The sequence below is a fragment of the Paenibacillus sp. PL2-23 genome (genome assembly GCF_040834005.1).
Lineage (GTDB): Bacteria > Bacillota > Bacilli > Paenibacillales > Paenibacillaceae > Pristimantibacillus.
The window spans coordinates 65,172-122,842 of record NZ_CP162129.1; the positions used below are offsets into that span (position 1 = coordinate 65,172).

43 protein-coding genes (2 of these 43 cut by a window edge) are annotated in these 57,671 nt (G+C 53.4%); 2 read left to right on the forward strand and 41 right to left on the reverse strand.

Going from position 1 to position 57,671, the window contains the following annotated elements; translation table 11 throughout:
* The 9 genes from AB1S56_RS00315 to AB1S56_RS00355 all read right to left on the reverse strand — a co-directional run.
* Positions 1 to 268, reverse strand: partial view of a DUF4956 domain-containing protein gene (locus AB1S56_RS00315; RefSeq protein ID WP_340871534.1) — the start only. It extends 413 nt beyond the left edge of the window; 268 of the gene's 681 nt are visible here — the first part of the coding sequence; its start codon is at positions 266 to 268; the stop codon falls past the left edge of the window.
* Positions 269 to 281: 13 nt separating this feature from the next.
* Entirely contained in the window at positions 282 to 992 is a 711-nt protein-coding gene (locus tag AB1S56_RS00320) for a polyphosphate polymerase domain-containing protein (RefSeq protein WP_340871533.1), read from the reverse strand.
* A gap of 2 nt (positions 993 to 994) precedes the next feature.
* On the reverse strand, positions 995 to 4,102 hold the full coding sequence (pelG, locus tag AB1S56_RS00325) for an exopolysaccharide Pel transporter PelG (protein WP_340871531.1): 3,108 nt from the start codon (positions 4,100 to 4,102) through the stop codon (positions 995 to 997).
* Positions 4,102 to 5,517 carry a GT4 family glycosyltransferase PelF gene (gene pelF, locus AB1S56_RS00330; protein WP_340871530.1) on the reverse strand — a complete coding sequence of 472 codons (1,416 nt, stop codon included), beginning with the start codon at positions 5,515 to 5,517 and terminating at the stop codon, positions 4,102 to 4,104. The genes pelG and pelF overlap by 1 nt, the downstream gene beginning before the upstream one ends.
* Before the next feature lie 4 nt (positions 5,518 to 5,521).
* On the reverse strand, positions 5,522 to 7,354 hold the full coding sequence (locus AB1S56_RS00335) for a DUF2194 domain-containing protein (protein ID WP_340871528.1): 1,833 nt from the start codon (positions 7,352 to 7,354) through the stop codon (positions 5,522 to 5,524).
* A 3-nt stretch (positions 7,355 to 7,357) separates the two neighbouring features.
* The gene (locus tag AB1S56_RS00340; RefSeq protein ID WP_340871527.1) at positions 7,358 to 8,257 is read right to left on the reverse strand and encodes a hypothetical protein; all 900 of its coding nucleotides are present in this window, start codon (positions 8,255 to 8,257) and stop codon (positions 7,358 to 7,360) included.
* Position 8,258: 1 nt separating this feature from the next.
* On the reverse strand, positions 8,259 to 10,436 hold the full coding sequence (locus AB1S56_RS00345; RefSeq protein WP_340871525.1) for an NAD-dependent epimerase/dehydratase family protein: 2,178 nt from the start codon (positions 10,434 to 10,436) through the stop codon (positions 8,259 to 8,261).
* 262 nt (positions 10,437 to 10,698) lie between these two features.
* Positions 10,699 to 13,377, reverse strand: a complete 2,679-nt coding sequence (locus AB1S56_RS00350) for a choice-of-anchor Q domain-containing protein (RefSeq protein ID WP_340871524.1) — start codon at positions 13,375 to 13,377, stop codon at positions 10,699 to 10,701.
* Positions 13,378 to 13,614: 237 nt separating this feature from the next.
* Positions 13,615 to 19,308 (reverse strand): S-layer homology domain-containing protein, encoded by a 5,694-nt coding sequence (locus AB1S56_RS00355; RefSeq protein WP_340871523.1) that lies wholly within the window; start codon positions 19,306 to 19,308, stop codon positions 13,615 to 13,617.
* A 229-nt stretch (positions 19,309 to 19,537) separates the two neighbouring features.
* Here AB1S56_RS00355 and AB1S56_RS00360 point away from each other — a divergent pair, with 229 nt between their 5' ends.
* A complete protein-coding gene (locus AB1S56_RS00360; protein ID WP_340871522.1) occupies positions 19,538 to 21,820 on the forward strand; it encodes an AraC family transcriptional regulator in 2,283 nt (760 codons plus the stop codon).
* Between the two features lie 659 nt (positions 21,821 to 22,479).
* On the opposite strand, the gene spoIIE is transcribed toward AB1S56_RS00360, so the two are convergent.
* The 31 genes from spoIIE to AB1S56_RS00515 form a co-directional block, all read right to left on the reverse strand.
* On the reverse strand, positions 22,480 to 24,924 hold the full coding sequence (spoIIE, locus tag AB1S56_RS00365) for a stage II sporulation protein E (RefSeq protein ID WP_340871557.1): 2,445 nt from the start codon (positions 24,922 to 24,924) through the stop codon (positions 22,480 to 22,482).
* Between the two features lie 493 nt (positions 24,925 to 25,417).
* Positions 25,418 to 25,921: a S1 domain-containing RNA-binding protein gene (locus AB1S56_RS00370; protein WP_340871520.1), complete on the reverse strand. Its 504-nt coding sequence runs from the start codon at positions 25,919 to 25,921 to the stop codon at positions 25,418 to 25,420.
* 140 nt (positions 25,922 to 26,061) lie between these two features.
* Positions 26,062 to 26,364 carry a septum formation initiator family protein gene (locus AB1S56_RS00375; protein ID WP_340871519.1) on the reverse strand — a complete coding sequence of 101 codons (303 nt, stop codon included), beginning with the start codon at positions 26,362 to 26,364 and terminating at the stop codon, positions 26,062 to 26,064.
* Positions 26,364 to 26,981, reverse strand: a complete 618-nt coding sequence (gene yabQ, locus AB1S56_RS00380; RefSeq protein WP_340871518.1) for a spore cortex biosynthesis protein YabQ — start codon at positions 26,979 to 26,981, stop codon at positions 26,364 to 26,366. The genes AB1S56_RS00375 and yabQ overlap by 1 nt, the downstream gene beginning before the upstream one ends.
* Positions 26,978 to 27,265: a sporulation protein YabP gene (gene yabP, locus AB1S56_RS00385; protein ID WP_340871517.1), complete on the reverse strand. Its 288-nt coding sequence runs from the start codon at positions 27,263 to 27,265 to the stop codon at positions 26,978 to 26,980. Before yabP ends, yabQ begins: the two co-directional genes overlap by 4 nt.
* A 76-nt stretch (positions 27,266 to 27,341) precedes the next feature.
* Positions 27,342 to 30,458, reverse strand: coding sequence for a PAS domain S-box protein (locus tag AB1S56_RS00390; protein ID WP_340871516.1), 3,117 nt, complete (start codon positions 30,456 to 30,458; stop codon positions 27,342 to 27,344).
* A 247-nt stretch (positions 30,459 to 30,705) separates the two neighbouring features.
* On the reverse strand, positions 30,706 to 31,002 hold the full coding sequence (locus tag AB1S56_RS00395; RefSeq protein ID WP_340871515.1) for an RNA-binding S4 domain-containing protein: 297 nt from the start codon (positions 31,000 to 31,002) through the stop codon (positions 30,706 to 30,708).
* A gap of 3 nt (positions 31,003 to 31,005) precedes the next feature.
* Complete coding sequence (locus AB1S56_RS00400) at positions 31,006 to 31,278, reverse strand: HU family DNA-binding protein (protein ID WP_340871514.1); 273 nt, start codon at positions 31,276 to 31,278, stop codon at positions 31,006 to 31,008.
* Between the two features lie 562 nt (positions 31,279 to 31,840).
* The gene (gene mazG, locus AB1S56_RS00405) at positions 31,841 to 33,340 is read right to left on the reverse strand and encodes a nucleoside triphosphate pyrophosphohydrolase (protein ID WP_340871513.1); all 1,500 of its coding nucleotides are present in this window, start codon (positions 33,338 to 33,340) and stop codon (positions 31,841 to 31,843) included.
* Between the two features lie 1,011 nt (positions 33,341 to 34,351).
* Positions 34,352 to 36,037: an oligosaccharide flippase family protein gene (locus tag AB1S56_RS00410; RefSeq protein WP_340871512.1), complete on the reverse strand. Its 1,686-nt coding sequence runs from the start codon at positions 36,035 to 36,037 to the stop codon at positions 34,352 to 34,354.
* A 139-nt stretch (positions 36,038 to 36,176) separates the two neighbouring features.
* Positions 36,177 to 36,719, reverse strand: a complete 543-nt coding sequence (spoVT, locus tag AB1S56_RS00415) for a stage V sporulation protein T (RefSeq protein WP_340871510.1) — start codon at positions 36,717 to 36,719, stop codon at positions 36,177 to 36,179.
* A 530-nt stretch (positions 36,720 to 37,249) separates the two neighbouring features.
* The gene (locus AB1S56_RS00420) at positions 37,250 to 37,432 is read right to left on the reverse strand and encodes a hypothetical protein (protein ID WP_340871508.1); all 183 of its coding nucleotides are present in this window, start codon (positions 37,430 to 37,432) and stop codon (positions 37,250 to 37,252) included.
* Positions 37,433 to 37,444: 12 nt separating this feature from the next.
* The gene (locus AB1S56_RS00425) at positions 37,445 to 38,317 is read right to left on the reverse strand and encodes an SPFH domain-containing protein (protein ID WP_340871507.1); all 873 of its coding nucleotides are present in this window, start codon (positions 38,315 to 38,317) and stop codon (positions 37,445 to 37,447) included.
* Positions 38,318 to 38,454: 137 nt separating this feature from the next.
* On the reverse strand, positions 38,455 to 39,531 hold the full coding sequence (locus AB1S56_RS00430) for a peptidylprolyl isomerase (RefSeq protein ID WP_340871506.1): 1,077 nt from the start codon (positions 39,529 to 39,531) through the stop codon (positions 38,455 to 38,457).
* Between the two features lie 89 nt (positions 39,532 to 39,620).
* The gene (mfd, locus tag AB1S56_RS00435; protein ID WP_340871555.1) at positions 39,621 to 43,148 is read right to left on the reverse strand and encodes a transcription-repair coupling factor; all 3,528 of its coding nucleotides are present in this window, start codon (positions 43,146 to 43,148) and stop codon (positions 39,621 to 39,623) included.
* A 156-nt stretch (positions 43,149 to 43,304) separates the two neighbouring features.
* A complete protein-coding gene (locus AB1S56_RS00440; RefSeq protein WP_340871505.1) occupies positions 43,305 to 43,535 on the reverse strand; it encodes an anti-sigma-F factor Fin family protein in 231 nt (76 codons plus the stop codon).
* A 63-nt stretch (positions 43,536 to 43,598) separates the two neighbouring features.
* Positions 43,599 to 44,159 (reverse strand): aminoacyl-tRNA hydrolase, encoded by a 561-nt coding sequence (gene pth / locus AB1S56_RS00445; RefSeq protein WP_340871503.1) that lies wholly within the window; start codon positions 44,157 to 44,159, stop codon positions 43,599 to 43,601.
* Positions 44,160 to 44,386: 227 nt separating this feature from the next.
* Positions 44,387 to 45,040 carry a 50S ribosomal protein L25 gene (locus AB1S56_RS00450; protein WP_340871502.1) on the reverse strand — a complete coding sequence of 218 codons (654 nt, stop codon included), beginning with the start codon at positions 45,038 to 45,040 and terminating at the stop codon, positions 44,387 to 44,389.
* A gap of 106 nt (positions 45,041 to 45,146) precedes the next feature.
* On the reverse strand, positions 45,147 to 46,535 hold the full coding sequence (gene glmU, locus AB1S56_RS00455) for a bifunctional UDP-N-acetylglucosamine diphosphorylase/glucosamine-1-phosphate N-acetyltransferase GlmU (protein WP_340871553.1): 1,389 nt from the start codon (positions 46,533 to 46,535) through the stop codon (positions 45,147 to 45,149).
* Positions 46,536 to 46,675: 140 nt separating this feature from the next.
* A complete protein-coding gene (gene spoVG / locus AB1S56_RS00460; protein WP_028609566.1) occupies positions 46,676 to 46,957 on the reverse strand; it encodes a septation regulator SpoVG in 282 nt (93 codons plus the stop codon).
* 130 nt (positions 46,958 to 47,087) lie between these two features.
* A complete protein-coding gene (locus AB1S56_RS00465) occupies positions 47,088 to 47,486 on the reverse strand; it encodes a RidA family protein (RefSeq protein ID WP_340871501.1) in 399 nt (132 codons plus the stop codon).
* 17 nt (positions 47,487 to 47,503) lie between these two features.
* Entirely contained in the window at positions 47,504 to 48,331 is an 828-nt protein-coding gene (gene purR / locus AB1S56_RS00470; protein ID WP_340871500.1) for a pur operon repressor, read from the reverse strand.
* Between the two features lie 83 nt (positions 48,332 to 48,414).
* Positions 48,415 to 49,269 (reverse strand): 4-(cytidine 5'-diphospho)-2-C-methyl-D-erythritol kinase, encoded by an 855-nt coding sequence (gene ispE, locus AB1S56_RS00475; protein WP_340871499.1) that lies wholly within the window; start codon positions 49,267 to 49,269, stop codon positions 48,415 to 48,417.
* Between the two features lie 146 nt (positions 49,270 to 49,415).
* Entirely contained in the window at positions 49,416 to 49,601 is a 186-nt protein-coding gene (locus AB1S56_RS00480; protein ID WP_340871498.1) for a small, acid-soluble spore protein, alpha/beta type, read from the reverse strand.
* Between the two features lie 191 nt (positions 49,602 to 49,792).
* Positions 49,793 to 50,065, reverse strand: coding sequence for a biofilm formation stimulator Veg (veg, locus tag AB1S56_RS00485; protein WP_116050072.1), 273 nt, complete (start codon positions 50,063 to 50,065; stop codon positions 49,793 to 49,795).
* A gap of 153 nt (positions 50,066 to 50,218) precedes the next feature.
* Entirely contained in the window at positions 50,219 to 51,118 is a 900-nt protein-coding gene (gene yabG, locus AB1S56_RS00490; protein WP_340871497.1) for a sporulation peptidase YabG, read from the reverse strand.
* A 63-nt stretch (positions 51,119 to 51,181) separates the two neighbouring features.
* Complete coding sequence (gene rsmA, locus AB1S56_RS00495) at positions 51,182 to 52,102, reverse strand: 16S rRNA (adenine(1518)-N(6)/adenine(1519)-N(6))-dimethyltransferase RsmA (protein ID WP_340871552.1); 921 nt, start codon at positions 52,100 to 52,102, stop codon at positions 51,182 to 51,184.
* Position 52,103: 1 nt separating this feature from the next.
* A complete protein-coding gene (gene rnmV, locus AB1S56_RS00500; protein WP_340871495.1) occupies positions 52,104 to 52,667 on the reverse strand; it encodes a ribonuclease M5 in 564 nt (187 codons plus the stop codon).
* Between the two features lie 129 nt (positions 52,668 to 52,796).
* Positions 52,797 to 53,945, reverse strand: coding sequence for a ubiquitin-like domain-containing protein (locus AB1S56_RS00505; protein ID WP_340871494.1), 1,149 nt, complete (start codon positions 53,943 to 53,945; stop codon positions 52,797 to 52,799).
* 476 nt (positions 53,946 to 54,421) lie between these two features.
* The gene (locus AB1S56_RS00510; protein ID WP_340871493.1) at positions 54,422 to 55,201 is read right to left on the reverse strand and encodes a TatD family hydrolase; all 780 of its coding nucleotides are present in this window, start codon (positions 55,199 to 55,201) and stop codon (positions 54,422 to 54,424) included.
* A 61-nt stretch (positions 55,202 to 55,262) separates the two neighbouring features.
* Positions 55,263 to 56,561 carry an HD domain-containing protein gene (locus AB1S56_RS00515; RefSeq protein ID WP_340871491.1) on the reverse strand — a complete coding sequence of 433 codons (1,299 nt, stop codon included), beginning with the start codon at positions 56,559 to 56,561 and terminating at the stop codon, positions 55,263 to 55,265.
* Between the two features lie 267 nt (positions 56,562 to 56,828).
* On the opposite strand from AB1S56_RS00515, the gene AB1S56_RS00520 reads away from it, so the two are divergent.
* Positions 56,829 to 57,083 (forward strand): AbrB/MazE/SpoVT family DNA-binding domain-containing protein, encoded by a 255-nt coding sequence (locus AB1S56_RS00520; protein ID WP_012772023.1) that lies wholly within the window; start codon positions 56,829 to 56,831, stop codon positions 57,081 to 57,083.
* 144 nt (positions 57,084 to 57,227) lie between these two features.
* Here the strand turns inward: AB1S56_RS00520 and rsmI are convergent, their stop codons facing one another.
* Positions 57,228 to 57,671, reverse strand: partial view of a 16S rRNA (cytidine(1402)-2'-O)-methyltransferase gene (gene rsmI, locus AB1S56_RS00525; RefSeq protein WP_340871488.1) — the final stretch only. The gene runs 444 nt beyond the window's last position; the window shows 444 of its 888 coding nt (coding positions 445–888); its start codon lies off the right edge, out of view; it ends in the stop codon at positions 57,228 to 57,230.

Consider the following 57,671-nt stretch of genomic DNA (forward strand, 5'->3'; position numbering starts at 1 on the left):
CTACCATACCTAGAGACAAGACAATATTCGTGCTAATCGTCATAATGATTAGGGAAGTAATCATCGTCATTAATACGAACGACACGTTATAGTTGTAACTGTACACCACACCCCTGAACGTCTTACGGTATACCCAATAAATAAATAAGCCGATTATAAACGCGCAGAGCAGACCAAGAAACATATCCACATACGAAATGCTTCGGAAGGACTCCAGATGCAATACGCTCTTTTTTATGACATCTTGAAAATTAATGGCATCTCCCATAACAGCTAAGCCCCTATTCTTTAAAATGCTTCAAGTTAACTTCCTTGCAAATGACGTATTTCGAGATAGAGGAACGAACATGATGATCGGGTTTTACAACCTGTCGCACATGATCCGCCAAAAATGAATCGAACTTCACTTCCAGTATGGTTCTGGGCGCATCTATTGCTTCCTCCAGAACTAGATGGGGGTCAAATATATCAAATGTGTTCGTCCCCGCCGACAACTTCTTGTCAAATGTTATACGCACATTTCCAAACTCGTAAATGTAGGCTGCCCGCCAATAATCAACGATAGCTGCAGGCCGGAAACTCCTGTGAGCAAGCGCGGAATAAAATTCCACCAGCAGCATTTCGTCTTTACGCAAGAGGCAGTCATAGTCGCCGTTCAAAATGTCGTCGTACTCGCTGCGAGTGATGCGCGCTGATTCCTTACGCACATAATCTCCGAATTTGCTTTTCCTCTCAACACTGATGTAATCATCGCTGCCGTTGTACGCCCTAATCCGGTACTTATCCCGCTTAAATTCACCATTATTCTTATCATGCAGCGCATGACGGTGCGGACTGTCAAAGTACAGGCTTCGAATATTATAGCCTTCGCTGCTTACCGAATGCGGGTCCAATGCGAGCAACGACGACACTCTATGATGCAGAGCCACGTAATCATGAAGATGCAAATAATATTTATGCTCCGTCCGAAACTTGCCTGCGGATCTAACCATGATTAGTACACCTCGAACTCTCTTATCCCATAGTAGTGGTTATCGTCGGAATCGATGTACATGTCGAATGAAGACTGCTCATGCCCTTGAGTATCACGCACTTTGACCGACCAATAATACAAGCCAGGCTGTAATGCATTCACTTCAAATCTAGTTTCTTGGATGCCTGTTGCAGAGGCCACGATTTGGCTTAGCTGTGGATCCCGCGCTACCTTCACATCATAGACGAGATCATCTCCCTGCAAATCATAGGAGACCCCCCACTGGAAGATATGCTTTCCATCCTCAACCACGACGACATCTTGATAGAATGGCTTGGGCTTCTCCAGGTCATCCAGGAAACGCTGCACCGCCCTCTCCGGAGTCTTCTTCAAAATACGCAATTCCGCTTCAAAATCGGAATTGCGACCAGGCAGGAATTGAATATCCGGATTCCGGAACAAATAAGGCTTAACGACAGGCGAATAACTATCCAAGAGCTTGCCTATCCGCTGCTCATTCACAATAGCTGAAAGCTCCTCTATCTTCGCTTTTAGCTCCTCCACATGCTGCGCGCTTCTGAAATAACGATTGTGCAGAATGGATCCCCAATAATTGCTGATACCAGCTTGATGGGGATGTATTGTATTCTGCCGCCTTTGCAGCTCCCATCCTCCGTCATAGTCCCAAGGCAAGATATACCATGTTTCCGAATTAAGCGGGGAATATAAGTAGAAGTTGTTGGCATCCGTGTCCATGTTATCGGTCAATATATTGAACGCGGTCCAGGTCAAGAAATTTTCCTTGTCGAAATGCTTCGCGATGATATCATCAATTGATATTTGATAATTGTTAACATCGTCCAGCATGCGAATGAGCTTATCGTGGTCCTCTCGTCCCTTGATTTCCAGAATCGTCTCGAAGCTTGATCTATCGTACTTCGGATCATTCTGCGATCGGATTTGCTCCGGGTATCGATTAAATTCAAAAAAAGTAACCTTGTACAAATATCCGTTCGAATCCAGCAAATGTGATTGCAGAAATTTTTTGTTTGGCTGCTCGACATGTGTATATAAACCATAATCGATAAACGAAGCCTCTTTCCTTTCCGACTGATCTTTCACATACACCCGAACAAATTGCGTCCGCAGGCTTGTTATATTGTCGATCTCTTCAAGCAGATCAAAACTAAGCTTATTGCGGACTCTGCTTAAATCCAGACTATGCTTGTTTAAATTGAATGTTCTCTGATCAAGCCAGGTCCCAGCCTCATCCTTCAGCTTAATCCGATATGACTTCTGCGGGGTTCCCCAGGCTGTCTTGCCCCGCAATGTAATCGTGCCGTTGGCCCGATCCTCTCCGTAACCGAACAGCCCCGAAGCAGGACCTTCACCATCCGGCTTTCCTTCTTGAACGATTACTTCAAGCTGGCCCTGGCTCGTATAATCAGGCAATCGATTCAAGCCATACCATGTCAAAGGCGCAGCGTCTGAGGAATAGTCCGGAAGAATCGTGACATACAATGTCTTAAGAGAGTGATCCGTATCTCTCTCATATATTCGTTTATCTTCGGACAACTTCGAGGAGTTTAGCAGAGATGACTGCTCAGGCAAAATCTCCGCGGGAATGGAACGGCCTTCTGTGGCGTTAGTACATCCCGAGAGTGTAATCGCGGCCACAAGCGTTAACGTTGCTGTTGTCCGCGTTTTGGAGAAAAACGATCTGTTTTTTGTCCTTCTAGCCTGCTCCTTGACGTGTAGCGGCTGCGAACAGAACGTATAGTAGTCAATATTACGTAATATATGCAGCAGTCTGGCAATGACGGCCACAAGCGACAAGAAGGATGCTGCGAACATGCCCATACCATCCAGCTCCAGCCTCATCATGCCATACGATAAACCTATGTTTAAGAAAAAGAATAAAGCTCCCAAATAAAGTACGCCTTTCCGATCGTCGAAATATAATAAAATATGACAGAGCACAAAAAATAAAATAAATAAAAAATAAGCCAGTGCAAGAATATTGAATAAGTCAAGCTGCGCCATGGTAAAGCCAATATTCGGCAGGAACTTAATGCCGAGGGCAATCGCCAGGATGGTAAATACCAGTTGAACCTCCATGACAAAGCTTATTTCGCGTACTAACGTTTTTTGCATTTTCTGCTTTGCCCGCTGTATATCCCGAATCGTTCCGCCATTCAATATATCGGCATAATACTTCTTGAACGATTCATAGAAAGAAGTTTCTACCGACACGACGAAGGTAACCAATGTAGGCAAAACAGACAAGTATGCGAAGAATACCGGCAAATCGTAATAGGGCATGACGAAATATCGATTAGCAATCTCATCTCCGCCAGGACCGAACCAATAGACAAAATTATGAACATAGACGCCGGAATATAGAGCGCATCCAATGAAGAACAGCGAGCGGTATTTCTTGAAGTAAGTCAGAAATTCAAAGAAATGCGTTGTTGACGCTTTCGGCAGCTTATGCCTGAAATGATGAAAGGACAGGCAAATAATGAGAAGAAAACCTGCATCGATAGCTAGAATGGCAGCTGTTGTTGGCCGCATGTCCGTGAGGGCACGAAGCAGCCATCCGCATAACAAGGCAACGGCTACGCCAAACGCGTAGCTTCGCACGATTCTCATATAATCCTTCAGCGCCGACAGGAAGACGCTTTGCAGCCAAACAACGGTCATGGTGACAAAAAACAGATAAGACGCCGCTTTATAATCCCAGCTGGCTTCCACCTTCCACAAGAAAACGCCGGCCGTAACCGCAGCAAGCGGCAGCATAAGAATGAGTACCCCGTTTAGAGAAGAAAGCAGCCGATCGTATTTTCTTTCGTAGATCATGTCGGCAATATAACGGGTCAGCACAATGGATATGCCGCAAGTCATAACAATAGAAAAGATAAAGCAATAGGACACCGTAGCAATATACAACTCCCATTCCAGGTAGTTGTTCATGCCTGCCGACATCATTCTCTGTAAAGCCAACACAAGCACCATGCTTAATATCATGGGACCCACGGTTGTTATAGAGGAGTAAGCGTATGCTTTGACGTTATTGATTAATCCTTGCTGTCGGAAGAGCTTCCTAAGCTCGAATCCTATCCCGGCCACTACTGCTCACCCCCCACTTTCTGATATAGTCTACGATAGTTTTTGATTACATCTTCCTGACGATAGAATCTCTTGACTCGTTCATAAGCATTACGGCCCATCTTCTCGCGAAGCTGCCGATCCTTGCCCAATTGAATGGCTGCCATAGCGAGCTTCTCATAATGCATAACAGGAGCAATTAGTCCCGCTTCTCCTAATCCATCGTCCATTCCACTGAGGAGTTCCTTGCAGCTGCCAACGTTTGTCGCTACGAATGGCTTGGCTCCGGCCATACCTTCCAATATAGCCAGGGGTTGTCCTTCGCTTATGCTCGTTAGCATAAATAGATCCATCATACCCATATAATCGAGAATCCGAACAGCTCCCGTAAAGTGAACATCCTTTAGTTCAAGCGCAGCTTGCAGCTGCAAACATTCTTCGTAGTATTGCTTGTCCTCTTCATAAGGCCCCATTACATAAAATTCTGTTTCAGGGAGCTCCCGCTTAATGACTGCAAAGCTTTGAAGCATGGTTTTAATGTCCTTAATCGGCACAACCCGTATAATGGCCCCGATTCGCAGTTTTCCATCGGTTGTCTGCGCGCGAATACTCATATAATCATCCACATTTACACCGTTTGGTATAATATCGATTTTGCCTGCATCACAGCCAAGCTCGATTTGAATTTCCTTGTTGCGGCGGAACAGTGTCACTACTTGATCAGCCGCTTCGTAAGCGCAGCTGGAGAGCCGATAGAAATATTCAATCCATAAATCCTTGAAATAGCCCTTTACCCAGTCAGCCTTAATAATTTCTTCCTCACGTTCACGGGAATAAATACCGTGCTCAGTTAGAATAAAGGGTTTGTTATACAAATGCTTCGCCAGTGAGCCGACTACTCCCGCATAGCCTGTCGATACACTGTGATACATATCGGCTTCCGGAATATCCTCACGTATCGTTAACAATAAAGGCAGTATCATGGATCGAACCGTCCAGAACATCTCCGTAAACGGAACAAGCGGATAATGTTTGGCGCAAAGCTCCTCCAGCAGGTCGAAGAAATCCTTGCTCGTTAAAAAATCAGCCGCATTGCGGAACTTTGGGCTTCGCAGCATATCGAACAAGCCACTCCAGTCCATGTCGAGCTTCTCGCCCAGCAAAGCCTGCAGGCTTTGTTTTTGAACATCTGTTAATCGAAATCTCTTGCCCCAGATGCCTTCTTCCTCCAGATAGGAATCGAGAAACATCTCCTTCACTTCCTTCACATTAGCCGGCAGCTTGTATTTAAACTGGCCTTTCTGCGATCTGGAAGCTCCTATTGCGAATATAATAAATTCATGCTCGGGCATCTGGTTAACAATAGCATGTATCCAGCTGGAAACCCCGCCAGTAATGTAAGGATAAGAACCTTCTGCAATCAAGCAAATCTTCATACGTTCACCCGCCTAATTCAATAGCAAATTGAGCCTTCTGTATCTCGACCAAATACGTCTGCTCATCTATCTTCCGAATTTTGCAATGCTCAAGTCTTCCAATGCTGCGATCTGTCCGCAGCACATAATATAGCTCGCCGCTAAAAGACTGGACGGTGCCTGCAATACGATTCGGCTCTCGCTCAATCTTTACGTTTGAACGCAGAGCTTGCGCCACCGATAAACCAGCTTCCGTCGAGGTCATATCCCGAAGCCATGGATAGGTTTGATTCAACCGGCCAAGCAGCTCTGTAAAATCCTTGAAAAGATCGTCCCAATTCTGGTTATTGCTTCTTTCTTTGTCGAGAAGGTCGTCCGGGTGAATAAAGTGTGAAAACACACCAATACTGGTAATCGCATTTACTTCCAGCCATTGCATGTAAGGCTCCTCGAAGTAGCCGGAAGTGACTCTCGGCATTTCGATAATGCCATCTTCCGCCACCTCGAACTCCTGAATATAGGAACGGTTGTAGTAATCCGTGTCATATAAGGACGCAATCACTGTAAGGTCCGGCCATCCTGCCTTCAGCGCCTCTCTGCCCGCTTCACTCAGCGCGTTGGAAGGCGGCACGTAAGACATTGCGGTGTAGCTGGGAAATGCTGTGCCTAGATAACGGACAACCTCTTCAACAGCCTCCTCCATATAAGCTTGACTTGTCCATGGATGATATTCGTAATAATCGGCAATTGACTTGTCCGTAATGAGCGACTGATGGTTGTAACCGTGAATGGATATTTCCCCCCCGCTCTTAATGACCTCTCGTCCGTATGCAATTAGATTATGCCGCTCTTGGTCAACAGGGTCTCTGAAAGGCGGCGTTACGCTATCATTGTAGGATTGGATAATAGCCGCGGTGTATTTTACATTGTAATTCCTTGCAGCCTTCAGCATATCCGGCCACCAAATCTTCCGATAGAATTCAGGCATCTCCATTCTGTATTCATCGTAAACCTTATCTCTTATCCCCTTCTCAACCGGAGAAGGGAAATCATCAATATAGAACAACTTGGCGTTAAACAAAGGGTAGAACCCGTTGGGCTTCATGAGACTAACAGCGCCCGCAATAAGCCCCCTGTTGGATTTATACTCCAGCATCTCTCCGTTAAACACCGTAAAGCTGCCGTCCCCGTATTGCCGATTCCATAGCAGCGGAACACCTTCCAGGCTCTCTGCCATCAGCCTTGAGCGCTCGTCCAGCTCTACGCTAATTGCCGTATTATTTATAAACTCTTCTCCCGTACGAAGACCCTTCTGACCTATCAGCACATTGGAAGTTAAATGAATGCCGTTTGTCGAATAAGCGTAATCAAATGATATAACCCCAAATTTACGATACAGCCTGTAATAATATTGTGAAATTTCGAGGTTCTTCATAAAAAACACTGAACCTCCATTGGCAACATACTGCTCCAGCTTGTCGCTGTCTCCCGCAAGCTCCAATTGGCCGGTTGCAAATAGAACATATGGACATTTCTCGTAATTAAGCTGCTTTTCATCAAGATTAATGGACAAAACCGGAAACTTCATGTACTTTAACGTCTGCTCCGCGTTATCTTTAATACGAATGCTGATAGGCTCTTTTTCCGAATACGCTATACATGCCGTCTGGTCATAGTTGACGGCTTGTGCTTGGGGCCATTCTTCGTTCAACAATTTATCTCGTTCGACGGACCACTGCTCATTATAGTTGGATTGCAAGACAAACTCCGAGCGGGCAACCTGAATGAGAATAGCAAGCAGCAGGACGCCTAACAAGATGACATAGACATTCCTTCTGAATCGAACATCCTGTTTCATAATCTATGCACCCTCCGACCAGAACCGAACCATCGTCAGAGCATGATTAGAAAGCTTAACCGGCGATTGTTTAAGCTGCTCCAGCGTCTGCTCCAGCTTGATTGCCGACTTTGTCGTGTAATGAACCTTGAGTTTACTCAGGTAAGCCTGCTCGCTTGCCGGATGCTGATTCAGATAGTGTATGCAGGTAGCCTCAGCAACCGCGTAAAGCTGGAGCTCAAGCTCAACCTCCACCTTCTCGCGAAATGCCCACTCTTCCATTGGGGACAGCTGGGTGTACTGCGTAAGGAGCTCCAGATAAGCATACTGGTATTTGGTATAAGTCCGCTGATCCAGAAACCCACTGCGAAGAAAGCTCTTGAGCACCTCGGCATAAGTCTGAATAACATATACATCCTTTTTATTGGCTTCATATTGCACCGATAATTCCTGAATCGCAATCAGCAGCTTGCGTTTCACTTCCATAATGGCGCTAACAGCATAATGGGATGTTTCCGTGTCTTCATTACTCACAGCGGTTTGCAATATTTCCAAATACTGAACAGAGTCGCGTTTCAGTACATCTATCATAATTCGGCGCCGGGTCTGGTGCTCGCTTATGAGCAGGGCCTCCTCAATAGGAATAACATTCCGCTCCTTGTCCGCTTCTGCTACGGAATACATGCTAATATGCCTAACCTTGTCCTTGTGCTCCATTTGCTGCTGAGTTATATATTCATGGAAGCCCTCGCCCGCATTCCTATACAGATTCTTCGGCCATAAGATTGGGAATAGCCACCCTATTGCCGGAAAGACCGTTACAATAACAAGCCTCATTAAGCCTTCCTGCCAGGAACGGCTATACACCAGGGCAAGAGCCAGTGCCGACAATACGACATATATCAGATAAAATTTAATGAACATATTAGGCTCCCTCTTGAACAACTTCCAGTGTAATTCCCTTTAGTGAAAATCTTCTTAGGACATGCACGGCATCCTCCTGAGTCGTATTCGACAACAGTACCAGTAATTCGCGTCGTTCATTCAGACCGGTATAATCCGTTTCTCGCAGCATACCCGTCATGGTATTGCTCACTTCCGGAAGGCTGATATTCTGCACTATTCCTTTAAGCAGCAAATAAGGCGTCTGATGGTTTTCCCATGCTGTTCTCTTGGCATCCAGCACTGACCGGAAAAACTCTGGCCGCATAATCGACGTACCTTCCACATAACGCTGGTTCTCCGTTGCTTCAAAGTAAGCAATAGCTTTGGTTAGCGAAGACGCAACAAGATCCACGGTTGTTTTGAACAGGTTCTGATGATAGAGAGTAAATTTTTCGAATGAGATGCCATCAATCGCCACTACAGCCACAACATTGTTTTTATAAAAAATCGGAGCGCACATAAGCGGGGCTTGTTCGCTTAACTGTTTGTTTATAAACACCTTGCCTTCGGTAAGCATCTCCTGCAGATACTCGTAGTCCGCAACCTTTAACGATTTATCTGCGGCCTCCTTACTGCTGGTAGATCGGGCAACCAAACGCAGATAGCTCTGGGCTCGGTTCACCGTATAGATGGAAACCTCGGATGCATTCATAATGGTTCCCACCACATTGACCGTGGCATTAAATACATCCTCTGGCTCCAGGCTTTCCAGCTCTTTGGTCACGGAATATATTTTGCCGTAACTGTCCCCCGCATTTAGAATGCGAAGCTGGAGCTCATCTTTCACATCTCTCACTTCCTGATAGATGGTGCTCAGGAAGTCATATTTGTTCTCAAGCTCTTCGTTCCTCTGCTCTTGGACCGCGAGCTGTGCATTTTTTCGTTCAATGGAATAACCAACCACCAAGCCAATGAAAACATAAATAGCTATCTGAAAGAAAAAGTCGGGAATGTACATGAGCGATACGAGCTCGCTGCCGGCCGAGATCTTCTGATACCCGAACAGCCCAATAGACAGCAGCACCGCCAGCATGGATTGCCTGTTACCGTACATGATGCCAATTATGACGATATAGAACAGTTTGACGTCAATTACACCGAAATCGCTGTACTGCTGGCTCAAGGTCAACCAGGCTGTCAAAGCAAACGCCAATCCATTCTCTATATAAGGCATAAACTTCTTTAATTTCTTGCGAACCGGCGACTGAGCCTTGAGAACCGGCGCGGCAGCAGCCTCTTTCCTGGACTGCTCGCTCTCAAAATAAGCATACGTACGCTGGATACCTTCTTCTATGGAATAGAGGGGTGACCAGTCCAAGTCCCTCTTCACTCTTTCATTGCATAGGACAGACCGGTCAATGTCTCCATGACGTCGCTCCGTATGTACAATACTTAGGGAACCGCGCAATGCTGACAGGGTTTCGGCTAGCTGGTTGACACTGCATTCGGTATTGGTGGATAAATTGTATACGCCTATTAAATCAGAATTTGAAGCGCGATATATGGCATCAGCCACATCTTCAACATAGATGAAATCCCTTGTCTGATTTCCGTCGCCATGAATTATAAGGTTTTCTCCATCAAGCAAACGGCTCATAAAGACGGAGACGACACCGCCCTCGCCCCGCGCATCCTGTCTTGGACCATAAACATTGGAGAAGCGAAAGCTCACCGTCTCCAGACCATAAAGCTCTTGCCACTTGGCGCAATAGGATTCGCCTACCCACTTGCTAATACCATAAGGAGAAATAGGGGAACACGTTGCTTCTTCTTTAATAGGCAATTCTTTTTTCTCCCCATATACAGCAGCGGAGGAAGCATAAATGAACTTTTTAACCCGGTGCTTCTTAGCTAGATGGAGTAGATTCGCAAGACCGAGAACGTTTGATTCCGTATCGAGCCTTGGATTTGCAATGGAGGCTGCGACGCTTATCTGCGCTGCCAAGTGAACAACCACATCGAACATGTTAGCTTGGAATATTTCCTCACATTTCGTATCTTCAACAGACATGACATAGGATTTATGCTTAATAGACACATTCTCTTTTTTTCCCGTAGAGAGATTGTCTATAATAAAGACTTCGTATCCTTCCTTCTTAAATCGGTCTGCAATATGCGAACCTATAAACCCGTAACCGCCTGTAATTAATACCTTCAACCTCATCACTTCCTTGCGATAAGTATATTATAGTCATATCGAACTAGTTCTTTGGTAGTATAAAGGATAAACTTTTATTAATCATAGCATACAGAATAGCAATCTACTACATAGGATTCAACAATTACCCATTATTCGACGAAATGCCATAAATATTCACTAGACTTTCTTCGGGAGCGCCCAGCTAAAAATCCTCCAGCAGTTAAGCGCGATAGAAGCCGCTCTTTGTTTGCTAGAGGATTTTCCCAAAATAACTCCTGTTTTATTTCACGGTATATACCGCCATCTGGCCTTTGGCTGGCAGCTGGGTGGACTTATTATCATGAAGCAGCACGCCTACTTTTAGCTCGGCTCCAGCCTTAATTTTGAGCTTTGATAATGGAATGGAGACCTCAATTGCTCTTTTCTGAACGACGTACTGCGTTTTGGTATTCAAGGTAGACATGGACTGCCACGACCAATTGCTACCTTTTCCTGTATACTGATACAATCTTCCATTTTCCATTAGAATGTTAGAAATACCTGACTCCCACCCTGATAACTTGTAGTCCGCTCTCCCCGAACCGCTTAGGAAATACACTTGCGTCTTCGTAGCAAGATCGCTGCCCTCAATTAACAGATATAGATTCTCCTTGTCGTTATGCAGTTTAAGACCGGTTGGATTGGAATTGCCGGAGCTTGTATAGGGGTAAGTGGACCAGTCCTCCGCGTACCCGTCAATCTGTATGCTTCCAGTCAGTACGGGATGGACTGTTGGAGCAGGCGCCTGTGTATTGGCCACTTTCGCTAACTCGCTGGAAACAGGCAGCTTATCCGCATGCGAATCCTTCCACACATAGCCAATTTGAACATCAACCATTCCAACTATACCCAGGTCAACTAGTGGAATGGCCGCCTCCACAACAGAAGAGCTTGCTACAAAGCTGGAGGTTTTTTTGTAAGATTGCAGCTTCGTCCAAGACCAATCGGTACCGCCCTTACCGTTATACGAGTACAACGTTCCGTTCTCCAGCAGATAATCGGCTCCCGCTCCATCCCAGAACGGCGCTTGGAAGCCGGACTTTGTGTTGCCATCTGTATTTAGGTACAGCTGCCCCTTCTCATGAAGCAGATTCCCCTTTACAAGGATATACAGATTATGATCTCTCACGACCGCTTTTAGAGATTTGACATGGTTGTCGCCCATCGCCAGTTCTTCAATAGAGACCCAATCCTGAAAGTTCCCATCAACAGCCATATTGCCGCTTCCAGGCACGGAAGTCGGTACTGCGTTCGGCGGGGTCGAGCTCGCAGCAGAAGACGTTGGCGCTGGCACCGGGGTTGGAGAAGCGTTCGGCGAAGGAGCAGCCAGCTCCGACGCCGATTGCGTCGGGATTGGCGCAGGACTCGCTGTAAACTCCGCTGCCCCGATATCCAGTGCGCCGCCATAGGGCCGTAATACTCCATAATAATCCAGCCGTCCAGCGCCTACGGCTCCATTCGCCCCGTCTATTGCAGGCGATTTCTCTGTAAGTGTAACCAGATTATTCGCAAGATTCGTAAACAATGGGTCAGCAAATACGGAATGCGCATCAAACCCTGTTGCCTTCTGGTATACTGTCCATTCAGTGTAAGCGACGCCATTCCATCTCCATGGATTGCCGCTCTGTCCACCCTGTTGGAAATATAAATTATAGTCAATTGTATTCCCTGAACCGCTCGTATTCCATTTAACAAGTAACGGCTTGGCGGATCGTCCAAACAATATGTTATTGGAAATCGTATTGTTAACCACATTCTCCTGAATCGAGATTTCTCCAAAGCCTTGATTCAACCGATCATTCAGCACAAGCGTATTATTGGCTATTATATTATTCGAGGCCCCTCCATTACTTGCATTGGAGCCACCCATTATAATGCCGGCGCCATCGTTATGATGCACGAAATTATTGGCAACTGTTATCTCGCTTGTCATCTTGCTCTTATTCTCGCTCGCAATTTCAATACCGAAGTCGCTATTATACACATGGTTTCGCTCAATCTGTACATTCGTCGCACCGTCTGCATAAATGCCCCCCGCGCTATTCGATCCTTCGCCGTAGGCAGGGTTAATGGATGAGTCAATGTTGAAGACAAGATTATCTGCAATGACGCCGTTTCTAGCTTGATCCACGCATGGAGCTGAGCATGCTCCGTAATGCCCTGCCACATCAATTCCAATATTGTTGTTATCATGAACAATGTTCCGCTCTATTGAGAAGCCGTCGACATTACCGCTCACCGTTATTGACTCACTTGAACCAAGTGTTAAATGATGAACCTCATTGCCGCTAATCTGAATAGCAGTCAGAGGAAGCAACGTATCGCCATAAATATGAATACCATGCGCATTCCCATCCGCGGACAAATTCTGAATATGATGAACATTGTTATTAAGAATATGAATATTTGAGCCCCCCGCTTGAACGCGAATGCCAGCGGGATATTGCGAGCTGCTGTAGGACTTTAAGCTGCGAAGCTCAAAGCCGTCTATAATAATGTAATTCGCTTTTCTAATATGAATCAGACTGTTTTTCCCGCTTGAAATGACTAAATTAGAACCGTCTATAACAGGCTTCTCTCCAGGATATGCCTGGAATGTAATATAGCCCTCCGGCTTAGAGCCAGATGAAGTAATAGACACGAACTCCTCGTAGGTTCCACCACGAACAAATACAGTATCCCCGCCATTTAGTGTATTAGCAGCCTTCTGAATGGTACGCCACGGGGCTTGGAGCGTGCCCGGGTTGCTGTCGTCTCCCGTGACCGACACATAATACACGGCTCCGAGCCCTCCACCCGCCGAGTATGCTTTAATGGGGGATTGATGAATGACAAGCATAATTCCGAGGAGCAGAATGAAACCGATCTTGGCATATTTCAATACAACGGCCTGTCTATTCCGATATACCGAATGCAGCAACAAATCTGCTCCTTCCTTGACTCCTGTTATTAGTAGCCATATTATAGCAGATAATATATACGAAACCTATAGAAGGATTATCCAATACCAAGCGTAATCGTCTGCTCCGTCTATTGGCGGGCAGCATATGTTTCGCGTTGAATGATGAGCCCAGTATAGAGATAACTTATACTTCCTTATATTTTAATAAAGGGACGAACCCCAGGCTTGACGCCTTCGGTTCGTCCCTTCTGCTTGCTATTCCGCTGAGAGCGCCAGCCAGATCATCTTCGCCAGCTCGGCACGCTTGACGTCCGCGTGAGGATCGAACATGCCGTCGCCCTTGCCGCTTACCAGTCCCAGCGCGGCTGCCGCTTCAATCGCGTCTTGCGCCCAATCGGAGGCAACGGCCAGATCCGCGAACATGAAGCTTCCCTGTCCATCCGCTTCAGCTGCCGCCTCTCCTTGCAGAAGCGCATACAGCCTCATCAGAATAACGGCCGCTTCCTCGCGGGAGATCGCGTCCTCCGGACGGAAGTGGTTCTGATAGCCTGTTACCAGACCCAGCTCGTAAGCCTTCTCTACATAAGCCGCATAATAGCTGCCCGCTGCAACATCCGCGAACGAAGCGCCCGCCGCTTCCAGCTCGAGATGTCCAAGCGCCTTCACAGCCATGACTGCGAAGTCCGCGCGCTTCACGGCGCGCTCCGGAGCGAACATGGACGCGGCCACGCCCGTCACTACATGCTTCGCTGCCAGCTTGCCCACAAACGGCTGCGCCCAGTGGCCGACTATGTCATCGAACGGCCTGCGATATTCCATAACCGCGAAGTCCGAGAAGTGATCCGTCTCGAACGCCACCTCGCCGTTCTCGAAGGTACCGCCCATGTAGATGGCGCGCCCTCCATCCAGATAGTAGACTCCGGCATAATCGGGATCAATCAGTCGCCGCTCATCCTCGCTCAGCATTCTCGATACCCGAACCTTGCCGCCAAGCTCATGCACCTTGGTGGAGGTTCCGTCCCCACTCGTGACAACCAGCTCCAGAGTGAATACAATATCGCTCCCGCTTAATCCCGCAGCTCCCTGCTGGGATTGCTGCATGGCTTGCTTCACGGCAGCTGTCAGCTCCGATCCAATCCTCCAAGCCACAGTCGCATCGCCAGCTTGCTCAAGCACCTCCGCAGGCAGTGCCTGGACGGGATATTGGACCGTCAAGCCAGACGCCGCCAGCTGCAGCCCCTTGCCGCTCTTCCGCAGATCAGCTATAGCGGCAGCCGGCAGCCTTACCTCAGCCGCTTGATTCGACGAGGCTTCATTCTGCCCCAGCTTAATTTCAATAAACGTCTCGCCCTCAGCCCCTGCAATCGCTTCCTGCAGGGCAGCCGCGCCCAGCTCATATTGGCCGCTGGCGTTCGGCTGCAAGGAGATTACGCCGCCCGTCACTTCCGGCTGCGGCTTCGGGTCAACAGGTAACGAAGGCAATGGAAGGACAGGAGCCTCGCCTTCACCTGTGTAGAAACGCCATACGTTCGAGCGTCCCATCCCCTTATATGGATCCTCAGCCACTGCATACCACTCATAGCTGGCATTCCCTGCAAGACCAGTCCACCGCACAACGGCTGTTCCGCCGCTCTCTGTCGTCTGGGTCTCGCCAATCTGCGCATCCGTGAACACCTGTACGCCGAAATAATCCGTCGCGACCCGCTTCGTCTGCGCGTCCAGCTCCAGGTCGAGCGAGAACTCGTCCTTGCCCGGGTAAAGCACGGGATCGTAATAGTTGTAATCGTCGAGCGTCGGTGAGTAGGTCTTGATATGCAGCTTGTCATTGGCCATATCGAACTGCATAAGCCGGATGTAGCCAAGACCGCCTCTCTCGGCGCCCTGATAATCCGCCAGCATCTGATATACCTTGCGGTCCATGATGCCGTCTTGATTATCGTCGATTGCATCCGTCTTCAGCTCAGCGTCATGGTAATGTCCGGACAGTGTCGCGAACACATTGGGATTCGGCAGCACAACCTCCTCATACACCTTGTCCGCGATCGGCGCACGGTTGCCCGACACGAGCAAATACTCATGAAGCGCTAGTATCGCCTTGCGGTTGGGGTGCGCCTTCACGACCTGGTTCATCCATTCAATCTCTCGATCAGCCAGTCCCCAGCCCATATACACGATAATAAAATCATTCCCGCCCGCAGATATGAGGTCATAGTGGCCCATATTATTATTGTAGGAGCCGCCGAACGTCGGTTGATCCACGAACCGCTGCTCACCGAACCACTTCCAATATTCATCATACGTGCCCTTGGCATGATCGACGTCATGGTTGCCGGCCAATACGCCGTATGGAATGCCCGCATCGTCGAGCACCTTCATATTCATATCGGCTTCCCGCCATTGATACTCCTCGTCTGATTCATCTACAAGATCTCCCGTATGAATCACGTACCTGATTTTATGCGAATCCAGATTTTCCTTGATCCATCTCACATTGTCGCGGAAATACTCCGGATACGATTCAGAATAATATTGCGTATCTGACATCCATACGAAGGAGAAATCGTAAGGATCATTGGATACGGGAAGCTCGTCCTGCACCATCAGATTCATCTGATTGGTGTCCCCGTTGCGGTACTCGCCCGCCAACACTTCGGCCCCCAGCTCGAAATCCTCGTTCCCTGCAATATGGGTATCCAGCTGATCCCACTTCATGGAACCCGGGTTCCATGCGTACAGACTAACCTTGCGTCCCTCCAGCGAGTGGCCCTGCCAGCTCACAGCAACACGGTCCGTATCCTTCACCGAGGGATCAAGCCTAATCTCGAAGCGGTGATACGGAAACTGCTCCGTTGCATCGTTCACCAAATACTGCTTGTCCGCCTCACGAATTCGCTCATAGTCTTCAGCGCTGTAGCCAGTCTCTCCGCCCGGAACCTCTTGCTTCGGAGGCTCTGTATCGGCCGCTCCGCTATACGCGGCAAACCCGGCAGAAGCGCTTGTTGCGTCGAAGCTGTAGCCACGGAAGAAGGAGACGCGCAGCAGATCATTCAGAGGGTCCTGGACGTTCACCGACAGCGTCGCTTGGCTTCCTACGTTCGCAGTGCCCGGAAGCGGAGCCACAACAGTCGGAGCATTGGGATTCTCGTCCGGCACGCTGAACGTCACGACAACAGCGGCTTCATTCCCTGCCGCATCCCCGGCCTTCACCTCAAACGTATGGCTGCCTGGATGAAGCGTCGCAGAAGAGGTGGCATATGGCAGCTCTATCGGTTCACCGTCCAGCAGCGCCTCCACGACTTCAACGCCAGCGATGGCATCCGTCACGACAGCATCAATGACAAACTCTCCACGATATTCCTCGCCATCTTCAATCATGGACTGTATAACAGGCGCAGTATTGTCCACCCTGACGATGCGGTCCAGCGTACCATGACTCTCGTGCTCAAGCGTAATGGTATGCTCGCCGTCCTCTTCGTTGCGCGTATCCCATGCATATGCCTTGGCAGCCAGCTTGTCTGCCGTCAGTGTAAATGCAAAGTCAATATGCTCATGTTTGCCGGCGCTGTCGCCCATCTTCAGCGAGGTCATCGGGCTGGCATAGCTTGGGTCGTACAGCTCCGTGCCATCTGCCAGCACGAGCCGTACATTGCGAATCTCGAAGTCGTCCTTGTTCTCCTCCGGCCGGTCATCGAATGGACCCGACTTGGAGCCGGCGTAGATGGAGATGACGTTGCTGCCTTCCTGCAGCTCATCCGCAGAGATTGGAATGGACAAGGTCGACCAGCTTTCAATGGGATCAAGGAAGGTATGAATAATTTCTCCATCCATGACTACCGCATTTTTAAAATAATAATTGACCCCCATCGTCTCGAACGCAAAGTACGCGCCGCTCTCCAGTGCCGCATAGGTGCCCGTCGTCAGCGCTTCGCCGTCCAGAGACAGATCAAGCTCGCTCCATGGCACGTCGGCCCCCGCGCCTCGAATAATGGAGGTGCCAGACAGAACCTCGTTCTCCTCGACATTCAGTCTCAGCTCCGCTTGCTCCGGCCCGCCTGTTATCGTGACACGCTTCGGCATAGTCGTGACGGAGTTGGTGCCATCGGATACCTCAAAATAATATTCCATATAGCTCCGCGCAATAAGCTGCGGGCTGAATATCGTCTGACGGAACAACGTGTCGCTGTAGCTCTGCGTCAGATAACGCTGGTTGTATTCGCTCTCCCTGTCATCCTTGTAATAGAGGAGCACGGTCTTCACTTGCTTATCATCGCTTGCTGCGGCTACAATGTCGAAGCTTGCGGATTGATCCGCCGTCGTTACCGCAGTCAGATCTGTAATGACTGGATGAACGGTGTCTGCCGTAACCGTAACCCGGCTTACAGGCACCTGACCTGGAGCGATGGCACCGGGCGTAGCCGCCTCAATGCCTGCGCTGTATTTGATCATATTCGGCGTGCCATCCAGTGGATATCGGTAGAAAATACCCATGTTTGCCTTCGTCTCGTCATCATTCTCATAATAGGCAGCCGAAACCTCAATGCCGCTGTTCGTCGCCAGCACCATGCCGCGCTTGCCGCCATTAGCCATGCCATCGCTATACATCCGGAACAGATTCACGTCCTCTTGCAGCGATGTGCCATAATTCGTATTGAAATCAGCGGCTGTAGCAGCCGTATTATGCGAATTGATGACCCAGAACACAACGGCTTGCCCGGAAGGAATCACAATGTCCTCCCTCGAGGTCGGCCAGATGACATCGGTGGACGGTCCGTAGTCCGTATAACGGTATCTGATCCGGTAGTCCTTCAAGCTTAAGGGCTGATCCGTATTGTTATACACCTCAACAAACTCGTACCCGTCGCCGGAGCCGATATTCGCGGAATCCGGAACCAGCTCTGTAATAAGCAGCGGCGAAGCAGACTGCGGATCGAACTCGCCCAGCACAATATCCGCTCTCATCTCATCGGAGACGGTCTGGCTGCTGGCATCTTTTGCTTCAATATAATAATAGATCGTTTCTTCTGCCAGGACCGAATTCGGAATCCATGCCGAATAGGCGCTTCCTTCTTCTCCCCTCAGCATCGCTACAGCGGTATATTCCGACTGCGAGGCCATACGGTAATGCAAGGTAGCCGCAGGCACTTCAAGGTCCGCATCGGTAATGGTCGCGGATACCTCAAGACCGCTCTCTGCTTGTACATGCTGAATGTCACCAATCGCCGGTGGAACATTAAGAATTGGGTCCGGCGCTTGCACCGGCTCCTCCGGCACTTGATCTGTCGTTACACTGCCTGGTGTAGCCGCTTCGGTGCCGGGGTTGTCCAGCATTCGCATGTTATTGCTGCCGTCATTCGGATAAGCATAGAAGATGCCCTTGTCCGGCTTCGTCTGCTCATCGTTCTGATAAGAAGCAATTACAATGTCATTGCCCAGCACATTCTTGACGACCAGGTCCCGAGCGGCACCGTTCGCCATGCCTCCGCTCTCCCGCAGACGGAAGAGGTTCTCGCCTTCCGTGAGATGAACACCGAAGTTTGTATTGAAGTCCGACTCCGTCAATGCTTTATTCGCAGCGTTTATGACCCATAGGACAATGGTTCCGCCAACCGGAATCATGACGCTGCCCGTCGCCGCAGTTGGCCATTCCACATCATCGGCCGGGCCCTTGTCCGGATAACGATAGAACAGCTTGTACTGCGAGAGGTCCAGCTCCTTGTCCGTGTTATTATAGATTTCAATAAATTCGTAGGCATCCGAGCTGACTCCGCTGACATTTGTCGTATCCGGAACAAGCTCTGTAATGAGGATAGGCGGTACTGCGCTTACAGCCTCGCCCGCTGCCTCTTCTGCATAGCTTGCTTGCGGAGCCATAGCTCCGAGCAGAATTGCCGAGGCGGTTACGGCTGATAGCCACTGCTTCCATGTTTTCCTTCTCCATGCTGCTGTCACCGTTCGCACACTCTCCTGTGGAAAAAAAGATTTGGTCGCCTGACGACGTCAGCGCGTCCAAACCTTATGCTACACGGCGCGGCGCGACAGCGTTATTGCCGTTTTTTATGATGCTTTCCCTTTCTTGCGAAACACCCTTCATAATTTCTACACATGACGTTAACATTGCATCAACCTTAAGCCTGTACCATGGTAGGTAAAGTAATGGTAAACAAAGGAGATGATTCAGATGAGCCGACAACCACTCTTCCGATTCAACACCCTCTCCGGTAACATCGCGTTGTGCACATTCACCATACTTCTATTCGTCGCTGGCTGCGGCTGGATTCTGCTGTCAATGATGCAGAGCCAGGTGCAGCAACAAACCATGGATTCCCGTTACGCGGAAGCGAAGCAGACAGCCGAGCAGTTCGATCGGCATATCGAGCAGCTCCGCACCATGCTCTATCGCTTGTACGACGAGCCCAGCATTCGCGAATTCGGACAACAGTCAGTCCGGCCTGGGGACGACGCCTATAATTCTGCCGCAGGCACCTATCGGATATCGGATGAGCTTCGTCCATACGCATATGATTCACAGCTTCATCTGGAGGGCATCATCGCCCATTATGTCGAGCGGGAGATTGCGGTTGACCAGAATGGCGCCGACATCTACAGCGATTTCTTCCAGCGCGCATATGCCAGCTCCTCCTACCCCGCTTCCTTCTGGCCGACTCACCATGCAAGGGAGCCATTAACCTCCCTTCTGCCCGCAGCGGCGTTCCATAACACCCTGTGGCCGAACCATGCCAAGATGCTGCTTCCTCTTACGTTCAGACTGCCGGATGATTCCTATCAGCTCATTGCCCTATGGAATGTGGAGCGTTCCATGGCAGCGTATCGGAGTGAAACCGACAATGCGGACTGGTCCTGGTATATGGAGGATGAGGAGGGCAGGCCGTTGTATGAGTCGAGTGAGGAATGGAGCGAGCTGAGAGAGCTCCATCTCACCGAGCATCAGCCCTATACCCTGCATCATGATCAGCTGCTCGTGCGTGTGGAGGGAGATTTCGGCATGACCTACTACGCCTATGCGCCATTCCATTCCGGCGCTGCGGAGCTTCAAGCTTGGCGCGAGAGAGCAGCGATTGTATTTGCGGCTGTCATTCTGCTTGCTTCCGCATCCTCTTACTGGTTCGGCAGACGGCTGAAGCGGCCTGTGGAGCAGCTGGCTCAGATCGCACGACAGCGGGTCGCTACGGTGGACCGCTTCAACGGCATTCACGAATTGATGGGGATTGATCGCGATGTCAGAAGCCTTCTGAGCGAACGGCAAGCTGCTCATGAGCAACTGGAGCGGCAGCGCAGCGCCTTGACCAGCCTAGGCTACATAGGACTCCTCAAAAACATTGCCGGACTGGCTCAGCTCTGGGAGGAGTGGCAGCTTGAAGAGGGCACCTACGACATTGTCCTGTATGATATTCGTCTTCGCCAGGATCCGCTTCCCGATGAAGCGGTCGAACGTCCCGAGCAGGCTGCTCGAATGCTTCAGCAGCTCATAGAGAAGACCGTCTCCTCCTGCTTCCCGGATGCACACACCTTCCCTATGGAGCGGCAGCAGGTGCTGAGCGTCATACGGAATGGCGACCGAGCCAGGCTGACTGCCATGCTGCAGCAGCTAAAAACGTCGCTGGACCAGAAAACGCACTACGGCTACGTAACCATTGCGGTCAGCTCGCAATTCCAGCACGCCTCGCAGTGCCATTATGCTTATGAGCAGGTGCAGGCTATAGCCCGGCAAGCTATGCTGCTGGAGGAGACGCAAATCATGACGCAGCTCCGAAGCCTTCCGGAGCAGCCTGAGCTCTCTCGCGACGACATACAGCTGCTCAAGTCCCATCTGCAATCGGGCCAGGACGCGGAAGCCATTCATATGCTGGAGTCTGCGTTGAACCGCATGCAGACGGACGGCGCTTCTGCCAGCCAGATTCGTGTATTCACGGAGCAGGTTACGACGATGATCTCCACTCACCTTGACGCCATGCGCGGGAATCCGGATTCCGGGGCGTTATGGACCTACCGTTCCCTGCGCCGCAAGCTAACGTCCGCTTGCTCGCTCCGGGAGTACAAGGAGTGGCTGATCCAATTTGTCCACCTGGCCAGCTCGCTGTTCGCCCAGGCTGACGCCGAGCCGCAGGACCCCACAGTTATTCGTCTACTAGATATACTGGAGACCAAATACGACGAGGATCTGTCTCTCGATTATGTAGCCGCCGAGCTGAATATGTCGCCCACCTATCTCTCGACCTATATGAAGGAGAAGACGGGCGTTAACTTTGCTGAGCATCTAAGCGGCATTCGGATGGCCAAGGCGACGGAGCTGCTGACCGATACCTCGCTGAACATTAACGAGATTGGCCGCATGGTGGGCTATTCGAACACCACCTCCTTCAACCGCGCCTTCAAAAAATGGCACGGCATCGCTCCCGGCGAATACCGCAAGCGGAACGAGTCCATGGTGCAGACGGGATAACCGAACCCGCCTGGGGCAGCTGGGAGCCAAGCGGGCTGCTCACCTGCCGCTATAACCACACCTCGTGTCGCTGTTGCGCCAACTAGCTACTCTGCTGCCGCTATAGCGACACCTCGTGTCGCTGTTACGCCAACTTGCTACTCTTCTAGCGCTATAACGACACCTCGTGTCGCTGTTGCACCAACTTGCTGCTACTTCGGCACTATAGCGACACCTCGTGTCGTTGTTGCGCCAACTTGCTGCTACTTAGCCGCTATAACGACACCTCGTGTCGCTGTTGCACCAATTTGCTGCTACTCTGCCGCTATAACGACACCTCGTGTCGTTGTTGCGCCAACTTGCTGCTACTTAGCCGCTATAACGACACCTCGTGTCGTTGTTCGTTGCGCCAACTAGCTACTCTTCTGGTGCTATAACGACACCTCGTGTCGCTGTTGCACCAACTTGCTGCTACTTAGGCGCTATAACCACACCTCGTGTCGTTGTCGCCACCAACTTGCTGCTCCAACTAACCGCTCCTGAGGAGCGAACACAACAAAAAAAACCGTGCGGGCCCCCACTCCGCACGGTTTTCCTGTTTCAAATGCTCCCTCCCGGTGTAAGAATGACTAGGATTGCTAAAAATGTATGATACTTGAATCTCATCAACCTCCCGCTGATCAGCTCACCGTCCTTGGCCGTTCCATGCGCGTGACGCCAGGCCAGCGGAAGGACGCCCACTCCGGCTGGTGCTTGTCCACGCGTGCAACGAGCACGGTCATATCGTCCACGATCTCGCCATCGTGGTGGCGAACGACACGCTCCAGCAGCGCATCGGCCAGCTCCTGCGGATCGTCGGTCTGCATTTCGCCAATAATGCGCTTCATCCACATTTCCTTGTTCACCGCGTGGCCGGGCGCGTCATAGATGCCGTCGCTCATCATGACGAGTGTGTCGCCTGGCTGCAGCTGCATGGATACAAAATCAACGTCAATATCTTGAATAATGCCGATGGGCAGATTATTCGCCGTAATCGGAATGACGTCCTTGCCGCGTTTAATGAAGCTTGGTGTCGAGCCGATCTTCATAAACGTCGTGTGCGCGGTATAGAGATCGACGATCGCCAGGTCGACCGTCGCGTACATTTCCTCAGAGGATCGCAGCAGCAGGACGGAATTCACCGACTTCACCGCCAGCTTCTCGTCCATGCCTGACTGCAGCAGCTGCTGCAGGATCGATAACGCCGCGCTGCTCTCTTGGCGCGCGCGTTCTCCATTGCCCATGCCATCGCTAATCGCGACGGCAAACTTGCCGTTGCCGAGCTCCACCAGGCTGAAGCTGTCTCCCGACAGCAAATCGCCGCCCTTGGCCGCTCCGGCTACACCCGTCTCGATCTCGTATTGCTTCGCTGACGCGAACGTCACCATAGTCGGCTCGCCATGCTTGGACGGCGGCACCTCTGTCTTCACCGCGATATGCTCGCCGAGAATATCGCTGAGCAGCGGCGCAATAATCTTGCGGCATTCGTCGAAGCCCTTGTCGAACGAATGGTACACCTCGATTTCCACGTTCCCCTCCTCCAAGTTGACGATATCCACGCCTTGAATAGACAAGCCCAACCCTTCCACAGCCTCCCTTATTTGCTCCTCCTGCAGATGCAGCGTCTGGCCCTCTCGTTTAATTTCTCTCGACAAATCCTCCATGACCTGCGATACGCCCAGCAATTGATCCGCAACCAGCTGGCGAGAATCCAATATTTGCTTCTTCCAATGCTTATTGTTCTGATGCAGCTCATATTGATGCTTCATAATGGACATCACCTGCGACGACTTCACGCAATGGGACGTCCAGGTCCGCGGCTGCTCCTTCGACGCCGGTATCCGATCCTCCTCCACCGCCGACATCATATCGGTCATCATTTTGTACGTATGAAAAAACTTGTCCTCCCAGCAAGCGTTCTGGCGATGACAGCTGGCGCAGCTGCGTTCCGCAACCGCATTCATGAAATGTCCAATCTCCTCCTCCTTCTTCACCTCGGCTACATTCTGATTCAGCTGCCCGAAGCTCTTCGATAATTGACGGAATACGTCCGAGAACTGGGATACCCGCTCCGCCGTTACCTCACGCACACGCTTGGCATAATCATGCTGCGACTTGGCGTGCTCGTTCGTGCCGGGGACATACCTGGCGATCGTCCGAATAACGCCTCTCGGCGTCAGCAGCAGCAGTGTAGCAGCCGCAACGGATTCCCACGTGGAGCTCATGACGTCGGTTCCGGTCCCGATATATATAGAAAGGATGGATGTGCCAAGCAGCATGCCGAACGCGGCTGCCATCTTGCCTCCATCTCGTAGCAAGCCCGCCAGCAAGCCCGCAAAAGCCAGCATGCTCATCTGCACGACGGCGCTGAAGTCCGCCAGGCTTAAGATCAGTCCCGCCACGACACCGACAGAGGCGCCCAGCGGGGCTCCGCCTGCCATGGCGAATAGCAGCAGCATATAACGCGACATGACATGCTCGGCAGACATGCCGTACATCATCCAGCCGACCGCCCCCGTCATGACGGATGCGAGCAGAATCATAACGCATATGATTTCCTCATGCTTGAGCGCGGCCGACTTCTTCGTCATAGTCAGCACGGGAATGGCGTGTATGAACACCAGCGTCAGGACGAAGGCAAGCGCCGCCTCCACCACGACCATCATGAAGCTGTACCAGCTCAGAGCATCGCCAATGAACACGCCGAACATCTGGACAAGGAGCGTCGCGGTGAACACCAGCACCGGCGCGGTGGACAGCTCCGCCCTCTCGTAAGCCTCCAGCCCCTTCAGCAATAAGAACAGCACTGCGATCTCCATCGCGATCCAGAGCGGCGCGGGCTCCGCGGCGAACCAGCTGCCAGCTACAAGCGATACGGCGATATAGCCATAGATATCCTTCCTCATGAAATAGATAACGGCGAAATAAGCGGCAGCGAACGGCATCAGCGATTCCAGAATAACGGCTCGTCCAAGCAGGAACGCAACGGCAACCAGCAGGATGGTCCACTTTTTCGCCAGGAGCATGGAGACCGCCCCCTTGACGGCCCTCAGCTCCCTCACCTTCTCCCCGAAGCTTCGAAACATGCCTTCACGCTTCATCGCCAAGTTACCCATCGCGCTCTCCTTCTTCATCATTCACAAGCACCACCATTCCGAGTTATTGTGTTCCCCATTATAGGTGCTTGTCCGGATGAAGTTTGTCACTTAACGTAGCACGGCCAAAAGTTTTTTCCGACAAAAGAAAAGCGCTCCGCATTCCTTGTCATGACAGGGTCAAGCTTAGGCACACACTGGCTTGAGAGGGCGTTCAATCCGTTCACTGCTGTCGTCTCCGTCAACAAATTGCACGCGGCTGCTCGCACAATGCTTGGCGAATCGACGCCGTAAACTGTCGGGATTGGTGGAGGATCGGGGAAAACTATTTGGCGCTGGCAGGCATATTCGGCAAAACGACTTTCTCATAGGCCGGCTCGACAGGGATAGCGGAGGCGACAGCCCCTGCCGTCACATGCTGCTGCATACAAAAAAGCGAAGCCCGTAATGGACTCCGCTTGATCTATGCGAGGATGAATTGTAATTACACTCGTTTGGCTCCGCGTCCGCCGCGTTTGCCCTCCGTATTCTTCTTAAGGGAAGAAATACGTTCTTCGCTGTCTTTCAAGAAGCGTGACATTTTATCCTCGAATGACGGTTTGCCGTAAGCCGGTCTGCCACCCGATTGCTTGTTGAAGGGACGTCCGCCTCGGTCCTGGCCTCCGCGGTTGAAACGTTCACCGCCGCCTCCGAATCCGCCTGCGCCTGTACCTGTGCGCTCGCGTTGCGGTGGTGGCTGATGGCCTTCCGGCCGATCAATGGCTTGCTTGATGGAGAGTCCGATCTTCCCGTCCTTGTCCACGTTGATCACTTTGACCTTGACGATGTCGTCGATCTTCAGGTGATCCTTCACGTCCTTGACGTAGTTATCGGCGATCTCAGAAATGTGAACAAGACCCGTGACACCTCCCGACAAGTCGACAAATGCCCCGAAATGCGTAATGCCCGTCACTTTTCCTTCTAACTTGGCGCCCACTTCAATTGCCATAAAATAAAATGTTCCTCTCTTAAAAGTTTAGTTAAAAGCCTATCGCTATATAAGCGAATGATGAAACAGATACCTACGCTGATTATAACCGAATCGCGGAAGCAAGGTCAACAGACGTTCACCCTGACAGGCCGCCCGAATTATTCGCTGAATATTTGCTGCTCTCCCTCTTTGACCATGCCAAGCTCCTTGGTTGCGAGCTGAGAGATATATTCGGGATCATTAAGCTGCTCGACTTTCTTGTTCAGTTCCTCGGTCCGGGCTCTCGTCTCCTCGATCCCTTCCTCGATAGCGGTCAGCTTCTGGTACGTCGCCTTCTGCTGCTGCATCTGGCCAAATAACGTATATCCCGCCCAGCCCATGAACAAGATGATGAACATCATCCATAGCCTGTACCGGCGCTTCGAGCCCGATGCCGACTGCTTCGCAGTAGCAGTTGCCATTATCGCTTCTCCCTCCTGAACCATTGATTCCAGCGGCTCTTCACGGCGGACAGCCCCTTCATGAGACGTTCCTCCACGCGCCATGACTCCCATTGCGGCTTCAGCCATCGTCCCATGGGACGAGTGACGGGCCTTAAGAGCCATAATAGCAAAAGCCAAATTGGACGAACCAATTGTACCACAATTTTTAGGAGGAATATAGTGAGCGCAGTCCCAAATCCTACAATCACAATGACCATTTTATAGAGCAGAAGAATCGGTTTTACAATCATCCAATCCAGCAGCTTGAGCATCAAACGAATCATTGCGCGGACGGCTTCAATCAGCCACTTCACCAGCGCAATCACCGTCTTGCTCAGCAGCCAGTAGTAGAGAATGACGCCGATAGCCAGTCCAAGAAAAACGTACGCCCGCACCTCGCCGTTGTTGCTGGCGTACAGCATCCGGAAGACGACAACAGCCGCCGCCATCCAGTATATGATATCGAGCATCGGCAGCCACCAGCGCGGAAATTTCAGCTCGTTCGACACGACGCGGTATCCATCGAATACGACGCCCATCCCGAGGCCGGACACCAGCATGACGGCCACCGTCAGCCATTGCGTTGCGAGACTCACTTGAACAGCTTCCCGAACAAGCCTTTGGATTTGTTGTTCGAGGATGTTCCATCCAAATAGGCGAGGGAATGGACATAGCCTTCTATTGCGACAAGCCCTTGCTCCAGGCTCAGATGCTTAATATGCAGGTTTTGACCCGTAACGGTCAGGAAGCCCAGCTCCGTCTCCAGAAGAAACTCCTCGCTGTCGAAGCTCTCCACGTTCACAACGCCTGTCAGCTCCAGCAGCTTCCGATTGATCAGCCTGATTTCTTGATTTTTTTGCCCCTTGCCCGATTCAACCATAGACTCGTCCCCCGCTTCGTTAATTTCTCTATTACTCTATGGGAGAGAGACAAGATTTAGAACCGGGCCTTCCGCTTCAGCTCTCGACGCGAATGTGCCCCTCGAATACGCCCGACATATACATGCGGTCCCTGCCGTCAATCTTGGCTTGGTACAATGCCTTGTCTGCGGCCTCAATCATATCCGCACGCTCCAGGTTCGGGCCCGCAATAGCGGTGGAGGCGCCCAGACTGACCGTCACAAAATGGCTGACCTTGGAGCCCTCATGCGGCAGGCGAAGCTCCGCGATCCGCTCCTGAATGTGCACCGCCGCTCTTCTTGCGGCTGAAGCGTCCGCCCCTGGCAGGAGCACGACAAACTCCTCGCCTCCATATCTGGCGAACAGCTCCCCCTGCCCTCTGAACAACGGGCTCAGGCCTGCGGCAATGCCTTTCAGGCAGGCATCTCCGCCCAGATGCCCGTAGGTGTCGTTGTACAGCTTGAAGTAGTCGATATCGAACAACAGGATCGACAACGGAGAGCCGCTTTGAGCGGAGATCTCCCAGGCCCTCGCGAAGGATTCGTCGAAATGCCTCCGATTCGCGATGCCCGTCAAGCCGTCCAGCGTGGACAGCTCCCTCAGCACCCGATTCGCTTCATGCAGACGCTCCTCCTCCTCCCTGCTCTTCGAGATATCCCGAATATAGGCGAGAACAAACGGCTTGCGGTCGAAGTAGACGCAGGTCAGCGACACCTCCGCGATAAATATAGTGCCTTGCAGCGTCAGATATTGGCTTTCATAGGTCATTTCGGACATGGCTTCCTGCAAAATAGTGCCAAACCGCTCCTCGCTCTCCTCCTTATCCTGCGGATGCACCAGCTTGAACTTCGATTGGCCCACCAGCGAGGACAGGCTGTCCGCCTGGAACAGACTCACGGCCTTGCCGTTCGCGTAAGATATTGTTCCTTCCTTGTCATAGAGGCATATCGCGTTCGGAGACAGCTCGAACACTCTCCGATAACGCTCCTCGCTATCCTTCATCGCCCCCTCGGCCCGCTTCCTCTCCGTAATATCATGCGCGACGGAAAGCACCGCCTCCACGCCTTGGTACACAATCCGGTTGGACTGCACGATCGCGTCGAAGGACTGGCCGTCAAGACGCAGCAGCTTCTCCTCGATCGGAGGAAGCCGCTTGTCCCGGATCAGCGTATCCTGCACTCTGGCCTTGACCAGCTCGCGGGAATCCGGATGAATGAACTCCAGCAGGCGCCTGCCGACGAACTCCTCCTGCTTCGTCCCGCCCAGCATCCCAACGCCCGCCTCATTCACGAACAGCACTTCGCCGTTCGCGTGCACGGCCACAATGTTCGGCAGCAGCTCAATGAGACGTCGATTCCGCTCCTCGCTCTCCTTGAGCGCCAGCTCCGCCCGGTAGCGGTCTGTCATGTCGCGAAGCACGCTGATCGCTACCTTCTTGCCATTTAGTTCAATAATCTGGGTCACCGACTCTACCGGTATCATCTCGCCGGCCTTCGTCAGCAGCCGCATCTCGAACTTGGCAAAGCCCGTCTCGGTCAGCCGCTTCAACACCTGATGATATTCCGCCGCGAAGGTCACATCCTTGAAGCTGAGGTCGAACGGCGTCATCCTCACGAGCTCCTCCCGCGTATAGCCGAGCACCTGGCAGGCCCGCTCGTTAACCTCCATAATAGGCATGCTTGACGGGTCGAACTCATTCATGATGAACAGATCTACGGCATGCTCAATGAGCGCGCGGTATTTGCCAACCGACTCTGACAGCAGACGCTCTGATTCCTTGCGCACCGTCATATCCCGAATAATGCAGGAATAATAGAGGGTGCCGGCCGTCTGCCACTTATTGAGCGAGATCTCCGCAGGGAAGACGGAGCCCTCCGCTCTCATCCCCTCCAGCTCCATCGCTCCCCCATATACAGCGGTACGTCCCGCGAACCGGTAATGCTCCAGGCCCCGACGGAATGAATCGCGGTGCCGCTCCGATATAATATGGCCAAGCGGCATGCCGACCGCTTCATCACTGGAATAGCCGAACATAGCCTCCGCTCCGCGATTCCACGACATGATATGAGCGTCGCTGTCCGCCAGTATAACCGCTTCGTGCGCGGATTCGCTGACCGCCTTGTATTTACCCTCCGCCGCCTTCAGCGAAACAGAGAAGCCCAGCAGGGAAACAATCGGCGCCATCAGCCCAATATGCTTCTGGGTCAGGTGTCCGGGCCTTTCGGAGCCCAGGTTAATGACGGCAATGGTCTTGCCGTTATAGATGACCGGAATATGAACCGTAGAGCGGACGCCCAGCTTGTACAGCTCATTCTCTATCTTGCTGTCGGGACGATGCCGCTTCCAGTTGGGATACAGCAGCGGCTCTCCAGTAGCCGCGACGATATCCATGGCTTCCGTAATCGTGTGGGTATCCAAGCGATCGACCTCCAGAAGCTTGCCTCTGACCGCCCGGCAGAACATACGGTTTTTGCCGTTATTGAAGCTATAGATGCTGCCGAACCGCACTCGGAGAAAAGCCAGCATCTCCAGCAGCGCGACCTCGTATACCTCCTTCAGCTCCTGCTTCTGGAACTGTCCCGCCAGTCTGGCGATCACCTTGTTCAGCTCGGCCCGCTCGCGGAGATAATTTTGCGCCTGGATAAAAAATGCAACGATGAGTCCGCCTGCAAGCAGCAGCGGCACAAATTGCATCGCGATGCCTATGCCACTCGGCAGACCCAGCATGAAGAGCAGGCTGAAGAAGATGGCTCCGCACGACATGGCCAGCATCGCCGTCCATTGCAGCCAATAATGGAAAACATGCTTGACGATTAAGGCAGCCGCTCCCGCCATGCCAAGCATGAGCGCTGCAGCCAGCAAAGCCGTTTCGTCTACGACGCCGTTGACGAATAAGCGCCCCACGCACAAAATAAGCGCGCAGACAATTGCGGAAGGAAAGCCGCCGTAGTAGGCAGAGATGAGAATCGAGAGATATCGGTAGTCGATAATGATGTTGTTCTCCAGCTGGTAAGTGAACAGCATAAGAACGAGGCCGAATACACCCTGAACGACGCCAATGCCTATTTTATGCAGCTTTGTCCAGTGGGTGTACGGATATCGCCCGTAGTAGGGGGCGGAGAGGAGCAGGAATACAACGACTAATGTAAGATTGCTGAACAGGTGTTGCAGCATCGTGATGACACCCCTTAAATGAAAACAAAAATCGTATTAGACAACATTCTACAAATACTGCCTTTATTCCTTGTTTTTATTGCAAGGTGTTCATCATTTCCTTCATCGTTCGACCGATGCATCAAGCGTACATGGCAGCACCGGAGAAAATGAAGGACAAAAAGCCGGCGCCTCGTTGCGAGGCGCCGGCTTCCGGCATGGCATTCGATAGATGCTCCCAGCAGCGGTTAGCCGCCGGAGCTTGCTGTTACGGGCGATCGCCGTTCTCCCAGTCGATACCGGTGTCGCGAGGACGTTGCTCTTCTTTCACCAAGGTATACAGCTCGCCGGCCTCATCCTTGCGGGTCGTCTCCGCGAGACGCTCCACGCGGACCGTGACGAGCTTCTGACCGTACTGGATTTGGAGCTCGTCTCCGACCTTCACGGCGCTGCTCGCTTTGGCCTCCCGTCCGTTGATCCAGACGCGTCCTTGCTCGGACACGTCCTTCGCGACGGTGCGGCGCTTAATCAGCCTGGACACCTTGAGAAATTTGTCTAATCGCATGAATTACTTGATCGCTTCTTTCAGCTTGTTGCCCGCTTTGAACGCAGGAACCTTGGATTCAGGAATCGTAATTTCTTTGCCTGTTTGCGGGTTGCGGCCCACGCGGCCGGAACGCTTGCGAGTTTCGAATGTGCCGAAGCCGATCAATTGGACTTTGTCGCCGCTAGCAAGAGCGTCTGTTACTTCGCCGAGGAAGCCGTTCAGGACAGCTTCTACGTCACGTTTAGTCAAGCCGCTTTTGTCAGCGATGTTGTTGATCAGGTCTGTTTTGTTCATGTGAATAATCCTCCTAATGGTTAACGGTTATGGTGGGCAGCCGCTTGAAGTGTGCGACGAGCCTGTTGGCAAAATATGCTCTTCCGAAGAATACATATTCTGCCCGGCTCAACAAATTCCTGCTGCCCGGTTCGAAAATTTTTAGGAATAGTGCGGAATGGAGACGTTTTTTGACGAAAGCTTGTTAGAAAATCGAATAAATTATGAATCTCGACCAGACGGCTGGGTGCTAGCCTTGCTGCGCAGGTTTGCTGCTATAGCGACACCTCGTGTCGCTGCAGCTCCATCTAGGTGCTCTTATGGGGCAGTAACGATCTCGCGTGTCGCTATTGAGCCAACTAGCTACTCTAACGTGTCAGCAACGATCTCACGTGTCGCTATAGCGGCTGTTGGTGCATTATTTGTTGCTATAGCGACACCTCGTGTCGCTGCAGCTCCATCTAGCTGCTCTTATGGGGCAGTAACGATCTCGCGTGTCGCTATTGCGTCTAGCTGGTGCATCGTTTGCAGATTAGCAGGTTTTATCCGCTCGCCAGGCTTTGTGACGGGCATTCTCGCGCCGCTACTGCCTCTTGGCTTCCTCCCACCATCTATCCATCTCTAGTAGATCAGTTTGGTCAAAAGTTTTGCCGTTTATACGAAGCTGCTCTTCTATATACTGAAATCGGCTCTTAAACTTTCGATTTGTCCGAGAGAGCGCTTCTTCAGGGTCCGCGTCGATGAAACGGGAGGCGTTCACCACGGCGAATAGAAGATCGCCCAGCTCATCCGCCTGCTTCTCGGCGTCTCCACCGGCAATCGCTTCGCGAAGCTCACGCAGTTCCTCCTCGATCTTGGCCAGCACGGGACCCAGCTCGTCCCAATCGAAGCCGACCTTGGCTGCCTTCTTCTGCAGCTTGTACGCCTTCATCAACGCGGGCAGATCCGGCGGTATGCCGTCGAGCTGCGACTTCCGCTGCGCGTCCGTCCCCTTACGCTTCTTCTCCTCCGCCTTCATCCCTTCCCAGTTCGCCAGCGCCTCGTCCGCGTTCTGCGCCCCGGTGTCCCCGAATACATGCGGATGGCGGAAGATAAGCTTCTCGTTAAGGGTCTGAATGACGTCATAGACGGAGAAGGCTCCGACCTCCTCCTCCATCTGGGAGTGGAGCATCACTTGGAGGATGACGTCACCGAATTCCTCCTGCATGCCGTCCGGATCGTCATTGTCCAGCGCCTCCAATGCTTCGTAGAGCTCCTCGATGAAGTTTTTGCGGATGGACTGATGCGTCTGCTCCCTATCCCAAGGGCAGCCCTCCGGACTGCGAAGGATGCGCACAATCTCATGCAGACGGTCAAAGGTCCGGTTGCGCAGCGCGGGATCGTCCGAGCGTGGCACATAGATGACTGACAAATTGCCGTATTCCTGCTCGCGGTCCAGCTCATACAGCGGTACGCGAATGACCTGCTCCTGATCCGCGACGCCCAGCGCATGGCCGATGATGACCTCGTAATCCTCGGGGTAACGCTCCATCAGCGCAAGCTTTACATCGGAAGCGGTGAAGACATCGTATACCTGGCCGATGACTGTATGCAGCTGCGGCTGCAGGGAGGTTGACTGAAGCTCGGCCGCGTCCAGCAGCGCAAAGCCCTCGATCGGGTCGAAGCCAAGGGAGCTGAAGGCGGCGTCCAAGAAGCTTTCGCCGCCGAGCACGTTCAGCTCGATTCCAGCTTCTCCGCAACGCTCCCGAAGCAGCTGCACGGTCCGCTCGGCGACCATGGGATGGCCCGGCACGGCATACAGAATGGCTTCGCCGTCGCCGCTCGCCTCCGAGCGATCCGTCGCCTCCGCCAACAATCGCTCCGCTATCGCTTCGTACACGTCGGGGAAGGACGCATGCTGCTCATAGAGGTAATCAAACGATTCGTACGGGATGCCCTGCTCCTGCAGCAGCGCCATCACGGGATGCTGCTCCGTGCGCACGAACACGCGCTTGGCTGACTGCAGTCTGCGCCATATACCGAGCGTTAATTGATCAGGGTCGCCGGACCCCAGCCCGACGATCGTAATAGGCGAATGCGCCATAATTGTTATCCTCCCTAGTGTTGCGTTTATGTAAAACCACATCAAGCAAGTTAGCCAAGGTGAAACGGCTGTCGCCGTCCTTGATATAAACTTTCGCCATAGTCATCATCTCGAGCGGGCTTCTAACGGTCAAAAAAATCCTTTAAACTAATCAAATCGGCCATCCAAAGTTGTAACGGTCATTTTCGGATGTTAGAACGATAATTGAGGTAAAGTCGGTGCGTTTAGGAGGGCTAAGAGTCAAGTTTGCCCGTTACAGGCTGGAAAGCGCTAAATTCGAGCTCTAAACGCATTTTTTGTCCGTTAGCGTTGTGGCGTTCGAACCACGTGAAAATGTTATAAATTCTATAATGTCAAGGTGAAACGGCTGTCGCCGTCCTTTGGCGGAGCAGCATACGTTTCGCTTTGAAATATAAGCCCAGTATAGAGAAAACTTATACTTTCTTATATTTTCAACAAACCGTCCGAGTGCGCCTCGAACAGCCGACATTTGCGTCCAAACCTCCCCACATCCCCCTCAAGCTAGCTACAGCCACCTGCCACTTTAGACGTTTGTGGCACGTCTATTTGACTCGAAGCGACCACATCTGCCCCTTTAGACGTTTGTGGTACGTCTATTTAACTCGAAGCGACCACATCTGCCTCTTTAGACGTTTGTGGCACGTCTATTTCACTTGAAATGACCATATCCGCCCCTTTAGACGTTTGTGGCACGTCTATTTCACTTGAAATGACCATATCCGCCCCTTTAGACGTTTGTGGCACGTCTATTTGACTCGAAATGACCACATCTGCCTCTTTAGACGTTTGTGGCACGTCTATTTCACTTGAAATGACCACATCTGCTTTCCGTGGCAGCTGCGATACAGTGTATCGTAATTACTGGCCCGGGTGCCACTTTCGACGTATGAACGACACCTCGTGCGACTCCTCCACTGCCTACACCCAGCGACTCCTCCGCTGCCTACACCCATCTTCTTGCTGCATCTCGCCCTATGTACGCTCGCTGCATCACTGCTCGTCCGCCGGCGGAATCAGCCGCCAGCGCCTCAGCCGCGCGGCCCACGCCTCGCCGCCCGGCAACGCGCGCCATTCGCGCGCGCTGACCACGCCCCCGCGCAAAGCCGCGGCGGCGAACACCACTGCGCCGACGGCTGCGCCCGTCAGCGCCAAGGCTGCCGCCTCGCCCCGCGGCGGCAGCCCCTGCCCGAGCGCGGCGGACAGCCCGCGCTCGGCCAAAAGCACGCTGGCGGCCATAACCGCCAGCGCCATCACGCCCGCGGCCGCGGGGCCGAGTCCCGGCCCGCGCCGCCAAGCCGGCGCATGCGGCGGGCGGAGCCCCGCAGCCGCATGGCGCAGCGCCGCCGCGCCCAGCATGGCGGCGGCGCTCAGCGCGACAACGCCGGAGAGGGCCGCTCCCTCGATACCGAGGGAGGGCACGAGAGCGGCGTTGAGCGCGCCCTTCAGCAGCGCTGCGAGGAGCAGCAGCGCGATAGGCGCCCGCGCGGAGCCAAGCGCTTGCAGCGCGGGCGCCACGACCGCGCTGACGCTGCCGGCGAGCGCGGTGCAGCCTACCAGCGCGAAGGCGGTTGTGCCCTTCGCGTCCTTGTAGAGCATGACGTTCAGCGGCTCCGCCAGCAGAACGAGCCCCAGAGCAGCCGCGCCGCCGGCCATCCAGGCGGCGCGCAGCTGCATATTCAGGCGCAGCTCCAGCGTCTGCGCCGCGCCCTGCGACTTGGCGGCGGCAAGGCCCGGCACCATAGCCGCGGCGGCCGCTCCCGCCACCATCGTGACCAGCTGCACGAGCGGGCCGCCCCGGCTGTAGACGCCGAAGAGGCTCATCGCCGCACCCTCCGCCATACCGCTCTCCCGGAGCAGCCGCGGCACCATGAAAGCGTCCACGACTCCAATAACGGGCACGACGATGGAGGCCAGCGCGGCCGGTCCGGCAAAGCTTGCCAGCCTCCGAATCTCGCCGAGCAGCTTGCCTGGGTACGGAGCAGCGTCCATCCGCTCCCGCTTCTTGGCGGAGCCTGGCCGCCAGCTTCTCGACGCCAGCAGCAGCAGTGCGACGGCCGCTCCCGCTGCCGCCCCGCTCATCACGCCGGCAGCCAGCTTGGCATCACTCCAGCCCGCCAGCAGTCCAACCTCCAGCGCTAGCAGCATGACGGCCACCCGGATCACCTGCTCCGCCACCTGCGATGCTGCGGACAAGCCCATCCTCCGCTTGCCTTGCTCATAACCGCGCAGCACAGCCACCAGCGGCGCGAACAGCAACGCCACCGACAAAATACGAATCGCCAGCGCAGCGGACTCGTCGCCGATGAAGGAGGCCGTCAGATCGGCGCTCATCCACATCAAGCCGAACGTCACCGCGCCGGTCACTCCCAGCAGCAGCAGCGCCGCTGCTACGGTAAGCCGCGTCCCCTCCTCGGAGCCGCCCTCCTCCAGACGGTGCGCGATCAGAATCGACACCGCCGTAGGAAGGCCTGCCGTCGCCAGCACCGAGATCAGCTGGTAGAACGGATAAACCGCGTTATAAATGCCGAAGACGCGATCCCCTGCCAAATTTTGAAGCGGAATCTTCTGCAAAGCCCCAATCAGCTTCGTCAGAAGAGCCGCTCCCGCCATCAGAATCACGCCGCTGCGAAGCAAGCGCAATTGGCGGCGGTCGTCCGAGCGCTTACGGCTCCCCATGCATTCCCCTGCTCCCATCCCTGCATTTGATACCTGAATTATAGCGCATATAGAGGAGCATGTTCAAAAATAAAGCCCAACACAACAAAGCTTCCCCGCTTTCGGGGAAGCCGCTGCAAGCCTTATGTGTACAGACGGGCTATTGCTCCATCTGCTTGGCGAGGAAGCCTGCCGCCGTCTCCGCCATCTTCATCTCCATCTGAGCCATCTTCACCGACTCGTCCTTGCTGAGCAGCACTACTGTGCCGATGGGATCGCCGCCTGCAATAATAGGGGATATGACGAATGAGCTGTATTCCTCCTGCAGATCCTTTACAATTTCGAACGGTCCGCCCACCGCTTCCGTCAACGTCTTGCGGTTGTCCATGCAGGTTTCCAACGTACCGCCGATTGGCTTGTCCATCAGCTCCTTCTTGGAAGCGCCCGCTACCGTAATGATGGTGTCGCGATCGGAGATCAGCGTAATATGGCCGGTGCTCTCATGGAGCGATTCCGCATATTCCTTGGCGAAGTCGCCAAGCTCGCCAATCGGGGAATACTTCTTCAGGATGACTTCGCCGTCGCGGTCAACAAAAATTTCCAAAGGATCTCCCTCACGAATACGCAAGGTGCGGCGAATCTCTTTTGGAATCACCACTCGCCCTAGATCATCAATACGACGTACTATTCCAGTTGCTTTCATTTCTTGTTGCCCCGCTTTCCTAGAGGATTGTGAATCGACTGGATACTTGCATCATTTATGATGGAATCACATCACTGAGAGCCCCACGAGGATCATCGCCGAACCATCACCGGTATTGAAAGGGGTCAAGCTTCCGAGGTGGCTTTGCTTTCGCAAAGCTGGAGGTCGCTCATCCATGTAAGTCCTGAGGTGAGGTTTTCTCAATCTGACCATAGTATTCATCCGCTCCCAGTATCTTATGCACGACCCCAGCGTACCCCAATCATGACTTTCTGGCAGCTGCTGGCGCCCCGCATCGTGCCGTCCAGGTCCTTACTATTCCCCAATCCTTGCAAGGATACCCAATCCCTCCGAGTCCTTCCCTGTCCCCTTGATCCCCCAAGCGTAAACGGCTGCGCCGTCCTTTGGCGGAGCAGCATACGTTTCGCGTTGAAATATAAGCCCAGTATAGAGAAAACTTATACTTCCTTATATTTTCAAAAAAACAGCATCCCCCGCCTCTTAGGGAGATGCTGTATGGGATCGCTCCATTATTTGTCACTCTCTGTGTCCATTCGCGGCTTGCCGAGCCTGCTCGACTTGGCCAGCGCCTCGCGCAGCAGAAACTCAATGTGTCCGTTGACGCTCCGGAACTCATCGGCAGCCCATTGCTCCAGTGCACGGTGTATATCCGGATCCAGGCGCAGCGGGAACGCCTTCTTCTCCTTAGCCACGGGAAGCGCCCCTTAGCTGTACAGAGAGCCTGTATTAATAACCGGCTGCGCCGCCCGGTCGGATACAATCGAGACCATCAGGTTGTTCACCATCGCCGCCCGCCGCTCGGCATCCAGCTCGATTCCGTTCTCCTCCAGCTTGCGCAGAGCCGCATCCACCATACCAACAGCGCCTTCCACGATTTTCTGGCGCGCCGCCACAATCGCAATCGCCTGCTGACGCTGCAGCATGGCGCTGGCAATCTCCGGCGAGTAGGCAAGATGCGTAATACGCGTCTCCCTCAGCTCCACGCCTGCCACGTCAAGCCGCTCCTGCAGCTCGCGCAGCAGCTCCGCAGCGACCTCGTCCGCATTGCCCCGAAGCGTAAGTCCGGAAGCATCCTCAAAAATATCATAAGGATATTGCGCCGCGATATGGCGAATCGCTGTCTCGCTCTGAATTTCTACGAAGCGCTCATATTGATCCACATCGAAGGAAGCCTTCGCCGTATCCACCACCTTGAACACAATAACCGCGCCAATCTCGACAGGGTTACCCTCCGCGTCATTCACCTTCAGCTTCTGGCTGTTGAAATTGCGCACCTTCAGCGATACCGTCGCCTTGGACGTCAGCGGCAACACCATCCACAAGCCGCTCTCCGTAATGGTGCCGATATACGTGCCGAAGAACGTAATCACCTTCGCTTCATTAGGCTGCACAATCACGAACGACGACAGCATAAGCAACGACAAGATGACGAGCGTTAAGCCGACGGTAATTATGATCCCCGACGGTGAATCGCTGGTCGCCTGCACAATCGTGAGCGCCGCTCCGCCTATGCCAGCCACAATCGCCACAAGCAATCCCAAATATCCGCTAACGTACAGTGCCCTTTTCTCCCTCATACGCCTCACCTCATATCAATATGATATTTTTATGATATCACTTTTTACAATATAAAACAATTGTTACTTAGCACAAAAAAGCCATTCTGCCCGCAGTCGCATCGCTTCTGCTTGCAGAACGGCTTTCATCCGCTCTCTTATTCCTTCTTCTCGTCGCCGGCTGCCGCGTCGCCAGCTGCTGCGTCGCCTGCGCCCTCTTCCTCCGCCTCAGCTTCATGAAGCGTAATGGTCAGCTCCTGCTTCGGCATGTCCTCTGTCATGAATTTCTCCAGGTACGAGTAGGCCGCTGCGCTTTTCACCTGCTCCTTATTCTCGTCGCTGAGCGCATCGTACGTTGTTTCCTCACGCTTCTCGACCTGGATGACATGGTAGCCATATTCGGTCTCGACAGGCTCGCCAATTGCGCCGATCTCCTGCTCCAGCGCCGCTTTCTTGAAGGCCTCTACCCAGCCGCCGGCCGCCTGCTTCTCATACAGGCCGCCTTTCTCCTTGGAGCCCGGGTCATCGGAGTATTCCTTAGCGATCGCCGTCCAATCTCCGCCGGCCTCCAGCTTCGCCTTGGCTTCCTTGGCGAGTGCAAGCGCCTCGTCGAGCGTGCGAAGCTCCTTGGATTCCTGCGTGGCCGGGTCCCTCTCCGACGTCGCCACCAGAATATGGCGAGCGGTGACGAGCGTGAAGTCGTTTTTCATGGTTTCGAATGACTTGTTAATATCCTCATCCGTCACCTGGGCGTTCAAATGCTCAATCGTCGCCGCGTTCAACAGAAGGAACGTCGCCATGTCTGCGTCGGTAATTCCCTTCTCCTCAACCTCAGCCGCGAACGTCTCGTCATTTTTCTTGAAGTCTTGGTAGAGCTTGAGCTGCTCGTCCACCTGCTCGCGAGCTGCCTTCAAGGCATCCTCCGAAGCTCGGGCGCCCAGAAGCTTGTACGACACATATTGCTCAAGCAGAACCTTCTTGAATTCCGGCACTTCTATAATGGACGCGTACGCCGGCTGCGACAGCGCATACAGACCCAGATATTTGTCCAATTCAGCTTGTGTTACCTGACCGTCTTTGTAGGTGGCGACGACCTCTCCGTCGCTTACGTCCTTGAACGAAAGCGAATGCCCTTTGTCGCCTCCGCATGCCGCCAGCATCGTCATGGCGAGCACTGCCGAAGCGATCAGCAGCGCCGTTCTGCGCCATGCCGATTTCCTTGTACTGTGGAACATGCCAAATCCCCTTTCGGTATGTAAGCTCAAAATATGGTTGCTCAATATATCGTATTGTAGCAGATCGGCGGCACCGATTGCCAATTTTGCTAGGAAGAGGCGTTCTGCAGCTGCTCTTTGCCCGTGACGGCTTCGCCGAAGCCGTCCATAAACTTCTCGCACAGATGGAGCTTCTGCTCCATGCTAAGGCCCTTGCCACGCAGCAGAATGGTCTGCGGCGCCTCTTGCTCCGCGCTTTGCTTGAACCGGTTCTCAAGCTGCAGGCAGAGCTGGTCCACCTTCTTCCGCGCAATACGCCCCTTCATGGCGTCGGACAGGCGCAGAATCAGATCATCGCCCTTCTGGCTGATGGCTTCGATGCCGAATTGGGCCCCGTATATTTTGAGCCGCGCGACTGACATGAGATTGCTGACGGCCTGCGGCAGGTCGCCGAACCGGTCGATCAGCTCATCCATCAGATCATCCGTCTCCGCAAACGATTTGGCCGCCGCCACCTTCTTGTAAATCTCGATCTTCTGAATGCTGTCATAGATATAGTCGGAGGGCAGATACGCGTCCACGCTTATATCGATAACCGTGTTGACGACCTTCTCCTCCACCGCCTCCACGCCGCTCATCTGCTGCTTGCGTTTCGCAATCTCCTCCGCCAGCATCTGCGAATACATATCGAAGCCGACAGAGGCGATGAAGCCATGCTGCTCCGCCCCCAGCAGGTTGCCCGCGCCGCGGATGGACAAGTCGCGCATCGCGATCTTGAAGCCGGAGCCCAGCTCCGTGAACTCCTTGATCGACTGCAGACGCTTCTCCGCGACCTCCGTCAGCACCTTGTCCCGCTGATAGGTGAAGTACGCGTACGCGATCCGGTTGGAGCGGCCGACCCGTCCTCTCAGCTGGTACAGCTGGGACAAGCCCATCTTGTCCGCGTCGTGCACGATCAGCGTGTTCACGTTGGGGATGTCGACGCCTGTCTCGATAATGCTTGTGCTGACAAGCACGTCAGATTCACCGTCGAGGAAGTCGAGAATCGTCTTCTCCAGCTCCTGCTCCGACATCTGGCCATGGCCCACCGTCACCTTCGCGTCCGGCACAAGCTCATTGATCGCCTCCGCCATCTGATAGATGCCCTGCACCCTATTATACAAATAGTAGACCTGGCCGCCCCTGGCAAGCTCGCGCTCGATGGACTCTCGCACAAGAGCCGGGCTGTATTCGACGACGTACGTCTGTACCGGGAATCGATTCTCCGGGGGCGTCTCAATAACAGACAAATCCCGTACGCCCAGCATAGACATGTGCAGCGTGCGCGGAATAGGCGTAGCCGTCAGCGTCAGGACGTCGACGTTCGTCTTCAGCTTCTTCAGCTTCTCCTTGTGGGAGACGCCGAAGCGCTGCTCCTCGTCCACGATCAGCAGCCCCAGCGATTTGAATATGATGTCCTGGGACAGCAGCCGATGCGTCCCGATGACCACATCCACCGTGCCGTTCTTGAGCGACTTGATCGTCTCGTTCTGCTCCTTGCGGGAGCGGAAGCGGCTAAGCACCTGAACATTGATCGGGTAGCCGGAGAACCGCTCGCGGAATGTCTCGTAATGCTGCTGAGCCAGAATCGTGGTCGGCACGAGCACAGCCACCTGCTTGCCCTCCATCGCAGCCTTGAACGCTGCCCGGACAGCAACCTCTGTCTTGCCGTAGCCGACGTCTCCGCACAGCAGGCGGTCCATTGGCTGCGACTTCTCCATATCCCTCTTGATCTCCTCGATAGCCCGCAGCTGGTCTCTTGTCTCGTCGTACGGGAACATCGCTTCGAATTCCTGCTGATAGGTCGTATCCTTGCTGAACGCGTAGCCTGGCGTGGACTGCCGCTGCGCGTAAAGCTTGATCAGATCATCGGCAATGTCCTGGACGGAGGCTCTCGCTTTGCTCTTCGCCTTCGTCCACTCGCTGCCGCCCAGCTTATTGATCTTCGGCTCCTTCTCTTCATTGCCGACATACTTCTGGATCATGTCCACCTGATCGATCGGCACGGACAGCTTGTCGCCGCCGGCATAGACGATATGCAGGTAGTCGCGGTGGATGCCGCCGATCTCCAGCGTGCCAATGCCCACGTACTTGCCGATGCCGTGGTTCTGATGGACAACGTAGTCGCCAACCTTCAGCTCGCTGTAGCTTTTGATCCGCTCGGCATTGTCGATCTTCTTGCCCTGGCTTCGCTGCTTGCGCTGCTTCTGCGAGAACATCTCGCCTTCCGTAATGACGACCAGATGCGAGGAAGGCAGCTCGAAGCCCTGCTGCAGGTTGCCCTCCAGCAGCATCGGCGCTTCTATGCTGTAATCGTCGAGCACGCGGCGCAAGCGCTCGATTCGCTCTGCGCTTCCCGCCAGCATCATCACCTTCGTGCCGATCTTCTTCCAGCGATCCATCTCAGCCTTCAGCACGTTCATCTGGCCGTGGAAATTTTGCATGGAACGGCTGGTCATGTTCAGAATATTTTGCGGCTGGCTATGCGGAATTTGTCTCAGGAACAAGGATAAGAACAGGGTCTGGAAGGGACGATGATGCAGAACCTCATCCGTATCGCGCGCCAGCGCAAGACCCGGCAGCGACTTGCCGTTCTGCAGCAGATGGAGAGCCCACTCGCTCTCGTCCCGCTCCAGCTGCTTCGCCGTCTCGATCAGCCGGGTCGGTTCGTCCAGAATCAGCACCGTATCGCTGGGCATATAGTCCATAATGGTCTGCCGCTCCGGATAGAGGAGCGCAATATATTTGTAAATCTCGGGGAAGTACACATGCTCCCGCAGCTTCTCCAGCTCGCTGCCCATCTCGGTGCGCAAGCGGTCCTTCGCCGTGCGGTCGGTCATCTTCTCCAGCTGCTTCTCCAGCAGCAAGCCGGCATGATCTGCCGCGTTCCTCATACGCGCCGCATCCGCGACAATCTCCTGGCACGGCGTGACCACGTAAGACTCCAGCCGGTCGGCGGAGCGCTGGTCAGCGGGATCGAACAGGCGAATGGAGTCGATGTCATCGCCGAACCATTCGATACGGCAAGCCTGCGCGGCCGTCAGCGGATAGAAGTCAACGATGCCGCCCCTCACGCTCATCTCGCCCTTGGATTCCACCCGATCTACTCTCACGTAGCCTAACGCCGTCATTTGGCGGAGGAAGTTCTCGATAGGAAGCGCGTCTCCTACACGCACCTCAATCTGGGAATCCGCCATGACGCTGCCGATCGGCAGGTAGCGCCGGACACCGGAGAACGGCACGACAACAAGCCCGCGAAAGCCCTTGGACAGCTTGATCAGCACGTCCATTCGCTGCGCCAGCGTCTCGGGACTCGAGATCGCCGCCTCCGCAGCCATCAGCTCATTCGCAGGATACAGGAGCACCTGATCAGGGGACAAACATTCTTGCAGATCCTCCGCGATCTTCTGCGCGGAGAACATATTATGCGTCACGACGAGCATGGGACGCTCTACCGCTTCCTCTAGCGCCGCGATCAATACTTGGCGGGAAGAGCCGGCGAGACCGGATACCATCTGCTCACGCATGCCTTTGCGAATACCCGTCAGAATAGACTGAACGTCTTGATCCGCGGCAAAAGCTTGGATTAGCGCTTTCAACGTTTGCGGCACCTCTTTTCTATACACAACCAATACCTGCTAGCCTTGCAGGTTCATAGAGCTTCAATCACGAAATAACCTGGACCTGCCCACGCAAAAACAGCTACATCCGGCCAAGTTGGCGGCATAGCCTGTTCTCGCGTGTTCTATCCGGGATTATTGCAGGGGGTTGCCGACCAGCAGCAGATCCGGATTGGAATCCAGCGCTTCACTGCAGTAATCGCACACAACCTTTACCGTCACGTCTCCGTTTGAGTCATACGCTATTATATCGCTGCGCTCTTCGGGGGTCAAGGAATGGAAGCCTAGCTGCTGCTCCGTCACGGATGCGGTATTCAGCGAGCCAATCGATGTTTTGCAGTGCCTGCATATATAGTTTACAGCCATATGTATGCCTCCTGAAGTTTCATTATACCCTTCAGTATGCCCCGTATGGCCTCTCTTTAACGGCTAACGGTTAAACTTCGCCATCGTCTCCTCGAATGGCGCCTTCAAGCTGTATTCCGCCGCGTCGCATGCCTGCTGGATCATCGTCTCCAGCTTGTCCTTCTCCGCCTTCGGGAAGCTCGACAGCACGTAGTCGGAGATGACGATGCCGGGCTGAGGACGGGATATGCCCATCCGAATCCGGTTGAACGTCTGTGTGCCGAGATGCTGAATCAGCGACTTGATGCCGTTATGGCCGCCCGCGCTCCCCTGATAGCGAAGCCTCAGCTTGCCAATCTCCGTATCCAGATCGTCGTAGACGACAATCATATCGGACAGCTCTGCTTTAAAATAGTCCATGAACCCCCGAGCCGATTCCCCGGACAGGTTCATATAGGTCATTGGCTTAATCAACGCCACCTTCACGCCGCCGACATTCCCTTCCCCGATGAGCGCCTTGCACTTGCTCTGCGTGACGGAGATGCCCCACCTCTTCGCCAGCTCGTCCACGACCATAAAGCCGACGTTATGGCGCGTATCGCGATAGGCTGTGCCCGGATTGCCGAGCCCTACGATCCATTTCATATTGGTCCTCCTCTAATCCCTTTACCCTTCTACCTTGTAATGTAGCATACTCACGCAGCCATTGCGAAGCTTTTGTCCATCTCTGTCCTCCATCCAACGCCTGTCATCCCGCATCAGCAGACCGCAACAAAAGGCCGTCCCTTGCGCAGAGCTAAGCTCTGCGCCAAGGACAGCCCTCCTTGCCGCTCTATGTGCCCGCAAGCCGCTTCGGCATTGCGCGGTCTGTTCTATGTGCTGGTCGCGATCTCCTCATGGTTCGCTTCCTCCGAGCGAGATTCCGCTTCCTGCAGCTCCGCATCTTGCGCTTCCGCCTCCGCTTCGCTCAGCTCTTTCTGCGGCGCAAGCACCGTCACCACCACGAGCTGTGGATCGGATTTCGCTTCGACGCCCTGCGGAAGCTGCAGATCGGACACGGTCAAGCTGCCCCCGATCTCAAGCTCGCTGACGTCCACCTCGACAATCTCCGGAATATCGCTCGGCAAGCATTGCACCTCCAGCTCATGCAGCACCAGTGAGAGAATGCCGCCTTCGCGCACGCCAGTGGAATCGCCGATCGCTTCAATGCGAACATTCGCCTTCACGGCTTCATTCATATTAATCTGGTGGAAGTCGACATGCAGAAGCTTGCCTGTTAAGGAATCACGCTGCACGTCGGACACCATAACGGAATGCTTGCCGGCCGACGGCACATCAAGCTCCAGCACAGCGTTGGGATGCGAACGAAGCAGCGCGGACAGCTCCTTCTCGCATACGGATACCTGCGAAGCGTCCTGCAGACTCCTGCCATATACGATGCCCGGCACCTGGCCGCTGATCCGCAGCTTGCGCAGGTCGCCTTTCGTGGCGCCGGCGCGCTGTTCGACTTTCATTGCTATAGCCATATGGAACCCTCCTCGAGGAAATGGAATTCCATATAACTTTACCCACATGCGCCGGAAATTAATCACAGGGCGCCACATGCGCCCGCCAGCCCGGCATGGAGCGTGGTTATTGCCCGGCCCGTTCCTTCTTCGCCTTCGCGCGCGCGCGAATCTTCTCCGCATAGCCTGGCTTGTTCACCTGACGCTCGCGCGCGATCGCCATATCGCCCTCCGGCACATCCTTGGTGACCGTCGTCCCAGCCACCACATAAGCGCCGTCACCGACCTTCACAGGCGCGATGAGATTAACGTTGCTGCCAATGAACGCGCCGTCGCCAATTTCCGTTACGGACTTGTTGAAGCCGTCATAATTGACCGTAATCGCGCCGCAGCCGATGTTCACATCCTTGCCGACCTTGGCGTCGCCAACGTAGCTGAGATGGGACACCTTCGCGCCATCGTCCAGCTGGGCGTTCTTCAGCTCCACGAAGTCGCCGATCTTGCAGCCTCGGCCCAGCTTGGAGCCGGGACGCAGGTAGGCGTAAGGGCCTACCGAGCTGACCTCGCCGATCTCGGAATCCGTGACGACGGAATATTTGATCGTGGCGCCATTATGCACCACTGCGTTTGTCAGCTCAGAAGAAGGACCGATGACACAATCCTCGCCGATGACCGTCGCCCCGCGCAGCACTGTCCCTGGATAGATGACCGTATCCGCGCCGATCTGCACGCTTGCTTCGATATATGTATTCGCGGGATCTATTATGGAGACGCCGTTCAGCAGATGCTTGCGGTTCAAGCGCTCTCTCATATGGCGCTCCGCTTCCGCCAGCGCCACTCGGTCATTCACGCCGATCGCCTCCGCGATATCCTCTGTGCAATAGCCCTGCACCACCTCGCCCGCTTCCTTCAGCAGACCAATGACGTCGGTTAGATAATATTCGCCCTGGGCGTTCTGATTCGTCACGCGGGACAACGCTTGGAACAGCTTGCGGTTGTCGAAGCAATATGTGCCGGTGTTGATCTCCCGCACCAGCAGCTCCTCCGCCGAGCAATCCTTATGCTCCACAATACGCTGCACCGTGCCGTCTTCGCCGCGAATGATTCTGCCGTAACCCGCAGGGTTATCGAACGACGCCGACATGATGGTAGCAGCTGCTCCGCTTGCTTCATGCAGCTCCAGCATGGAGCGCAGCGTCGACGCCTGCACAAGCGGCGTGTCCCCGCAGATGACGATGGTGACGCCATCCTCCTGGCCCAGCAGCGCTTCCGCCTGCTGAACGGCATGCCCCGTACCCAGCTGCTTCTCCTGAAGCGCAAACTCCGCCGCGTCGCCGAGACGGGATTTCACCAGCTCCGCCCCATGGCCTACAATGACAACCGTCCGCTCGCTCTGCGCTTCCTTCACCGCGTCCAGCACGTGGCTGACCATTGGTTTGCCGCACACAGGGTGCAGCACTTTATATAATTTCGATTTCATTCGTTTGCCTTGTCCTGCCGCCAATACGATCGCCATTACTTTTCTCAATGCATGACCCTCCCTATCTCCTGCCAATCCTCACATGAATATAGCTCATATTACAAAAAAAGAAAAGAGAGCCAAGGCTCTCTTCTCCTGTACAAAACATCTAGCCGCAGCTCCTGGCGGGACTGCAATTAAGCGCCTTCTTCAATTGCTACCTCTTCGGCCGCGCGCTCGTATTCAGCCAATACGGCAGCCTGAATCTTCTCACGAGTCGTGGAAGAAATCGGGTGAGCGATATCGCGGAATTCACCATCCGGAGTCCGTTTGCTAGGCATTGCAACGAACATACCATTGTTGCCGTCGATGACACGAATGTCGTGAACGACGAATTCGTTATCAATGGTAATCGATGCGATCGCCTTCATGCGTCCTTCCGAATTCACACGGCGGAGTCTGACATCAGTAATTTGCATTTGTGTTCACCACCTTTGCCTATCTGAGACTTGGTGTATACTTCCACGTTTTTTTGCCAATTCCTGCTGTCTTTTTGGTAAAAAGATGCTCAATTTAAAATATTTTTTCTAGTATGAATTTTTTTCGTTTTCATTCGACAGAAGTCGATGCAATGACCTCTATTTCGACAAGGACGTCCTTCGGAAGCCTTGCTACCTCTACGGCCGAACGGGCCGGCTTATGCTCTCCGAAGTAGGACGCGTAGATCCCGTTGACCGTCGCGAACTGGTTCATATCCTTCAGGAACACGGTGGCTTTCACTACATCCTGGAATGTGGCGCCCGCTTCCGTTAATACCGCTTTCAAATTGCGGAACACCTGATGCGTCTGCTCCTCGATGCCGCCCTCCACCAGAGCGCCGGAAGCGTCCAACGGAATTTGGCCGGAGGTGAATAGCAAGCCGCCCAGCTTGATCGCCTGGGAGTATGGTCCAATAGCAGCTGGCGCATCGGTTGTGGAGATAACCTGCAGCTTAGCGTTTGTTGTCATCGTGAAATCCTTCCTCTCTAGCCTTTGAAATAGTTGCCCGGAACAATAGTTGTCTGCTTGGTCTTCAAATCTACGGCCGTCAGCTTCGCTAAGGAAACATAGTCCTCCAGCAGCCGCTCCTCCAGCTCGACCTCTCCTGATTCCACGAACACGCCTACGCCGGCCACTGTCGCTTTGAATTCATAGAGAAGATCCATCATGCCTTGAATCGTGCCGCCAGCCTTCATGAAGTCGTCGATGATCAGCACATGGGACTCTTCCTTAAGCGCTCTGCGCGCAAGCGACATCGTCTGGATCCGCTTATTGGAGCCAGACACATAATTGATGCTTACGGCGGAGCCCTCTGTCACCTTGTTGTCTCTGCGGACAATGACAACCGGAATGTTCAGGCATGCGGCGGTCGCGTACGCGAGCGGAATGCCTTTGGTTTCTACCGTCATAATGACGTCAATTCGTCGATTGGAGAACGCCGTTGCGAACATCCGGCCTACGTCGGCCAGCAGCTCCGGCTGTCCCAGCATATCCGTCATATACAGATAGCCGCCGGGCAGCACGCGGTCGGGCTGCTCCAGCTTCAGGCAGACCTCCTGCATAATGGCACGCGCCGTCTCTTCTTTCATCTGCGGCATATATTTAACGCCGCCTGCCGCCCCCGCCAGCGTCTGCAGCTCGCCGATGCCTTCTTCCTCGAACACTTCTTTTATAATCGCCAAATCCTCGCTGATGGAGGATTTCGCGGATTGATAGCGATCTGCAAATGCTGTTAGCGAAATTAACGTGTGGGGACGAGATAATAGGTATTGCGTCATTTCTACGAGCCTGGAGCTCCGTTTCAACTTTTTCATTGCGATGTCCCCCCACTAAATCCGAATATTATATTGACAATATAACATTTTTATACGGATTTAATCAAGATGGAACGTCACAGCTATGTAAGCATTCTTACCACGTATACCTCTTTGCAGTAGCCTCTTAATCCATTATAGATGCGAGGGAGCTTGGCCTCCTTGGATACAAGGCCGAATACGGTCGGGCCGCTGCCCGACATCAGCACGCCATCCGCGCCGAGGCGGAGCATGCTCTCCTTGAGCTGCATCACTTCGGGATACAGTCCCAGCGTGACGCTCTCCAGCACATTGCCGAGACCGCTGCACATATCCTGGAACGAGCCTCTCGCCAGCGCGTCTCGCATATTGGCGATAGATGGGTGCTCCTTCAGCTCATTGGCTCTCAGCTTGCCATAGACGTCAGCCGTAGATACATTGATGGGAGGCTTGGCGAGTACAACCCAGCACTGAGGAGGCTGATCGATAGGCTCCAGCTTCTCGCCTCTTCCCCTCGCTATAGCAGTGCCGCCTGTCACGCAGAACGGCACATCTGAGCCCAGCTCAGCGCCAAGCGAGCACAGCTCCTCCTCCGAGATGCCGAGGCCCCATAACCGGTTCAGGCCTCTCAGCGTCGCCGCGGCGTCGCTGCTGCCGCCAGCCAGACCAGCTGCGACGGGTATATTTTTGTCCAGGTGAATATACACGCCCTTGCGGACATCATACCGGTCCTTGATCAGCCTCGCGGCCTGGAAGGCCAGGTTCTTCTCGTCCAGCGGAATAAAGCCCACCTGGCTTGATATAATGATTGTATCCCGCGGCAGCTCCTCCATCTCAAGCCGATCCGCAAGATCCACCATCGTCATGATCATTTCTACTTCGTGATAGCCGTCGTCGCGCTTCCGCAGCACGTCTAGAAGAAGATTTATTTTGGCTGGGGCTTTCTCATATATTTTCATCCGTTACCGTTCTCCCGTTCACTCATAAGCTTATCCCCCATTATAGCAAAGCAACACAATAAAAGCTAAACCCGCGGCAGCTGCCGTAAGCAGCTTCAGGTTTAGCTTCATCTCGAAATGGTCTTCCTATCTGAGAATGCCAGCGGCTATGGCTGATGGGACCTCGCAGCCGCCTGCTCCGCCAGCTGAATCGCCCGCTTCACCATGTTCCCGGCGTCCTTGGCCTTGATCCCGCCCCAGCCTTCCTGCTGCACGGTGTTGTAGAACCCTAAATCCTTGGCAAGCTCATACTTCAGCTCCTCCGACATTACGCCGCGTCTTCTGCGACCCACGAGCAATCCCTCCTGTTCACGCGCTTGGCGCGTAGTCTAAGATGCCAATCCCCATACTGCTAGTATGTGTCGCGCTTATCGGATTATACGCCTTGCGCTCAGCCCGCCGCAGCCCCATTCCCGGCAAGAAAAAAGACGCAGATTGCTCTGCGTCATCAGCCCGCTTCGGGCTTCACGAAACGAATGTCAGTCTATTGTTGAAAAGCGATGCGTACTTGACCCTCATCATTGCACACGGTCACTTCCACGGATTCTGTCAGGATGTCCGCATAGCTGTAGGATACACGCTTGAACGCGTGCTGCTCCTCATCCAGCTTGACAATGAACACAGAAGGGTAGATTTCTTCCAGCGTGCCGGTACGTTCAATGGTCTTTCGGCGACCACCGTTCGCCCGTAAACGGATTTTGGAGCCTACATGAGCTTCCAAGCTGCGTTTTATATCCAACAGCGCATTTTTTGCCATTGTCAGCTACCACCTCTTTCCTTGTCCATTATAACCAAGAAAAGAGGATTTGTCAAACAAGCAGAATATTATATCAGTAGGTCATTTCTCTTGTCAACGGTCATTTCATCCAATTTTAAAATTCGATGTTAGCCTGCCCAATCCCCCGCGCATCTATGCATGGTACGCTTGGCTGGATACCGCCCCGTACGCTGAACCCGTCTTGGGCTTTGGCAGACCTACACGGTATCGGCCCATGGTCTCAATGCCTCCGACGCCGTCTATTCCGCTGATGGTGCCGTGAATCACCTCATGCAGATCAATGGATTCACGAATCGACGTGTAGCTGGACTTAATGGCGATGTATACGGGATCAAGCGCGTGAATCAGAATGCGGCCAGGGGAGCTTGCGAAGTTGGAGCCGGCCTGCAGCAGCGCTTCGAAATGGGATTGGCACGCTCCGGCGACCACGACAAGACCATCCCTGTTCTTCTCGTATTCCCTGGCGACCCGCACCGCATTCACGAAGTTCTGGGAGTTCTTGTAGCTGCTGAGGCTGTACACCTCGTTAGGAGCGCGATTCTTCAAGACGCCGTCATGTCCGGTAATGACCACAATATCCGGCTTGAGCTGCGGCAGGAGCCGATACAGCACATCCGCCATCTGGGATTCATGCAAATAAAGCCCGTGAGCTGGCACTTGCATCGTCTGATACAGCTGCATGCTTTTCTTCAAGTAATTGTTGTCGCCGTCCAGGTGAAGCACCTTTCCCGGCATCTCGAAGTAATTCGTATTCTGCTTCTCGGGCAGACGAATGGTATTCTCTGCGGCTATGCCTTGCCGCTCCCTGGCGTTGCGCATTCTCTTCAGCGACTCATTCACTTTGATGCGCACTTGCTGCACCGCGCGCGTCGCTTCCGGATCCTTCACGACCGACAGATCAGGAATCGGCGCATCCGCCAGCAGACGGTAGTCCGTGCCTTTCAGGACGGCATTATGCGTACGTACTTCTTCGACACGGAACAACACGTCGCCGCCATATGATTTACGGACGACCAGGTCCCCTTGGTTCATAGGTCACTCACCTCTTCGTCTATCCTATGGGCGGATACTCCGAATGGTGACCACTTTCTGCCGCTATCCTCGCCAGCCCTCCGCCAGCATGCTCTTCGACAGAAGGGCGAACTCCTCCAGCGACAGCGTCTCGCCTCTGCGGCTGGGGTCGATGCCGATGCGGTTCAGCATGGCCGTCAGCTCCTCCCTGCGCTCCTTGCCGACGAATGCGGTCAGATTGTTCATCAGCGTCTTCCGTCTCTGCGCGAAGCTCGCCTGCACCACCCGGAAGAAATGAGCTTCATCCTCCACCTCAACGGCAGGCTTCTCCCTTACGGACAGCTTGATGACGGCGGAGTCCACATTGGGCTGCGGGATGAAGACGGTATGCGGCACCGTGCATACCAGCTTCGGCTCGCAATAATATTGTACGGCGACGCTCAGGCTGCCATATTCCTTGCCGCCTGGCTTCGCTGCCATACGCTCCGCCACTTCCTTCTGAATCATGACCACGATATGCTTCAGCGGAAGCTTCTCCTCCAGCAGCTTCATCAGAATCGGGGTGGTTACGTAATAGGGCAGATTCGCGACGACGCTTACGCCGCTGCAGCCCTCGAAGCGCTCCTCGAACAGCTTAGCCAGATCAAGCTTCAGCACGTCGCCATGCACAATCCCAACATGCGGCTTGTCCGCCATCAGATCGCCTAGAATGGGGATCAGACGCTGATCGATTTCAATCGCGGTAACCTTGCCCGCCTTCTCAGCCAGCCGCTGCGTCAGCGCTCCGATGCCCGGACCGATCTCCAGCGCTCCGCTGTCGCTGGATAGCTCTGCCGCGTCGACAATTCGGCTAAGGATATTGCCGTCAATCAGGAAATTTTGCCCCAGGCTCTTCTTGAAGGAGAAGCCGTACTTGGCCACAATGTCCTTCGTCCGCTTCGGCGTTCCAATATCGCCGGTCCCTCCCGGCCTTGCTTGCGCGCCCACGGGGGCCTGTCCATCCATGCTAGCCATTATGGTATCCCTCCTTGTTCTGCTCCATCTCTCTCAGCGCTTCCTCGAATTCCGCTTTCGTGATCCGGAAGCTTGTGCAGCGCTTGAAGAACTGCTTGCCGTTCGCATAGCCGATGCCCAGCAGCTTACCCATGGCGAGGCGCCTGTCCGCCGCTTCCGGATGCACGATCAAGCCCGCTTGGATCAGATCGTCCCAGCCAATCTCGCCTGATCCATCCTCCGTAGTGTCTGTGCGCAGCTCGGACAACGCCTGCTTAATCGCCTCCGGACTCGCGTTCTCAATGCCGATATCGCCTTTGTAGTATGCCTTCTCCTGGGGCAGGAACGCATGCTTGCAGCCCGGCACATGACGGGCTACAATCTTGCGTATCCGCTCACCCGCATGATCGGGATCGGTGAATATAATGACGCCTCTGCGCTCCATGGCGAGCGCGATGCGTCGCAGCACATCGTCTCCAATCGCAGAGCCGTTCGTCTCTATCGTATCAGCGGCTACGGCGCGCTTGATCGCTGCCGTATCGCATTTGCCCTCCACCACGATAACTTCCTTAATCACTGACTTCCGTCCTTCCTGTATGTTCCCATAGCCACAGCATATCCTACCTTTCCGGAACTTGCAAAAATAAGAGCTGCCTCCCGAGGTCTTATGCGACCCCGGGAAGCAGCCCTCCCGGTACCTATCCGATTAGCTGGCCGTCGGCTTGTTCGGTCCCAGAATATAGACCGTATAGCCTGTCTTCTTGCCAAATTTCGTAGCGTGACTGCTGCTATCGAAGTAGACGTCAATCTTATTGCCCTTTATAGCACTGCCCTTGTCCTCGGCTCGGCGGAAGCCGATGCCCTCGATATAGACCCACCAGCCAATAGGAATGACAGTCGGATCGACAGCGATGGTTCTTCCCTCACTGACGCGAGTGCCCGAGGCCGTAATGCCATATTGCGGATGGTCCTCCGTCTTGCCCGTCGACTCTACGCCAGCCGAATAAGCGGTCAGCGTCACGTTCTTGAGCACCTTCTTCGCTCCGAACGTGTAGCCGCCCTTGGTGACGGTCATGACGCTCGGGCTTTTGCTCGACAGCACAGTGACCTTCGGCTCAGGCTTCTTGGTGCCTACGACCACAACCTGATCCACAGCCGCTGTCTGTACAACTTCGCTGACGTTCTTCTTGGATACGAGCACGCCGTCCTCGTATATCTCCTGAACCTGCTCCACTACAACGCCTTCCTGGCCAGTCTGAATCACTTTCTCCTGGCCTTGAAGCAGGGTCGGGTCTTCCTTCTTCACGATAGAGAATGGCACGGCTTTCTCCAGCTCGGACACCTTCGTGTCCACACGCACTATAGTTACTTCGTCTTCCGCTTCCAACGCGCGGTCCAGCGGAGGACTTATTTGATCTTCACTTCGAAGGGATAGATTCAATTCCTCTATCGCCGCCTGTACCGTCTTCTCTGTCGTGTACACCGTTGATGTCTTGCCATCAGCCGTTACATGAACCGGAATCGCGTGATTCACCACGATACGGTCCCCGTCCTTAATCGGTGAATTAAGGGGAATGGATACCTCGTCATGAGGTCCAATTGTAATAGCTTGTTCATCCAGTAGGCGTTGCAGGACCCATTGCTTTGTTTCCACAACGGTTTCTTGTCCATTCACTACTACGGAGACGCTCTTGACAGCCGTTCCGTACAACAACACCAAAAACATGAAAGTCATAGCGATTGAGATTGTAGCGCTCAACATAATCAAACGCAGGTTTCCATGCTTCCATCGCATTGCGAAAGTCATGCTGGATGATCGTTTCCCATGGGTGTCCTTCATCGGGAGTAAGCCCACTTCTTCGGTCCTCCTTCATAGCCCCGCCGCCAAGTGTTACGCATGTTACAACTGACGCGACTATTAGAAAATTGGCGTGCAAGCACGCGCTCCAGTAAGCTTAGCATCTCACCCCCTCCTGATAACCCTATGTCGACGATGTCCCGTTTATTCTGGCATGTGGCGAAGATCTCGTCGAAAGGAAGAACGTGTGGTAGGCGCCTTAAGCGTTCACGATAGGATTAGGGGGAGGAGAGAAATATGAGGTCATGAGCCTGATTGCTAGCCTGGATTTCTAGGTGAAGCTGATCATTCCCTAGAATTTAACGAAAAGCTCTGATTTGAATGATACCTTCATCGGAGCCTTGCTGTAAAGAACCGATAAAATGCGATTTTCATGAAAAAAGCAGGAATTGTTTGAAAAAACGGTTGAAATCAGCCACTAAAATCAGTTTTATTGCTTGATTAGTCTTTATTTCTCTCGTTTTAGCTCGTTTTCATTCAAGTCCAAAACATTTTTTACCGTTTTCAGCTGTAATTTGAGCGATTTCCTCCATCGTTTTGCCCTTAATTTCGGCCGCGGCCTGGGCCACATAGGCTACATAAGCAGACTCATTTCGCTTCCCTCGAAATGGATGTGGTGTCAGATATGGGGAATCCGTCTCAATCAATAATCGGTCCATCGGCACTCTCTCCAGCACCTCTTTGGGCACCCTCGCATTCTTGTAAGTGACGGGTCCTCCGAACGAAATATAGAAATTCATATCGAGGCATAGCTTGGCCGTCTCCCAGCTCCCCGAGAAGCAGTGCATCACACCGCCAACCTCGGCCGCGTTCTCCTCCTGCAGAATGCGGACGATATCCTCATGCGCGTCGCGGTTATGAATGACGATCGGCTTCCCCACCTTCCGCGCAAGCTGGATTTGCTCCCGGAACACACGCTGCTGGACCTCCTTCGGCGAGGTGTCCCAATGATAATCCAGGCCGATCTCGCCGATGGCTACCACCTTCTCATGATTGCATAATGCCTCAATCCAGCCCAAATCCTCCGGCTTCATATGGATGCTCTCCACGGGATGCCAGCCAACCGCCGCGTATATGAAATCATATTTTTCCGCAAGCGCCATTGTTGTGGGAATCGTCTCCCGGTCGAAGCCGATATTAACCATAAGCTGGACGCCGGCAGCTCTTGCTCGTTCAATCACCGCCTCCCGGTCCTCGTCGAATTTGTAGGAATCGAGATGGGTATGCGTATCGAATAGGAATGGCAGGTTCATGTTTGTCAGTTCTCCTTACATGTATGAAATGGAATAGGATAGGATAGGATCCCCTTGTCTTCTAATCCAGCTTGAACAGCTGGCGCATCCGATCGGAGAGCAGCGACTTGTTCGCCCTGAGCGGCTCTTCTGGAAAATACAGATGGTACTGGCCCTGGCGAAGCCCCGTAATGGAACGAACAATGTCGGATTTGACGGAAATTTCACTGATTCGATCCTCGTTGTCCAGCAACAAAATCGGAGCTTTTTCCCGCTTTTCCCCGTTATTCTGATCGGGTCGATACACATCATACGGCAAGTCGAACGGATAGTCGATTTCCATATGATAGTCAGGATTGAGCCCCGCAGCGAGCAGCGCCTCCGCCAATTCAGCCAGCCATGTTTCATCCGGGTTCTCAATGGTTACATATTTGTAGAGCTGTCTATTTAGGAACCGCAGACACAAGTCGCTGAGCAGCTCATCAGGCTCATCCGCCCATTCGGCGAATGCCGTCTGAGCAAGCGATTCGTCCAGCTTCACATAATCCTGCAGGCTGAGCTGGTTAGCCAGCAGCTTCTCCAGCGGCTTCGCCATCCACTTGAAGGTGTAGCCCTGACCGTGGAGCTCCTGCGCTCTGCGGAATATTTGTCTCAATATAATCTCCGAGCTTCTTGTAACAGGATGAAAATAAATTTGCCAATACATCTGATACCGCGACATCAGATAATCCTCCACGGCATGCATGCCGCTTTCCTTGACCACGATCTTGCCGCGATAAGGCCGAAGGACGCGCAGAATGCGCTCCAGATCGAATGTGCCGTAATTGACCCCTGTATAATAGGCGTCCCGCAGCAAATAATCCATCCGATCCGCGTCCATCTGGCTGGAGATCAGGCTGACGACAATCGGCTTCGGATACGTCTTCTGAATAACCGCAGCGACCTTGGCAGGGAAGTCCTCGCCCACCTGGCGAAGCACAGCGTTAATATCCGTATCGCCGAGCAGTATAGCGCAGGTCCACTCCTCATGATCGGTATCGAATATGTCCTCCAGCGAATGCGAGAAGGGACCGTGGCCCACATCATGCAACAGAGCGGCGCACAAGGAGACGAGCCGCTCCTCCCGCGGCCAATCCGGATATTCGTTGCGCTCGAACAACGATATGACACGGCGTGTGATCTCGTAGACGCCCAGCGAATGCGAGAACCGGCTGTGCTCCGCTCCATGGAAGGTGAGGTAGGTCGTACCCAGCTGGCGGATCCGGCGAAGCCGCTGGAACTCCTTCGTATTAATGAGATCCCAGATCGTCTGGTCCTGTACATAGATGTAATGATGCACAGGATCCTTGAATACTTTCTCCTCCGTTAATTTGCCTTTCATGTTATCATCTCCTTTTGTTCAAAATTTCGACACAACTCATACGAATAATGTCGAATCGTGTCGTAGAATAGTTTCCAAATTGTCGAAGCTGATGTATTCTATTACAGAGCAATATTTTTACTATATCCCGAAGAAGTCTTGTTATTACTGCAATTTGGCAGCGATTTGTAGTTGACTGTTTTGGGAAGAGTTGGTATCATAGAGTCATAGAATTCACAAACATTGTCGAACGATGACGAATGTAAAACCTTGAGAGGACTGATAGATATGATGAAATCCACTGGTATTGTACGTAAGGTTGACGAGCTGGGCCGCGTTGTCATTCCGATTGAATTGCGTCGTACACTGGGCATTGGCGAGAAGGATGCGCTTGAAATTTATGTGGATGGCGAGCGCATTATGCTGAAGAAATATGAGCCAGCATGTATCTTCTGCGGCAACGCGGAGAACGTTTCCTACTTTAAGGGAAAAATTGTTTGCCATATTTGTTTATCAGAAATGCCTTCTCCTGTGACAAAATAAACAAAATCGGTTATAATCAATTTATACCATATCACTTTGTTAATTCTAACCTTTTTATACTCCTTTTTGCCTTCCTGCGCTAGAACCCGGCCAGGAAGGCCCTTTTTTTTTAGAAAGTATATTTTCGAGCAGCTCAAGATATAGCTACCGGTTCACTTCATTGTATACGTCCCGCTTCGGAAGCCCCCGATCCAATGCTGTCTGCTTAATTGCTTCCTTCCGATCCATGGTCGCTTCATAATGAGCGACATGCTCTGCCAGGCCAAGCTCCGTCCACCAGGCGCTGCCTGCATGCTGCTCGCTAATGTCCGCTTCGCTGGCGCCATCCACGATAAGGCATATTTCGCCCAGAGGCGAATGCTCCTCGAACCAGGTGATACACTCCGATACCGTACCGCGTACAGCCTCTTCATGCTTCTTCGTTAATTCCCTAACAACGGCCATTCGCCGATCGCCGAGAGCCTCGAGCATAGCGGCCAGCGTCTTCGTCAGACGATGCGGCGACTCATACATCAGAACCGTCGCCTGCTGTCCAGCCAGCTCCTTGAGCCATTGTGCCAGCGCCTTCTTCTCCCGCGGCGGAAATCC

Excerpts from the sequence above, each read along its gene's own strand:
- AB1S56_RS00465 (WP_340871501.1), bottom strand. The coding sequence starts at position 47,486 with ATGACAACAAACGCTAAGCTGCAGGTTATCTCCACAACCGATGCGCCA.
- veg (WP_116050072.1), bottom strand. The coding sequence starts at position 50,065 with ATGGCAAAAAATGCGCTGTTGGATATAAAACGCAGCTTGGAAGCTCAT.
- spoVT (WP_340871510.1), bottom strand. The coding sequence starts at position 36,719 with ATGAAAGCAACTGGAATAGTACGTCGTATTGATGATCTAGGGCGAGTG.
- AB1S56_RS00515 (WP_340871491.1), bottom strand. The coding sequence starts at position 56,561 with ATGAAAGGCAAATTAACGGAGGAGAAAGTATTCAAGGATCCTGTGCAT.
- spoVG (WP_028609566.1), bottom strand. The coding sequence starts at position 46,957 with ATGCAAATTACTGATGTCAGACTCCGCCGTGTGAATTCGGAAGGACGC.
- AB1S56_RS00520 (WP_012772023.1), top strand. The coding sequence starts at position 56,829 with ATGATGAAATCCACTGGTATTGTACGTAAGGTTGACGAGCTGGGCCGC.
- rsmA (WP_340871552.1), bottom strand. The coding sequence starts at position 52,102 with ATGGATGGACAGGCCCCCGTGGGCGCGCAAGCAAGGCCGGGAGGGACC.
- AB1S56_RS00390 (WP_340871516.1), bottom strand. The coding sequence starts at position 30,458 with ATGCTGCAACACCTGTTCAGCAATCTTACATTAGTCGTTGTATTCCTG.
- AB1S56_RS00425 (WP_340871507.1), bottom strand. The coding sequence starts at position 38,317 with ATGAGGGAGAAAAGGGCACTGTACGTTAGCGGATATTTGGGATTGCTT.
- spoIIE (WP_340871557.1), bottom strand. The coding sequence starts at position 24,924 with ATGTTTCGAAGCTTCGGGGAGAAGGTGAGGGAGCTGAGGGCCGTCAAG.
- AB1S56_RS00320 (WP_340871533.1), bottom strand. The coding sequence starts at position 992 with ATGGTTAGATCCGCAGGCAAGTTTCGGACGGAGCATAAATATTATTTG.
- AB1S56_RS00370 (WP_340871520.1), bottom strand. The coding sequence starts at position 25,921 with ATGGCAATTGAAGTGGGCGCCAAGTTAGAAGGAAAAGTGACGGGCATT.
- pth (WP_340871503.1), bottom strand. The coding sequence starts at position 44,159 with ATGAAATGGATCGTAGGGCTCGGCAATCCGGGCACAGCCTATCGCGAT.
- glmU (WP_340871553.1), bottom strand. The coding sequence starts at position 46,535 with ATGGCGATCGTATTGGCGGCAGGACAAGGCAAACGAATGAAATCGAAA.
- purR (WP_340871500.1), bottom strand. The coding sequence starts at position 48,331 with ATGAAAAAGTTGAAACGGAGCTCCAGGCTCGTAGAAATGACGCAATAC.
- ispE (WP_340871499.1), bottom strand. The coding sequence starts at position 49,269 with ATGAAAATATATGAGAAAGCCCCAGCCAAAATAAATCTTCTTCTAGAC.
- AB1S56_RS00430 (WP_340871506.1), bottom strand. The coding sequence starts at position 39,531 with ATGTTCCACAGTACAAGGAAATCGGCATGGCGCAGAACGGCGCTGCTG.
- AB1S56_RS00375 (WP_340871519.1), bottom strand. The coding sequence starts at position 26,364 with ATGGCAACTGCTACTGCGAAGCAGTCGGCATCGGGCTCGAAGCGCCGG.
- AB1S56_RS00395 (WP_340871515.1), bottom strand. The coding sequence starts at position 31,002 with ATGCGATTAGACAAATTTCTCAAGGTGTCCAGGCTGATTAAGCGCCGC.
- yabP (WP_340871517.1), bottom strand. The coding sequence starts at position 27,265 with ATGGTTGAATCGGGCAAGGGGCAAAAAAATCAAGAAATCAGGCTGATC.
- AB1S56_RS00335 (WP_340871528.1), bottom strand. The coding sequence starts at position 7,354 with ATGAAACAGGATGTTCGATTCAGAAGGAATGTCTATGTCATCTTGTTA.
- AB1S56_RS00450 (WP_340871502.1), bottom strand. The coding sequence starts at position 45,040 with ATGGCTATAGCAATGAAAGTCGAACAGCGCGCCGGCGCCACGAAAGGC.
- pelF (WP_340871530.1), bottom strand. The coding sequence starts at position 5,517 with ATGAAGATTTGCTTGATTGCAGAAGGTTCTTATCCTTACATTACTGGC.
- mazG (WP_340871513.1), bottom strand. The coding sequence starts at position 33,340 with ATGGCGCATTCGCCTATTACGATCGTCGGGCTGGGGTCCGGCGACCCT.
- yabG (WP_340871497.1), bottom strand. The coding sequence starts at position 51,118 with ATGAACCAAGGGGACCTGGTCGTCCGTAAATCATATGGCGGCGACGTG.
- AB1S56_RS00440 (WP_340871505.1), bottom strand. The coding sequence starts at position 43,535 with ATGGCTGTAAACTATATATGCAGGCACTGCAAAACATCGATTGGCTCG.
- AB1S56_RS00400 (WP_340871514.1), bottom strand. The coding sequence starts at position 31,278 with ATGAACAAAACAGACCTGATCAACAACATCGCTGACAAAAGCGGCTTG.
- AB1S56_RS00360 (WP_340871522.1), top strand. The coding sequence starts at position 19,538 with ATGAGCCGACAACCACTCTTCCGATTCAACACCCTCTCCGGTAACATC.
- AB1S56_RS00410 (WP_340871512.1), bottom strand. The coding sequence starts at position 36,037 with ATGGGGAGCCGTAAGCGCTCGGACGACCGCCGCCAATTGCGCTTGCTT.
- AB1S56_RS00340 (WP_340871527.1), bottom strand. The coding sequence starts at position 8,257 with ATGTTCATTAAATTTTATCTGATATATGTCGTATTGTCGGCACTGGCT.
- AB1S56_RS00510 (WP_340871493.1), bottom strand. The coding sequence starts at position 55,201 with ATGAACCTGCCATTCCTATTCGATACGCATACCCATCTCGATTCCTAC.